This is a genomic window from Streptomyces sp. NPDC093568 (assembly GCF_044764945.1).
Taxonomy (GTDB): domain Bacteria; phylum Actinomycetota; class Actinomycetes; order Streptomycetales; family Streptomycetaceae; genus Streptomyces.
In genome coordinates this window covers 278,841-333,615 of sequence record NZ_JBIWJD010000006.1, presented here as the reverse complement: position 1 = coordinate 333,615, position 54,775 = coordinate 278,841, and the positions used below count along the sequence as shown (strand labels likewise).

Below are 54,775 nucleotides of genomic sequence, written 5' to 3'. Positions count from 1 at the left end.
GGAGATCAGGGCCCGGCTGGATTCCGCGATCCGCACCGGCGTACCGCCGGACCCGCGGACCGCGGCGCTCGCCGCCCTGGCACACGCGGTCGGCCTCGGCAAGCACCTGTATCCGGGCAACGAGGGCAGGTCCTCGCGGTCCCGGCTGCGGGATCTGATCAGGCACGACCCCATGGGCGGTCTCGTCGCGCACGCCGTGATGGACGTCCAGAACGGCGCGGCCGCACAGCCACGCCGTGCCCCGGCCCCGGCCGGCCGTCAGGCCGCCCCCGGGGGCAGGGCCGCAGCGGAACCCGCCCGTGGCGTTCCGGTGCAGCCGCGCCGCGGATCCATGGCGCGCGTCGTGGCCCACTGAGCCGCAGTCCCACGACCCGCACCACCTGATCCACCCGCACCACAGCACGACAGCACCACATGCTCGACCGCACGACACGCACACCGTGTGCAGCGCCGCACCGCGGTCCTCAAAGACCGGTTCGGGAGCCGCTGGTCCGCGCGGGGTGACGGGACCGGATGTCCGGCTGGAACCGGACAGGGACGACGGTTCCGCCGCCCCGCGCGGCCGCATGTGCCGACAGGCCCGTGAACTGGCGTGTATCCAGCGCATATCCACCGTTTCCCAGCGGTAGTAAGCACCTTGGTGGCAGTCTGCTCAACAGCAGATACGCAAAGTGGCAATCAAGGCACGCAGCCGGAGGTGCACGTCCCGTGGCGTCCAATGTCAATCCCACCGTCAGGCGACGCCGGCTGGGCCAGGAGTTGCGCCGGCTCCGCGAGCTCAAGGGCATGACGGCCGAAGAAGTGGCCGAACGGCTGCTGGTGTCGCAGTCGAAGATCAGCCGGCTGGAGAACGGCCGGCGCAGCATCAGCCAGCGGGACGTCCGCGATCTGTGCGGGGTCTACGAGGTGGAGGACCACCGGATCGTGGATTCGCTGATGCAGATGGCGAAGGACTCGCGGCAGCAGGGCTGGTGGCACTCCTTCGGCGACATTCCGTACAGCGTCTACATCGGGCTGGAGACGGACGCCGCGAGTCTGCGGGTGTACGACCCCCAGGTGGTGCCGGGGTTGTTGCAGACCAAGCAGTACGCGGAGGCCCTGATCGCCGGGGCGCTGCCGGAGACGGCGTCGGCCGAGATCGAGAAGCGGGTCCAGGTGCGGATGCGTCGACAGGAACGAATCTCCACCGAGGAGAACCCGCTGCGCCTGTGGACCGTCCTCGACGAGGCCGCGCTGCGCCGGGTCGTCGGCAACCGCTCCCTCATGCGCGACCAGCTGGAACAGCTCGTCGAGCAGTCCCAGTTGCCGCACGTCACCGTGCAGGTCATCCCCTTCGAGATGGGTGCGCACCCGGGCCTGAACGGGCAGTACGCGATCCTGGAGTTCCCGGACGCGGCCGACTCCAGCGTCGTCTACATCGAGGGCGTCACGAGCGATCTGTACCTGGAGAAGGCGAACGACGTCCAGAAGTACAGCGTGATGTACGAGCACCTGCGGGCGCAGGCCCTGAACGTGGAGCAGTCACGCCAGTTCATCGCGGACATCGCGAAGGAGTACGCGCGCTGAGGCGCCCCTCCGGACCGGGCAAGCGCCGTACGGTACACCGTCGCCCGGCCCGGTGGAAGACTCCTCTGGAATATGCCACCCACCCGAGTGAATAGTCGCTTCGTCAGCCGATGTTGGCGAGTAGCGTCGATCACGCCACCCAGCAATACGGGTTGGCGTGAATCGTCCTGCGGGGCCCGGTCCGGGCGCGCACGGCGATGACAGCAACTCAACATCTGGCAATTCGGAGCAAACATGGCAATTCGTCAGGGTTCCACGGACACGTGGACCAAGTCCTCGTACTCCACAGGAAACGGCGCGTGCGTCGAGGTCAAGTCACCGGTCACGGCGGCCATGGCGGTGCGGGACTCCAAGGTTCCCGAGGGCCCGATCCTGGCGTTCCCCGCGGAGGCGTGGAACACCTTCGTGGCGTCGGTGAAAGCGTAAGGGGCGGGTCTGTCTGATACTCACCCTCGACCGACCTCGAGATCAACAACTGCACAAGCAGCACAGCTAGAGCCCTCTCGACCAGCCCGCCGTCCTTGCCGAGGGGGCTCGGCCGTGCCCGCGCTCAGCGCAGTTCGGCGACGTACCGATCGGTCCCCGGCACCGTGGGCACGAACGGCGCCACCAGCTCCACGCGACCCAGCCCCGACTCCCCGACCGCCGTGTCCAGGTCGGTGAAGTGCGCCTCCCAGCACTCCCGCGGGTCCGCCTCCAGGAACCACAGCAGCGTCAGCCGGGTGTCGACGCCCTCGACCTGCTTCACGTACGACATGCGGTCGAGGGGCAGCGGGGTGGGCCGGAAGAGCGTCACCATCGCGGCCGGGGAGCCCGCCAGGCGCTTGGGGAGATGACGGGCGCGCAGCCACTCCAGCAACTCCGCCCGCCGCTCGGGGGACTCGGCGTCCACCACCTCGACCACCAGGCCCGCGTACGGGTGGTCCAGGGCGTGGAAGTCGCGGGGGCCGGCCGCGCCGTCGCGGTACACCGTCGCCTCGTGGTCCTGGAAGGCCGTGAAGACGTGGGTGCGGTCCTGGTAGACGCGGGCGTCGCGGTTGAGGCGCTTGTTGATGGCGACCGTCCAGCGCATGTGGTCGGCGTAGCGGCCGGCGGTGATCCAGTACGTGGAGATGTAGCAGCCGGCGGTGACCGGCTGGGCGATCGCCGACTTCTCCGGGTAGCGCAGCAGTTGGAGGTCACGGGTGGCCACCCAGCGCCTCCCCGTGAACATCCAGGGCATCGCCATCGCGCCGGCGTAGTAGTGGTCGTCCTCGTACCAGCGGTTGTAGGCGTACTCATGGCCCGGGTGCGGCTCGACCATGGTGATCAGGGCGTGGCCCGGGTGGACGCCGTACGGGCCCACGGCGGCCAGTTCGGCGTAGGTGTCGCTGCGGGTGTCGTCGCTCATGCGGTTCCCCTTTCCTGCGCTCGCCCATACTCTGACGCTCCGTCAGATAGAGCGCCAGAGGCGGGAGGTCGCCAATGTCACTGCTCGCGGGCAAGACGATCGTGGTGTCGGGGGTCGGGGCCGGGCTCGGCCATCAGGTCGCGGCGGCCGTCGTACGGGACGGCGGGAACGCGGTGCTGGGGGCGCGGACCGAGGCGAACCTGGCGAAGAGTGCCGCCGAGATCGATCCCGACGGGACGCACACGGCGTACCGGGCGACGGACATCACCGACGAGGGGCAGTGCGGGGCGCTGGCCGCGCTGGCCGGGGAGCGGTTCGGGGGGATCGACGGGGTGGTCCATGTCGCCGCCTGGGACTCCTACTTCGGCGGCCTGGAGGACGCCGACTTCGCCACCTGGCAGTCGGTGATCGACGTCAATCTGCTGGGCTCGCTGCGGATGACCCGGGCCTGTCTGCCGGCGCTGAAGGCGGGCGGGGGCTCGGTCGTCTTCATCGGGACACAGTCGGCGGTGGCGGCCCCCTCGCAGGTGCGGCAGGCGGCGTACGCGGCCTCGAAGGGGGCCCTGACGAGCGCGATGTACTCGCTGGCCCGGGAGCTCGGCCCGCACCGCATCCGGGTCAACACCGTGCTGCCGGGCTGGATGTGGGGGCCGCCGGTGCAGGCGTACGTCCAGTTCGCCGCGCAGACCGAGGGCGTGCCGGAGGCGGACGTGCTGGAGCGGCTGACGGAGCGGATGGCGCTGCCCGAGCTGGCCACGGACGGGGACGTGGCCGACGCGGCGGTGTTCCTGGCCTCGGACAGGGCTCGGGCGATCACCGGACAATCGTTGCTGGTCAACGCGGGGGAGCTGATGCGGTGAGTTCATGTAGATGAACGCAGGCCCTCATCTCGAACGTTTTTACCTCCCCTTGACCCTACGCTCACTTGTCGTGCTCACGCGACAGCGCCCACGATGAGCGCCGGGCTGAACCCTGGGAGGGCGCACATGAACGGTCTCGACTGGGCCGTGCTCATCGGCTATTTCGGTGTGATGGTGGCGATCGGCGTCTGGTCGCACAAGCGGGTGGACAACGTCAGCGACTTCTTCACCGCGGGCGGCAAGATGCCGTGGTGGCTGTCCGGGATCTCGCATCACATGTCCGGATACAGCGCGGTGATGTTCACCGGGTACGCGGGCATCGCCTACACCTACGGCGTCACCTCGTTCGTCACCTGGTCCTTCCCCATCGCGCTCGGCATCGCCATCGGTTCGAAGCTGTTCGCGCCGCGGATCAACCGGCTGCGCTCCCGGCTCCATGTGGCCTCCCCGCTGGAGTACCTGAAGAACCGCTACGACCTGAAGACCCAGCAGGCGCTGGCCTGGTCCGGCATGCTGCTGAAGATCGTGGACGTGGGCGCCAAGTGGGCGGCGATCGCCACCCTGCTGTCGGTGTTCACGGGCGTGTCCCTCAACCAGGGCATCCTCATCACCGGCAGCATCACGGCCGTCTACTGCACCATCGGCGGCCTCTGGGCGGACGCCCTGACCGAACTCGGCCAGTTCGTCATCCAGTTGCTGGCCGGTGTGGCGATGTTCGTCGCGGTCGTCATGGAGCTGAACGACAAGGGCATCGGCTTCCTCGAGGCCTGGGACCGGCCGGAGCTCCAGGGCCACGGTGAGCCGCTGGTCGGGCCGTACGGGACCGTCTTCCTGCTCGCGTTCCTCTTCATCAAGCTCTTCGAGTACAACGGCGGCATGCTCAACCAGGCCCAGCGGTACATGGCCACGGCCACCCCGCGGGAGGCGGAGCGCTCGGCGCGGCTGTCGGCGGTGCTGTGGCTGGTCTGGCCCGTGGTGCTGTTCTTCCCGATGTGGATGTCCCCGCTGCTGGTCGAGTCGCAGAAGACGGACGGCTCGGACTCCTACGGCCTGATGACCGAACAGCTGCTGCCGCACGGCCTGTTGGGCCTCGTCATCGTCGGCTTCTTCTCGCACACGATGGCCATGTGCTCCTCCGACGCCAACGCGATCGCGGCCGTGTTCACCCGGGACGTGGCGCCGGTGCTGTCGAAGCAGGCGCGGGCCTGGGGCGAGCGGTCCGGTCTGATCGCGGCCCGCGTGACCACGGTCGTCTTCCTCGGCCTGTCGATGGCGGTGGCGACCCAGGTCAACTCCCCCACCTTCAAGGACATCATCACCGTCGTGATCAAGTGGGTCGCCGGACTCATGGGCCCGATCGCCATCCCGATGATGCTGGGTCTGCTGCGCCCGTTCCGCCGCTCCGGCCCCACGGCCGCGCTCACCAGCTGGTCGATGGGTCTGCTCGCCTTCTGGCTGGTCAACTACCCGATCAGCTGGCAGATCGAGGGCGGGGTGCCGCTCCAGTACCAGGTCTCCATCCCGCTGGCGGTCTCGCTGGTCCTGTACATCCTCATCGGCTTCCTCAAGCCGGAGGACACCCCGGAGCGGCTCGCGATCGTCGAGCGCATCAACACGGACGACGACGGCTCCGCGGCGGCCGCGGTGCCGGCGCCGGCCGGTCCGGTGGAGGACGCGGTGGGGACGCGCGCGAAGGAGTAGGGCCCCGGCCGTCGAAGGGCGTCCCTGTGACGCCGCCCAGGGGGGTCAGGCTCGGGGGTAGCGGGCCAGCCAGCCCGGGGAGGACCCGGCCGGTCCGTGCAGGGCCGGGCCCTGGGTCATCTCCATGGCGAAGTCGTCGGCGAGTTCGAGGATCGTGGGACGGCCCTCCAGCTCGGCCAGCCAGGCCGGGGGCAGGGCCGTCTCGCCGTGCAGGGCGCCGAGCAGTCCGCCGGTGAGGGCGGCAGCGGCGGCGGAGGGGCCGTCGTGGTTCACGGCGAGGCAGAGGCCGTGCCGGACGTCCTCGCCGACCAGGGCGCAGTACACGGACGCCGCGAGCAGGCCGTCCGCCGAGCCGTCGGCCGCGAGTTCCTCCACCCGGGCCGGGGTGGGCATGCCCTGCCGTACGGCGCCCAGCGCGTGCTGCAGCGCGTCCGACACGGGTTCGTGGCCGGGTCGGACGGCGAGCAGCGCGAGCGCCCGCTGCACGGCACCGTCGAGGCTCTCGCCGCAGGCCAGACCGTGCACGATCACGGCGTACGCGCCCGCCGCCAGGTAGGCGACGGGGTGGCCGTGGGTCTGCGTCGCGCACTCCACGGCGAGCTGGACGACGAGCTGCGGCTCCCAGCCGACGAGCAGCCCGAAGGGCGCGGAGCGGGCGACGGCCTCGGGCCCGAGCTCGCCGGCGTTCTTGGGCGCCTCCAGGGTGCCCATGATCTCGTCGCCGAGGCCGATCAGGAGGGCGCGGGTGGCGTCCCGGCGGGCGTACAGCCACTCCTCGCGGGCCAGCCAGCCGTCGTCCTTGCGGCGCTCGTCGGGACCCCAGTCCCGCTGTGTGGCGGCCCAGCGCAGATACGCCCGGTGCACGTCGGTGGGCGGATGCCAGGCGCCGGTGTCTCTTCGCACCTGGGCTCTTATCAGCCCGTCCACGGAGAAGAGGGTCAGCTGGGTGAGATGGCTCACGGCACCGCGCCGCCCGTACCCGAACCCCAGGTCGACGAGGCCCTCGGCGCCGTACTGCTCCTGGATCTCCTCCAGCGCGAGCCCGTCGACGGGCGCACCGAGGGCGTCCCCCACGGCCACGCCGAGCAGCGTGCCCCGCACCCGGGCCCGGAAGTCCTGCTGTTCGGTACGGCCCCAGACGGCGCCGGCCATCGCACTCACCCAGACCTCCCCGTGACAGCGTCCGTCCGTACGACAGTTCGCCACTGTAATCGACCAGGGACGGTCGGTTCAGGGGGCGGATCGGTATGCGGGATGTGACCGAAGTGGGCTTGAAAGGTCAGTTTTCACCGTTCGCGGGGCCACACCCAGTCCGTCACAGCCCCGCCTCGGCCTCAGCGGCCTCCCGGATCGCTCGGATCTCAGCGATGGCGTCCGCCGGGTCCCGCTCCCCCGCGTCCACGACGTGCTCCAGCTCACGCAGCCGTGCGGCGCGCTCCGGGTGCCGTTCGATCGCCACGAACACGGCCCAGGAGTGCACGAAGGCGCGCAGCGGGGCGAGGCTCTGCGTCTGCTGCGCGTTCGTCGTGGCCTCGAAGAGGTGTTGCGTCAGGGCCGGGATCCGGCTCGGCGCGATACGCGCAACGGCCGCCCGCAATGCGTCCGGGGTCAACTCGGGCATGGGGATCAGCGGACCGTAGGGGCCATCGGTCTGGGCGCTCACGGTGACCTCCGGTGCGAGTGGCTCGGTCCTCGTACGGTACCGGCGGAGTCGGTGGCGCGGTGCGTGGGCAGCGCTTGGCATGGGGCTCGCTCCGGGTCTCTACGCCACCGCGGCGACCGGTCGGCAGTCACGGCATCGGCCCGGCTGCGGGGAGCGGAACGCCCGGTCGCAGCCGTCGCAGGTCTGGAGTGGGTCCGGGCGGGCCGTGGGCGGAGGGCTTCCCGGGGTCGGGAGTGCGGGGGGCAGCAGGGCTGTGAGGCGGTGGGCGAGGAGCGCCGCCGGGTTTCGGATGGGGTCCCCGGGCAGGCCGTTCGTGAGGGTTCGCTGTACGGCGGTGGGCGGTACGCCTCTGTCCAGCCAGGCGGAGACGGCCGGAGCGAGGCGGTGTACGTCCCGTTCCGCGAGCAGCAGGCGGGAGTCGTACGCGCGCAGGCCGATGAGGAGGTCGACGGCGGCCCGGGGCGCGGGCGACGCGGGTGGCGATGCCGGGCGCGGTACGGGCTCCGCGGCCGCTCGGGCCACCGCGCGGACCGGCTTGTTGTACGAGATCGTCCGGGTCACGACTCGGCCCGATTGAAGACGCTCCTTGGTGCGCGCCAGGTATCCGTGCGCCTCCAGCTCGCGCAGGGCGGCGGCGATGCGCATCTCCCCCTCGGGGAACTTCGCCGTGAGGGCCTTGATCCCGATCGGGGTCCTCGCGGGCAGCGACTGGATGTGGACCGCCAGGCCGATCGCCGTCAGGGACAGCTCGGGGTGCTGGGCGAGGTGGTTTCCGACCACGACGAAGTGATCGTGGTGGGGCTCGGTGACGTGCTCGACGCCTCCGGCGAAAGCGCCGGACTTGGGGCGTGCGGGCGCGCTAGGGTGCTGGTCAGTCATCGGGAAGGGTGCTCTTCTCGGTGTTAGGCCCTCGCACTGGGATGGCAGTCCCGGCGGGGGCCGATTCATGTGTGCGGATCGCGGTCTGTCTGCGGCTGACGCTGCACCATCGAAACCCTTGCGCGCCAGCCGAGTTGGCGATGTTCACCCCTGCGGGTGATCGACAGGGGCGGTGAGGGCGGGTTGGTTCTTTTCCCGGTTCTTTGGTCTTTGGCGTCGGGACCCGCCGGGTCACGACTCCCCGCGACCCGGCCTCAGTTCGGCCCACACCGTCTTGCAGGGAGCCGGCGCCTCGTCGACGCCCCAGCGCTCCGCGTACACCGCCACGATCAGCAGCCCCCGCCCCGACTCCGCCTCCCCGCCCACCGCGTCCCGGACCTGCGGGATCCGGTCTCCCCGGGCGTCGGTCACCTCGATGCGCAGGGTGCCGTCGGAGTGGAGCAGCAGCCTCAGTCTGAAGTCCCTTCCGGGGAGGCGACCGTGGAGCACGGCGTTCGACGCGAGCTCCGCCACCACGTGCTCCGCGCCCTCGAAGGGCACGCCCCAGTCGTCCAGTTGGCGCTCGGTGAGCAGGCGGGCCAGTCGAGCACCTCTTCGAGTTGTGGACAACTGAACCGTGAAGTGGTCCGTGGAAGAGGTCGCTTGGGAGGGGAAATTCGGACTCATGTCACCTAGCGTGGCGAGCCCTTCCTACTCTGAACAGCGATGACCTCGGTACGGAGCGTGACTGTCCGGTCGGCCGCCGGGGTCGTACGGCTCGTACGTCGGGAGGGGAAGACGTGGAGGACGAGGAGGCCGAGGCCGTTCTCAGGACGGTCGGACGGCAGATCAAGATGTGGCGGGAGGCCGCCGGGAAGAAGCAGGGGGAACTGGGCGCCGCCATCGGGTACGGCGAGGAGATGGTCTCGTCGGTGGAGCGGGGTCGGCGGATCCCGAAGCCGGACTTCCTGGACAAGGCCGATGAGGTGCTCGGGGCGGGCGGGAAGCTCGCCTCCATGAAGGAGGACGTGGAGCGGGCGCGGTATCCGAAGAAGGTTCGGGATCTGGCGAAGCTGGAGGACGAGGCCGTCGAGCTCGGCGCCTACGCCAACCACAACATGCACGGCCTGCTCCAGACCCCGGAGTACGCGCGGGCGTTGTTCGCGATGCGGCGGCCCTCGTACTCGGAGGACGAGATCGAGCGACAGGTCGCCGCGCGCATCGCACGCCAACGCGTCTTCGAGCGGACTCCCGCCCCGCACCTCACCTTTGTCCAGGAAGAGGTGACGCTGCGGCGGCCGATCGGGGGCAGAATGGTGCTACGCCAGCAGCTCGAACACCTGTTGGAGATCAGCGCGTTGAGGCACGTCGCGATTCAGGTCATGCCCACGGACCGTGAGGACCACGCGGGCATGGGCGGCTCGCTCCAGCTGTTGAAACTCCGGGGCGGAAAGACGCTGGGGCACTCCGAGGCTCAGTTGCACAGCCGTGTGATCAGTGATCCACGGGAAGTTCAGATCCTGGATATGCGCTATGGAATGATCCGGGCCCAGGCCCTGCCGCCCCGAGAGTCGCTGGCCTTCATCGAGAAAGTCCTGGGAGACGAGACATGACCTCCGCCCTGGAGTGGTTCAAGAGCAGCTACAGCAGCAACGACGGCCCGGAATGCGTAGAGGTCGCCATATCCCCCACCGACCCCACCGTCCACGTCCGAGACTCCAAGGACAAGGACGGCGCACGGCTCACGTTCACGGGTTCGTCGTGGGCCGCGTTCGTGACCGACCCCGCCTCACGTCGCCGTTGACGGCTCGGACAGACGGGCCGCGAGGCGTTCGTCCGCCAGCGCCCGGTCGGCCACGCCGAGTCGGCGGTGGATGGCCGCCCGCCGTTCCAGGGCCCAGACGTACGAGGGGTTGAGCTCCAGAGCGCGGTCGAGGTCGGCGAGCGCCTCCTCGTAGCGGCCGAGCTTGGCCAGGGAGGCACCCCGGCTCGCGTACGCCGACGCGTACTCGGGGTCCAGCTCCAGGGCCCGGTCGTAGTCGACGAGAGCCTCCTCGTCACGTGCGGCCCTGCGGAGTGCGTCGCCGCGCTCACAGCGGCCCCAGGCCCAGTCGGGTTGCAGGGCCACGGCCCGGTCGAGGTCCGCCAGTTGTCTCGTATGGTCCCCACGGGCGCGCCACAGACGGGCTCGGCGGGCGAGTGCCCAGGCGTAGTCCGGCTTGAGTTCGAGCGCGTGGTTCAGGTCCGCCAGGGCCTCGTCGAGTTCACCGCGACTGAGCCGGGCAGAGCCCCTGGAGGCCCAGGCGAACTCCTGGTTCGGGTCGAGCCGGATGCCCCTGTCCAGGTCACGGATCGCCTCGTCGTAGCGGCCGAGGATCCGTTGGTGCTCGCCGCGCAGGAACAGGTTGTACGGGTTGTCCGGTTCCAGTTCGAGAACCCGGCGGAGGTCTTCGAGGGCGCCTCGGTAGTCGCCGAGCGCGCTGCGGGCCAGCACCTTGCCCCGGTAGGCCCGCACCAGGTCCGGGTGGAGAACGAGGGCCCGGTCGTACTCCTCCAGCGCCCCCTGCTGGTCCCCGCTCCGTGCCAGCGCATCGCCGCGCGCTGCCCGCGCGGTGGCCGGCCACTCCTCCTCACCGCGGGCGCGGCTCAGCAGGAGCCGGAGCACTTCGGCCACCCCACCCGTCGCGTGCGCCTCGGCCAGTCCGTCTGCCCACATCCGTACCGCGTCGGCGTCCGCGTCCTCGCTCACCTCGACGAGGAGCCGCAGCCACGGCCGCAGGATGTCGTCTCCGTGGTCGCAGGCGGTGACGAGGTCCGTCAGGGCCGGGGTGATCGCGGCACGAGGCCCCGCGCACAGGGAGTGATACGACTCCGCGAGCCGAAGCTCCCGCCAGTCCGCCTCCTTCCAGAACTCGCTCGGGTCCAGATCGGCTTCGGCCTGTTCGCGCCACCTCGTGAACGTCTGCGCGACGCGTCGGTGGAGCTCCGTCCATTTCCTGGGCGACTGCCTGCGCTGAAGCCTCAGCATCGGTGCGCGTACGAGATCGTGGTACCGCATCCGGCTTTCGCGCTCACTGACGAACGGCATCCCCGTCAGCCACGCGTACAGCTCGTCGAACTGCTCGTCAGGGCAGTCGACCAGCGCACGGAAGACATCCGCGTCCAGGGTCCGCGGCAGCGCGCAGACCAGGGCGGTCGCCCTGCGCAACGGATCCGGCTCCCACTTCAGGAACCGCTCCACGGCCGTTCCGCTCGGGTCCCCCACATCCGCGGGTTCGGCGGGGCGCGTCTCCGCGAGGGTGGAGACGAGCACCGGGAGCCCACCGGTGAGCCGCAGCACCTCCGCGACAACGGGTTCGTCGCGCACGCCCTTGTCCGCGAGCAGGCCCCGCGCCTCCGCTTCCGTGAAGGACCCGAGGGGCATGTCCGCCACGAAGTCGGCGAAGCCGCCCCAGCGGGTGGTGTCGAAGGGGTGCTGGCCCGCCGTGACCACGACGACCGTGGCGGGCAGCGTGCCGTGCCGGTCGGTGGTCATCACCTCGTGCAGCCACCCGTCCAGGAACGGTCCCGTGCGTTCGTACGTGTCGAAGAACAGGACGATCCAAGGCGCCGCCGATGCCACGTCGGTCAGCTCGGTGAGCAGTGCCGGTGTGAGGACGCGCTCCGGTGACAGCACCAGCTGCACGTCGTCCTGGCTTCGGAAGCGGGAGCTGAGCCCCGCCCGCAGACGGTCGGCGCCCTGGGCGAGCCGGTCGGCGTCCAACGCCCCGGCGAAGGCGCCGACCCCCGGCACCATGCCCAGCCCCACGAGCCCGGCCCGCATCACCGCCGTACTGCCGGCCGACGGTGCCTGCGGCTCCGGCTCCAGTGCGGCGACGGCGGCCTCCGCCTCGTGCCGTCGTTCCCGGTGGGCGGCGAGCAACCGCTCCAGTTCCTTGAACTTGTGTCCCCGCGCGGCGAACTGGCGGCTGATCGCGGCCATCGCCTCGGGCACGCTGGCGACGGTCTCGTCGACGTAGGCGGTCAGCGCCCCCTTCTCCCGGGCCAGCTGCTCCAGTTCCCTGACCAGGAAGGTCTTTCCGACGCCCGCGTTCCCGTGCACGTGAAACAGGAACCGGTGCCGCTCGTCCTCCGGGGGGACGTCGAAGTTCCCCCGGAACGCGGCCCGTTCGGCTCCCCGCCCCACGAACCCGGCGCGCCTGCGCTGCCGGATCAGCTCCTGCATCGACGGCCGCGCCTGCGTCACCGTAGGTCCTCTCGTCCGCCCCGAGCCCGTCCTCCCCATTCTGGCTCAATGCGTTCCGAACACAGCGGCCCCACAGGGAAGATGACCACCATGCCAACCACACCCCCACGCAGCCCCCTCCACCTCGCCGCCACCCTCCTCACCGGCACGGTGGCCCTCTACATAGCCCTGGTCGCCTTCGGGAACATCACCGACTTCGGGACGAACCAGCAGTTCGTCCAGCACGTCCTGGCGATGGACACCACGTTCAAGGACGAGGACCTGATGTGGAGAGCCATCACCAGCAAGGGGCTCCAGGACACGGCGTACGTCGCCATCATCGTCTGGGAGACCGTCGCCGCCCTCGTGCTCGTCTTCGGCACCTGGCTGTGGGCGCGGCGCGACTACGCCCGTGCCCGCCGCTTCTCCACGTACGGCCTGCTGATGCTGATGCTGCTCTTCGGTGCCGGGTTCATCGCGATCGGCGGTGAGTGGTTCTCGATGTGGCAGTCCGGGGACTGGAACGGGCTCGACGCGGCGACCCGGGTGTTCCTGTTCAGCGGTGTCGTGCTGATCGTCAACCACCTGCCGCAGCAGCAGTCCGCCTGAGCCACAGCACGGCTACCTGACCACGACCACCGACGTACCCGACTCCCCGAACGCCCACAGCGCCGCCCCGTCGGCCGCGCGCATGCGCACCCCGCCGGTCTGCTTGTCCCCGGCGGGCGGGGGCGAGGAGCCGTCGACGGCGTTGGAGAAGGCGATGGAGATGCCGGACTTGGCGGCGAAGTAGACGATGTTCTCGATCTGCACGCCGTCCGAGCCGGTGGTGGCCATGGTGCGGGACGACACCGTGTAGCTGCCGGGATCCGGGCTCACCGTGCCCGGCCAGACCGCGAACGTGCGGCGGGCCGCCTCGCTCGCGTCGACCAGCCAGACCCGCTTCTGGCCGAGGGCGTAGACGATCCGGCGACCCGTGCCCGAGCCCTTCGGCACGGCGGCGGGCGCGGTGGACTTCGTCGGGGCGGGGCTCGCGCCCGAAGGGGCCGACGCGCTCGGGCGGGCCGACGCGGCCGTCGGGTGCGGCCCCTTGTCGGCCTGCACGGCGAGAGCGGTGACGGCGGCTATCGCTCCCACCGTCAGACCGGTCACCCAGACCTTGGGAGCAGGCACGGGCACGCATCTCCTCAGCTAAGGCACCCCTCCAGCGGGGGTCGGATCATCGTACCGAGCCCCGCGGAGGGTCCTTCTCCGGTCCTTCCTCGGTCCTTCCCCGGTTCTTCTCCTCAGTCCAGTACCGGCAGCAGCTCCGGCAGATGCCCGTCCGAGGCGGCCGCCGCCCGCTGCCGCTCCTCGGACACCTCGCCGTACAGCGTGGTGCGGGGCTTCGCCGGGCGGCCGGCGGCCTCGGCGACGGCCACCAGGTCGCGTACGGACTTGTAGGAGCCGTACGACGAGCCCGCCATCCGCGAGATCGTCTCCTCCATCAGGGTGCCGCCGAGGTCGTTGGCGCCGGAGCGGAGCATCTCGGCCGCACCCTCGGTGCCCAGTTTGACCCAGCTGGTCTGGATGTTGGGGATGTACGGGTGCAGGAGCAGGCGGGCCATGGCCGTCACCGCACGGTTGTCGCGGGTCGTCGGGCCGGGGCGGGCGATGCCGGCCAGGTACACCGGCGCGTTGGTGTGGATGAACGGCAGGGTCACGAACTCCGTGAAGCCGCCGGTGCGTTGCTGGATGCCGGCCAGGGTACGCAGGTGGCCGAGCCAGTGGCGGGGCTGGTCGACATGGCCGTACATCATGGTCGACGACGAGCGGAGGCCCAGTTCGTGGGCCGTGGTGACCACCTCGATCCACGTCGCCGTCGGCAGCTTGCCCTTGGTCAGGACCCAGCGGACCTCGTCGTCGAGGATCTCGGCGGCGGTCCCGGGGATGGAGCCCAGGCCCGCCTCCTTCGCGGCCGTCAGCCACTCTCGGATGGACATGCCGGTGCGGGTCGCGCCGTTGACGACCTCCATGGGCGAGAAGGCGTGCACATGCATGCCGGGGACGCGTTCCTTGACGGCCTTCGCGATGTCGAAGTACGCCGTGCCGGGCAGGTCCGGGTGGATGCCGCCCTGCATGCAGACCTCGACGGCGCCCACGTCCCACGCCTGCTGGGCGCGGTCGGCGACCTGGTCCAGGGAGAGGGTGTAGGCGTCGGCGTCCGTGCGGCGCTGGGCGAAGGCGCAGAAGCGGCAGCCCGTGTAGCAGACGTTGGTGAAGTTGATGTTCCGCGTGACGATGTACGTCACGTCGTCGCCGACCACCGATTTCCGGACGTCGTCGGCCACCTGGCACAGCGCGTCCAGCGCCGTGCCGTCCGCGTGCAGCAGCGCCAGCGCCTCGGCGTCGGTCAGCCGGGTCGGGTCGTCGGCGGCGGTCGCCAGTGCCTGGCGCACGTCGGTGTCGATGCGCTCCGGCGCCATCCCGGGCGCGGCCGCCTCGCGCAGGGCGTCCCAGTCGCCGTACACCTCGTCGAAGTCATCGCGGCGGTCGGACGTACGGCCCTCGGTGTCGATGGTGGTGTGCAGGTCCGTACGGCCGGAGGGGACGAACGCCTCCTCGGGCTCCTGCCACGGGTGGCCCTCGACGACGGCGTCGGGCCGGGCGAGGCCGGTCTCCGGGTCGGCCAGCGCCCGTACGTGCGGGAGCAGCCGCGGGTCCAGCCAGGGCTCGCCGCGCCGGACGAACTCCGGGTAGACGCAGAGACGTTCCCGCAGCTCGAAGCCGGCCGCCGCCGAGCGCTCGGCGAGTTCCTCGATCTGCGGCCAGGGGCGCTCGGGGTTGACGTGGTCGATGGTCAGCGGGGAGACCCCGCCCCAGTCGTCGACACCGGCCGCGATCAGCCGCTCGTACTCGCTGTCGACCAGGTTCGGCGGGGCCTGGAGGCAGGCGCTCGGGCCCATGATGTGCCGGGCGACGGCGACCGTGGCGACCAGTTCGTCGAGTTCCGCGTCCGGCATGCCGCGCATCGCCGTGTCCGGCTTCGCGCGGAAGTTCTGGATGATCAGTTCCTGGATGCCGTGGTACGCCCGGGAGATCTTGCGGAGCGCGAAGAGGGACTCCGCGCGCTCCTCGTACGTCTCGCCGATCCCGATCAGGAGCCCGGAGGTGAAGGGCACGGAGGAGCGGCCGGCGTCCTCCAGGACGCGCAGGCGGACGGCGGGTTCCTTGTCCGGGGAGCCGTAGTGCGGGCCGCCGGGCTCCGACCACAGGCGGGTGGCGGTCGTCTCCAGCATCATGCCCATCGACGGGGCGACGGGCTTGAGGCGCTGGAAGTCGGTCCAGGTCATCACGCCCGGGTTGAGGTGCGGGAGCAGGCCCGTCTCCTCCAGGATCCGGATGGAGATGGCCCGGACGTAGGCGATGGTGTCGTCGTAGCCGTGCGCGTCGAGCCACTCCCGCGCCTCGGGCCAGCGGTCCTCCGGCTTGTCGCCGAGGGTGATGAGGGCTTCCTTGCAGCCGAGGGCCGCGCCCTTGCGGGCGATGTCGAGGACCTCGTCCGGGGACATGAACATCCCGTGCCCGGCGCGGCGCAGCTTGCCGGGGACGGTGACGAAGGTGCAGTAGTGGCACTTGTCCCGGCACAGCCGGGTGAGGGGGATGAAGACGCTCTTCGAGTACGTGATCACGCCGGGGCGGCCGGCCGCCGCCAGGCCCGCGTCACGCACCCGGGCGGCGGAGGCGGCGAGGTCGTCGAGGGCCTCGCCGCGGGCCTGGAGCAGTACGGCCGCCTCGGTGACGTCTAGTGCGACGCCGTCCCGGGCGCGTTTGAGGGCGCGACGGGTGGAGTTCTCGGTGGGGCCGCCGGTTCCGGGGGTCGCGGGAGTCGTCATTCTTTGAGCATACGTTCGAGGTCCGAGCGGTCGGGGACGGTTCCGGGTGGTGCGATTCGTTGCCGGGTGCGGGTTCGTTGTGGCTGGTCGCGCAGTTCCCCGCGCCCCTTTGAGGTCGGCTTCGCCGCCCCTCGTCTACAGGTACTCGGCATACTCGTCCAACACCCGCAGAACCTCCGCCTCCCCCGCCGGGGGCAGCTGTACCACGACCTCCTCGATGCCCAACTCGGCGTAGTGCGCGAGCTTGCCGGGGGTGGGGAACACGGCGTACGGCACGACCTGGAGGGCACTCGGGTCGCGGCCGGCGTCGGCCCAGACGGTCCGCAGCACAGGGAGAGTTTCGGACAGTCCCCGCCCGCCGATCGGCAGCCACCCGTCCGCGTACTCGCTGATGTGTGCGAACAGCTTCGGGCCGGCGGCGCCGCCGATGAGGGTGCGGGGGCCGTTGACCCGCGCACCGCGCGCCTTCTGTACCGGTTTGGGGTAGGCGTGGCTGGCGCGTACGGAACCGAACTCCCCCTCGTAGGCGGTGGGCTCCTCCGACCACAGGGCCCGCATCAGGGCCATCCGGTCCCGGACCAGTTCGCGTCGGGTGCGCCAGTCCACGCCGTGGTCGGCGGCCTCCTCGACGTTCCAGCCGAAGCCGAGGCCGAGGGTGAAGCGTCCGCCGGACAGATGGTCCAGGGTCGCGATCTGCTTGGCCAGGTCGATCGGGTCGTGCTGGGCGACCAGCGTGATGCCGGTGCCGAGCCCGAGCCGGTCGGTGACGGCGGCGGCCTGGCCGAGGGCGACGAAGGGGTCGAGGGTGCGGCCGTACTCGGGCGGCAGATCGCCGCCGGCCGGGTACGGCGTGGTCCGCTCGACGGGGATGTGGGTGTGCTCGGGCAGATACAGCCCGGCGAACCCGCGCTGCTCCAGCTCACGGGCGAGCCGCAGCGGGGTGATGGTCTCGTCGGTGAGGAAGATCGTCACGGAGATGCGCATGACCGCATCTCTACCGCGTGCGCACCACGATGTCGATACCGACCGGTCGGCCCAAACCAGGCGCCCGCAAACCGCCCGCGCTTCGTCAGCTGACGATCGGCCGCTGATTGACTGGTGATTCCCTTCCCTTGCCCGGCAGTTCACGGCTGAATACGAAGGTTGCACGCACCACCACTGCACCACCCATGCCCTGTCACTGACGACGACCTGGGGAGCAGCAGCATGTGCGAGGACCACAACGCCGGCCTGGGCAGACGCGCCCTGTTCGTGACGGGCGCCGCGGCCGCGCTTACGTTGGGAAGCGTGACCTTCGCGAGAGGGGCGGACGACATGCACGACGCCGAGACCCGCACGGTACGCGGGACCCTCCCGCCCGGAGCACCCGACTTCGTCTACGTGCCCGTCGAAGTCCCGGACGGGGTGAGGGAGATCAAGGTCTCCTACACCTACGAACGCCCGTCCGTCCCGGCCGGCACCCCGGGCAACGCCCTCGACATCGGCATCTTCGACCAGCACGGCACCGAGCTCGGCGGCAGGGGCTTTCGGGGCTGGTCGGGCGGTGCGCGCACGGAGTTCTTCATCCGCGCCGACGAGGCGACGCCGGGCTACCTCCCCGGGCCGATCGAGGAGGGCACCTGGCAGATCGCCCTCGGCCCCTACACGGTGTCCCCGCAGGGCCTCGCCTACGAGATCACGATCACGCTGACGTACGGCGAGCAGGCCGAGGCCGTCGAGCCGACGTACCCGCCGGAGCGGGCGAAGGGCCGCGGGCGCGCCTGGTACCGCGGTGACTGCCACCTCCACTCCTGGTACTCCGACGGCCGCCGCACCCCGGCGGAGATCGCGGCCCTCGCACGCGAGGCAGGCCTGGACTTCATCAACAGCTCCGAGCACAACACGCACTCGGCGCACGCCCACTGGGCCGACGCGGCGGGCGACGACCTGCTCGTGATGCTGGGCGAGGAGATCACCACACGCAACGGCCATGTGGTGGCGCTCGGCGTCGAGCCGGGGACGTTCGTCGACTGGCGCTACCGGGCGCGCGACAACCGCTTCGGCAAGTTCGCCCGCCAGATCCGCCGCGCGGGCGGCCTGGTGGTCCCGGCCCACCCGCACGCCACCTGCGTCGGCTGCAACTGGAAGTTCGGCTTCGGCGACGCCGACGCGATCGAGGTCTGGAACGGCCCCTGGACGCCGGACGACGAGGTGTCCCTCGCGGACTGGGACAGCATGCTGGTGGCGTCGGTGCGCGAGCACGGCCGCGACTGGATCCCGGCGATGGGCAACAGCGACGCCCACCGCAGCCCCGACCCGGTCGGCTCCCCGCAGACGGTCGTCCTCGCCGACGATCTGACGCGTGAGGCGATCCAGGAGGGCATCAAGGCGGGCCGGTCGTACATCGCCGAGTCGAAGAAGGTGTCCCTCGCCTTCACCGTCTCCGGCGGCCGGGGCCGGCAGGCGGGCATCGGCGGCCGGCTGGAGGTCGACCGGGACGCCCCGGTGACGGTCCGCCTGGAGGCCTCGGGCGCCCCGCGCTGCACGGTCCGCTTCGTCACCGACCAGGGCGTCCTGCTCACCAGCGACCCGCTTCCGGTGTCGGGTGCGGGGGTCGTGGAGTGGCGGACGACGCCCTCGTACGCGGCGTACGTCCGCGCGGAGTTGCGGCACGAGGCCGCGCTGGGGCCGCTGCCGGGGGCGCTGGCGGCGTTCACGAACCCGATCTTCCTTGGACGTTCGTAAGCGCTCCGTCGCCCCTCAGGGCGCCGGTGCCTCCCCCAGGTCGGCCACCACCGCCGCGTGGTCGGACGGCCAGACGCCGTCGAGCGGGCCGTCGCAGGCGCGTCGTACGGACCGGACGTGGCCCAGCCCGCCCGGTCCGGGCGGGCTGACGTGGATGTAGTCGATCCGCACGCCCGGCTCCAGGCCTACCGCCACATACGGGTTCGCGGGGTCCCAGGTGACGGCGGGGGCGTCCGGGTCGGCGTACTGCCAGGCGTCGAAGAAGACCTGGCCCGGCACGGCCGGCGCGGTGCGGTAGCCGCCGAAGAGACGGATCTCGTCGGAGTCCGGCCAGGCGTTGAAGTCGCCGGTGACGACGGTCGGAAAGGGCGTATCGCCCCGGTTCTCGGCGACGAACTCGGCGAGCGCGGTGACCTGCCGGCAGCGCACGGCCGAGCCGTGCAGGGCGGAGGTGAGGTGGGTGGTGAAGAAGGCGATGTCGTAGGAGGGGGCGGCCAGGCGGGCGAAGAGGGCGAGCCGGCCGTCGTCCACGTCGGAGGGGGCGGGCAGGCGCAGCGTGCGCTGGGCGGCGACCGGCCAGCGGCTCAGCACGGCGTTGCCGATGTCGACCGCGGGATCGCCGATCCGGCGGCGCCACCGCTCGGGGGCGGGCGAGGGGGCCCAGGCCCAGTGCATGCCGAGTTCGCCGGCCAGCCACTCGGCCTGGTTCTCGCCGTGCGCCGCCCACACCTCCTGCAGGCCGACCACGTCGGGGCGCAGTTCGCGCAGCGCGGCGAGGATCGCCTTCTGCCGTTCTTCCCAGGGGCCGAAGCGCCACCACAGGTTCCAGGTCACCACCCGCATGCGGCCACCGTCTCTCGTCATGGAACCGTTCGAGGCCCCATCGCTCGTTCGAACCTCAGTGAGAGACATTGAAGAGCATCAGCCTCGCTACGAGACAGGAGATCCGCGAACCATGTCCGACCGTGTGGATGCCAGGTACCGGGCCGTCAGGGCCTTCCAGCGACGGCTCAACGCCGTGATGCGCCGCCTGCCGACCCAGACCCTGCTGGAGACGACGGGCCGCAGCTCGGGCCTGCCGCGGCGCACACCGCTCGGTGGGCGCCGGGTCGGGGACTCCTTCTGGCTGGTGTCGGAGTTCGGGGAGCGGTCGCAGTACGTACGCAACATCAAGGCCGATCCGCGGGTGCGGGTGCGGATCAGGGGCCGCTGGCACACCGGCACCGCGCACCTGCTGCCCGACGACGACCCGATCGCCCGTCTGCGCACGCTGCCCCGGTTCAACAGCGCCGGGGTGCGGACGTTCGGCGCGCAGCTGCTGACGGTCCGGGTGGACCTCACCGACTGACGCGCAGGGCCGCGCTCATCCGGCGGCGGCCCGCTCGCACAGCTCCGTCACCAGCCGTGCGACGTCGTCCGGCGCCCGCAGCGTCGGAAAGTGGTCGCAGTCCGGGTGCCGGACCAGCCGGCAGCCGGGGATGCGGGCGGCCATCGCCTCGTTGCAGCGGATCACCTCGGGCTGGTCCCGCCTACCGAGGAGCAGGGCGAAGACCGGGGCTTCCGGCTCCGGCCGATCGCCATACGCGGGGACATTGAGGCTGATATGATGGCAGCATGACGGTCAACATGACGATGAGCCTGCCCGATGACGTGGCCGCCTTCGTGAAGGCGAAGGGGAACGCCTCGGCCTACACGGCTCGCATACTGCGTCGGCAGATGCTCTCCGAGGAACTGGAGAAGTCCGCGTCAGTGCGAGCCGAGGCCGGGATCGTGCCGACGATGGCAGAGCCCGCCGAGAGCGAGGAAGCCACTCTGGAGCGGTGGGGCCGGGTGGCGAGCCGGTGAAGCGGGGGCATGTCTACGAACTGTCCTTCGCCGGAGGCCCCGCCCACGTCCTGGTGATCTCGTCCGATGCGCTCAACACCCAGAACAAGTCCGCGACCTGCGTGTTGATCTACCCGCAGCAGGTCCGTGAGGCCACCCTCGTCGATATCCCGATCGAATCACCCTCGACCGGCACCATCGTCCTCGGCGAATTCCGCACGCTGTCCGCCACCCGCTACACCGACGACCTGGGTTCCGTCAGCGAGCGCGTCATGGAAGCGGTGGAGATCGGCCTCCGTGCCGTGCTCGACCTATAGTCGGGCCAACGAGACTCCGCTCACCCCGGCCACACGATCGCCTGCACCTCGCTGTAGGCATGCAGGGCGTACGACCCGACGTCCCGCCCCACCCCGCTCCGCTTGAACCCGCCGAACGGCGCCTCCATGTTGCGCCCGACGGTGTTGACCCCGACCCCGCCGGCCCGCAGCCGCCGCGCGACCCGGAAGGCGCGGGCGACATCGCCGGACCAGACGTAGTCGATGAGGCCGTAGTCGGTGTCGTTGGCGAGGGCGACGCCCTCGTCCTCCTCGTCGAAGGGGATCACGCAGACGACCGGCCCGAAGATCTCCTCCCGGGCGACCCGCATGTCGTTGGTGCAGTCCGCGAGAAGGGTCGGTGCCACGTAGAAACCCCGCTCGTACGGCGGCCGTTCACCGCCGGCCACCACCACCGCGCCCTCCTTGCGGCCCGTCTCCACGTACGACTCCACCCGGTCCCGGTGCTCCGCCGAGATGACCGGCCCGACGACCGTGGCCGCCTCGCGCGGATCCCCGACCGTCAACCGGCGTGCGTACCCGGCCAGTTGCTCGACCAGCCGGTCGTACACGCCCCGCTGGGCCAGCACCCGGGTCGGCGCCGTGCAGATCTGCCCGCTGTAGAAGGAGAAGGTGGTGCCGATGCCGGCCACCGCCGACCCCAGGTCGGCGTCGTCGAAGACGACCGCCGCGCCCTTCCCGCCCAACTCCATCAGCTGGCGTTTCATGTCCCGCCCGCACACCTCGGCGATGCGCTGCCCGACCGCCGTGGACCCGGTGAAGCTCACCATGTCGACGTCCGGGGACGACACGGCGGCCTCGCCGACCGCCACGGACCGGCCGGAGACGACGTTCACCACACCCGGCGGCGCGCCCGCCGCCTCCAGCGCCTCCGCCATCCGGTAGACGGACAGCGGATCCTGCGGCGCCGGTTTCACGACCACCGTGTTGCCCATGGCCAGCGCGGGGGCGATCTTGCCGACCGGGTTGGCCCACGGGTTGTTGTACGAGGTGATACAGGTGACGACCCCGACGGGCTGCCGCACGGCCAGCGCGCCCATCACACCGGCTCTCCCCATCGGGCCGGCCTCGTTGATCTGCGGCGGGATCGCCCACTCGGCGGGCTCCACGCGCGCGTACCGCCGGAACCGGGCCGCCCCGACGCCCACTTGCATGCCCCGGGCCGTGCCCGTGGTCGCGCCGGTCTCGGCCTGGGCGAGTGCGGCGTAGGGCACGAGGTGGCCGTGGATGATGTCCGCCGCCCGCGCCAGCACGGCCGCCCGCTCCTCGGGGGTCGTACGCGACCACGGCCCGAAGGCCTCGCGGGCCGCGGCACAGGCCGCGTGCACCTGATCCCGCGAGGCCTCGGGAGCCCCGCCGACGGTCTCCTCGGTGGCCGGATCGACCACGGCGTAGTGGCCGTCGTCCGGCTCCACCCAGGAGCCCCCCACGAACAACCGCTGCCGGTCGGCGCCGTCGAAGTTCACCGGGTGGCCACCGTCCTGGTGTCCCGCCCCGAGCGCAGCACCCGCCCCGGCACGGCCCCGCTCACCACGTCGTCCCGGATCGCCTCGACCCCGTTGACCCACACGGCCCGCACCCCGATCGCCCTGGAGTCCAGCCGCGGGCTGTCACCCGGCAGGTCGTGCACCAGGGTGGCCGTACCCGCGTCGATCCGCTCCGGGTCGAAGAGCACCAGGTCCGCATGGAAGCCCTCCTGGATCCGGCCGCGTTCGCGCAGTCCGAAGAGCTGGGCCGGGTCGTCCGTCAGCATCCTGACGGCCTGCTCCAGGCTCGCGAGTCTCCGCCCGCGCAGACAGTCCCCGAGGAACCGGGTCGTGTACGGCGCCCCGCACATCCGGTCCAGATGCGCCCCGGCGTCCGAGCCGCCCAGCAGGACGTCCTCGTGCTGCCAGGCCTCGGCGCGCAGCGCCCAGGAGGCGGGGTCGTTGTCGGTGGGCATCGGCCACAGGACCGTGCGCAGCTCGTCGGCGGCGCAGATCTCCACCAGGCACTCGAAGGGTTCCTGGCCGCGTTCGCGTGCGATGTCCGCGACGACCCGGCCGCTCAGACCCCGGTTGGCGTCGCTGTAGGTGTCGCCGATGACGTACCGCCCGAAGTTGGTCAGCCGCCGGAAGACGCCGGCCTCCCTGGACCCGGCGCGCCGCAGCATCTCGGCCCGCACCTCGGGGTCGCGCAGCCGGGCGATCCGCTCCGGCACGGGCAGCCCGAGGACCGGCCCCCAGCCGGGGATCAGGTTCAGCGCGCAGAAGGTGCCGAGCGACATGTTCATCGGCGTGAGGATCGGCATGGTCAGCGCCACGACCCGGCCGCCCGCCTTGCGCGCCCGCTCGCTCGCCAGCAGCTGCCGGGGCACCCGCTCCGGAACGGCCGAGTCGATGGTCAGCACGTTCCAGTTCAGGGGCCGCCCGGCGGCGGCGCTCATCTCGACGAACAGGTCGATCTCGGCATCGCTGAACTGGTCCAGACACCCCGCGACGATCGCCTCGATCTGCGTCCCCTCGTGCTCCCCCACGGCCTTGGAGAGGGCGAGCAGCTCGGCGGGCTCGGCATGCCGGGAGGCCACCGGCTTGCCGTCGCCGTCGGAGTGGGTGGAGGACTGGGTGGTGGAGAACCCCCAGGCACCGGCGTCCATGGCGTCGTGCAACAGCCTTACGATCTCGGCGAGTTGCTCCCGGCTGGGCTGCCCGCCGACCGCGTCGGCCCCCATGACGTACCGGCGCAGCGCGCAGTGCCCCACCATGAAGCCCGCGTTGACGGCGATCCGCCCTTCGAGGGCGTCCAGATACTCCCCGAAGGAGCTCCAGCTCCAGGGCGCCCCCTCCTCGAGCGAGACCAGGGACATCCCCTCGACCTTGGACATCATGCGACGGGTGTAGTCGGCGTCGTCGGGACGGGCCGGGTTCAGCGGCGCGAGGGTGAACCCGCAGTTCCCCGCCGCGACGGTCGTCACCCCGTGATTGAGGGAGGGCGTCGCGTACGGGTCCCAGAACAGCTGGGCGTCGTAGTGGGTATGGGGGTCGACGAACCCGGGGGCGAGAACGAGCCCGGCGGCGTCCTCGCTGGTACGGGCCTGTTCAGTGACAGTACCGATGACAGCGATACGACCGTCCCGGATACCGACGTCCGCGGTGAAGGCGGCCGCACCGGTCCCATCGACGACGGTCGCACCTTTGATGACGTGATCGAGCATGGGTTCACCTCCTGGTTAGCGGTGGGACAGCCCACCCGCAGCCGCCGACGACGATCAAGCACCCGCCCGGAACCGCGAAGTCCGATGCACCGGATCCGTATCGATCTTCGGAATCACGTGCTCCCCGATCAGCCGGATCGTCCGCAGCGTCTCCTCCTTGGGCACCCCAACAGGAAGCCCGAACGACAACTGATCGGCCCCGGCCTGCTCCCACCGCTTGCACTGCGTCAGCACCTCGTCCGGATCCCCGCAGATCAGCAGCTCCTCCTCGATGAGCAGCTCCACGAACTCCGGCGTGTACTCGGGCAGCGTCTCCGGCCACACCGGGAAGCCCTCGGGCCGCGGGAAGGTGTCGTGGTACCGGAACACCAGCGAGGGCAGATAGTGCAGCCCCCCGTTCACCGCGGTCTCGATCGCCTCGGCGTGCGTCGGCGCGCAGATCGCCGTCGTCGTCACCATCACGTTGTCGTTGACGAAGTCGCCGATCGGCTCGGCGTTCACGACGGCCGTCTTGTACTGCTCGAGGACCCACTCCATGTCGGCGACCTTCTGCACGCTGAAGCCCAGTACCCCGAGCCCCTTGCGCGCCGCCATGGCGTACGACGGCGGCGACCCGGCCGCGTACCACATCGCCGGGTGCGACTTCCCGTACGGCTTCGGCAGGACCTTCCGCGGCGGCAGCGACCAGTGCTTGCCCTGGAAGCCGGCGTACTCGTCCTGGAGCCACATCTTCGGGAACTCGGCGATGGTCTCTTCCCAGATCTCCTTCGTGTAGTTCATATCGGTCACGCCCGGTATGAACCCGAGGATCTCGTGCGACCCGGCGCCGCGCCCGCTGCCGAACTCGAAGCGGTTGCCGCTGAGATGGTCGAGCATGGCGACCTTCTCGGCGACCTTCACCGGGTGGTTGACCTGGGCGAGCGGGTTGAAGATGCCCGAACCGAGATGGATGCGCTCGGTGGCGTGCGCCAGGTAGCCGAGGAACACGTCGTTCGCGGAGAGGTGCGAGTACTCCTCCAGGAAGTGGTGCTCCGACGCCCACGCGTACTTGAAGCCCGACTTGTCCGCCTGGATGACGTACTCGGTCTCCTCCATCAGCGCCTTGTGCTCGGCGAGCGGGTCGGTCTCGGCGCGCTTGCCCACATATCCCTGTACAAAGAGCCCGAATTCCAAGGAGGTTCACCGTCCCCACGTCCGTTTCTGACGTTCCGTCAGATTCCACCTGCCGCCGACTGTGGCACCGCGCACGTGGACCGTCAATAGCTGACGGCACGTCAGATGACGCTCACCCCGGCCAGCCAGCCCCCGTCGATCACGAACGGCTGTCCGGTGATGTAGGAGGAGTCGTCGGAGGTCAGGAAGAGCGCGAGGCGGGCCACCTCGGCCGGCTTCCCGATCCGGCCGAGCGGCACGAGCTTGCGGTACAGCTCGTCCAGGGCCCGGCTCATCCCCTCCACGTCCGCGCCCGGGTCGAGCTGCGCCGGATTGGACATGGCGGTGTCGATCGCGCCGGGGCACATCGCGTTGACCCGGATGCCCCGCGGCGCCAGCTCCAGCGCGGCGACGCGGGTCAGGCCGAGGACGGCGTGCTTGGTGGCGGCGTAGGTCCCCACGGCCGCCATGCCCGTCACGGCCGTGTAGGAGGCGGTGTTCACGATGGTGCCGCCGTCCTCCATCTCGGGTGCCACGTTCTTGATGCCGAGGAAGCAGCCGACCTGGTTGACCCGCACCACCTGCATGAACTCGTCGAGGGGGGTGTCGACGAGGGAGTTGAAGCGCAGGATACCGGCGTTGCTCACGAGCCCGTCGATCCGGCCGTACGCCTCCTTGGCGGCCGCGACCGCCGCGCGCCAGTCGTCCTCCCGGCCGACGTCCAGGTGGACGTACAGCGCCCCCAGCTCCTTGGCCAGCGCCTGCCCCTGCTCGTCGAGCACGTCGGCCACGACGACCCGCGCGCCCTCGGCCACGAACAGCCGGGCCTCCTGCTCGCCCTGCCCGCGCGCGGCGCCCGTGACGATGACCGTCCGTCCGTCCAGCTTGCCCATGGCTCTCCCTCTGTCGGTCGTCCTGTCAGTCGTCGAGGAGGGGCGCGACCTCGGCCCCGAACGCGGTGACCTGGTCGGTGAGTTCGGCGCGATCGCGGCTGCGAAACCGCACCTGGAGCTGGTCCACGCCCATCGCCCGGTACGCCCGCAGCGACTCCGCGAGGGCGTCCGGCGCCCCGGCGAGCGTGCGGCGCCCGACGTCCCAGGCGGGCGTGCCGACGTACAGCGGCTCGACGATGGCGCCCATGACGTACGGCCCCTCGATGCCCGCCTCTTCCCTGAGCCGCCGTATCCGCGCGATCTGCGCGGGCAGCCGGTCGCGCGGGTCGCCCTGCGGCAGCCAGCCGTCGGCCTTCAGCGCGGCCCGGCGCACGGCGGCCGGGGACGAGCCGCCGACCCAGACCGGGACGCGCTCCTGGGCGGGGCGGGGCAGCTGGCCGAGGCCCTCGAAGTCGTAGAGCTTGCCGTGGTGCTCGGGGAACTCCTCGGGTCCGAGGGCGGCGCGCAGGGCGTCGATCGACTCGTCCAGCACGGATCCGCGCCGCTCGAAGTCGACGCCGAGCACTTCGAACTCCTCGCGCACGTGCCCGGCGCCTACCCCGAGGATCAGCCGGCCGCCCGAGAGATGGTCGAGGGTGGCGTACTGCTTGGCGGTCAGGAGGGGGTGCCGCAGGCCGACCACCGCCACATGGCTGAGCAGGCGTATGCGCTCGGTGGCGGCCGCGAGGAAGGCGAGGGTGGCGACCGGGTCGTACCAGACCGTGCTCATCGCGGAGGCCAGACGGCGCGGGATGGCGACGTGGTCGCAGCTAGCGAGGTAGGTGAAGCCGGCGCGGTCCGCGGCGCGGGCGACGGCCACCAGGTCCGCCGGTCCGGCGGCGGCCTCCCAGGGTTCCGCGTAGATCGTGCTCTGCGACTGGACGGGGAGCTGTATCCCGAACAGCGTCCGCCCGTCCGGCGGGACTTGGATGGACACACACCCTCCTCGACTAGATCTGACGGCCCGTCACATTCAGGCGCCATCGTCCGGGCCGGCGCCACAACAGACAAGGGGTGCGGGGCGATCCACGGCCGTCACCGGCGGGGAGCGTGCGCCGCGTCCCGGAGGTGCCCGGTCATGCCCCGCCCGGCCACAGCCCGTCGTCGGTCAGGCCCAGCAGCTCGATCGCGTTGCGCCGGACGATCCGGTCGACCACGTCCGCGTCCAGATGCCCCATCTGCGCCTCGCCGACCTCGCGGGACTTCGGCCAGGTGGAGTCGGAGTGGGGGTAGTCGGTCTCGTAGAGGACGTTGCCGACCCCGATGGAGTCGAGGTTCCGCAGCCCGAAGGCGTCGTCGAAGAAGCAGCCGTAGACGTGGTCGGCGAACAGCTCGGACGGCGGCCGGTGCACCTTGTCGGCGACCCCGCCCCAGCCGCGGTTCTCCTCCCACACCACGTCCGCGCGCTCCAGGATGTACGGGATCCAGCCGATCTGGCCCTCGGCGTACATGACCCTGAGGTTCGGGAAGCGCTCGAACTTGCCGCTCATCAGCCAGTCGACCATCGAGAAGCAGCAGTTGGCGAAGGTGATGGTGGAGCCGACGGCGGGCGGGGCGTCGGCCGAGGTGGAGGGCATCCGGCTGGACGAGCCGATGTGCATGGCGACGACCGTGCCGGTCTCGTCGCAGGCGGCGAGGAACGGGTCCCAGTAGTCGGTGTGGACGGACGGGAGTCCGAGGTGCGGGGGTATCTCGGAGAACGCGACGGCCCGCACGCCCCGCGCCGCGTTGCGCCGGACCTCCGCGGCGGCCAGCTCGGCGTCCCAGAGCGGGATGAGGGTGAGCGGGATGAGCCGGCCCCGCGCGTCCGGGCCGCACCACTCCTGCACCATCCAGTCGTTGTAGGCCTGGACGCACAGCAGGCCCAGGTCGTGGTCCTGGGCCTCGGTGAAGGTCTGGCCGCAGAAGCGGGGGAAGGTCGGGAAGCAGAGCGCGGACTGGACGTGGTTGACGTCCATGTCGGCGAGGCGGGCGGGGACGTCGTACGAGCCCTGGCGCATCTGCTGGTAGGTGATGACCTCCAGCTTGATCTCGTCCCTGCTGTAGCCGACCGCGGTGTCCAGGCGGGTCAGGGGCCGGTGCAGGTCCTCGTACACCCACCAGTCACCGACCGGCCCGTCGTCGCCCGGCCGGCCCATGACGGGCTTGAACCGCCCGCCCAGGAAGGTCATTTCCTTCAGCGGCGCCCGGACTATGCGCGGTCCGACGTCCAGGTACTTCTTCGGAAGCCGGTCCTGCCACACCGTCGAGGGCTCCACCGTGTGGTCGTCGACGGAGATGATCAGCGGAAACGTCGTCTCGGTGTCCATGGCGCTCACGGTAGCGCCGATCTGACGGCCCGTCAGCTACGCGGGAAGGGCCACCGTCGTGCGAAGAGCGCGTGAGGACCCTGTGATATCCCGCGCGTCCAGCGGTGATCACCCTCTCCGGAGCTGACGCATCTGCCATGAACAAGGCAAACTGGCGGGGATGTAAATGGGTCCTAGGCCCTGTCGTTTGGATCAGCCCGGCTGCGAGGATCAGTTCCTCTCGGCCGACCCGAGCGGGGTCTGGTGCGTGCAGCTGCAAGGCGGAGGAGGGAGTCGACGCGGAGCGTCGGCGACCGACGACAACGCGGCAGATGGGCGTGCCAGGGCCCGCGACGCCGGGATGATCCAGACGACAGGGTCTAGGGGGACTGCGATGGACGACGGGGTACCGCGAGTGCCGGAGCAGAGGAGTCCCGCCTCCTCGACGGACGCGGCGGAGCCGGCTGAGCCGGCGGCGGCGCTGCGCTTTGGCGTACTCGGTCCGGTGCGTGCCTGGCGCGGCGAGGAGCAGCTGGCCACCGGTTCCCCCCAGCAACGCGCCCTGCTCGCGGCCCTGCTGCTGCGCGAGGGCCGTACGGCGACCGCGGCGGAGCTGATCGACGCCCTGTGGGGCGAGGAGCCGCCCTCGCAGGCGCTGGCGGCGCTGCGGACGTACGCCTCCCGGCTGCGCAAGGTGCTCGACCCCGGGGTGCTGGTGAGCGAGTCGGGCGGCTACGCGGTGCGGGGCCTCGCCGAGGGCGCGCTGGACCTCACCGTGGCGCAGGAGCTGGCGACGGAGGCGGAGAAGGCCCGCGGTGCCGGGGATCTGTGCCATGCCCGCGAGGTGCTGGGGCGGGCGCTTGCGCTGTGGGACGGCGAGGTGCTGGCGGGGGTGCCGGGGCCGTACGCCGAGGCCCAGCGGGTCCGCCTGGAGGAGTGGCGGCTCCAGCTCCTCGAATCCCGCCTCGACATGGACCTGGAGCAGGGCTGCCACGCCGAGGCGGTCTCGGAGCTGACGGCGCTGACCGCGGAGCACCCGCTGCGCGAGCGGCTGCGCGAGCTGCTGATGCTGGCGCTGTACCGCAGCGGCCGGCAGGCGGAGGCGCTGGCGGTGTACGCGGACACCCGGCGCCTGCTGGCGGACGAGCTGGGGGTGGATCCGCGGCCGGACCTGCGCGAGCTCCAGCAGCGGATCCTCCAGGCCGACCCCGGCCTCGCGGAGCCGTCGTCGCCGGTGGCCGAACCGCCGGCGGTCACGGTGCGCCCGGCGCAACTGCCCGCAACCGTGCCGGACTTCACGGGCCGCTCGGCCTTCGTGCGGGAGCTCAGCGAGGTGCTGGCCTCCGCCTCCGGGACCGAGGGCCGGGTGATGGCCGTCTCGGCGCTGGCCGGGATCGGCGGAGTCGGCAAGACGACCCTCGCGGTGCACGTGGCGCACCAGGCCCGCGCGGCCTTCCCCGACGGGCAGCTCTACGTCGACCTCCAGGGCGCGGGCCCGCGGGCGGCGGAGCCGGAGACGGTGCTGGGCTCCTTCCTGCGGGCCCTCGGCACCGCGGACTCGGCGATCCCCGACTCGCTCCAGGAGCGGGCGGCGCTCTACCGCTCGGTGCTGGACGGCCGGCGGGTCCTGGTCCTCCTCGACAACGCGCGCGACGCGGCGCAGGTGCGGCCGCTGCTCCCCGGCACGGAGGGCTGCGCCGCCCTGGTGACCTCCCGGGTCCGCATGGTCGACCTCGCCGGCGCCCACCTCGTCGACCTGGACGTGATGTCCCCCGACGAGGCGCTGTCCCTGTTCACGAAGATCGTGGGCGAGGAGCGGGTGGCGTCCGAGCGGGAGGCCGCGCTGGACGTGGTCGCGGCGTGCGGCTTCCTGCCGCTGGCGATCCGCATCGCCGCGTCCCGCCTCGCGGCCCGCCGCACCTGGACGGTCTCGGTCCTCGCCGCCAAGCTCGCCGACGAACGCCGCCGGCTGGACGAACTCCAGGCCGGGGACCTCGCCGTGAAGGCCACCTTCGAGCTGGGGTACGGCGCCCTGGACCCGGCCCAGGCACGGGCGTTCCGGCTGCTGGGCCTCGCCGACGGCCCGGACATCTCCCTGCCGGCGGCCGCGGCCGTACTGGACCTCCCCCTGGAGGACACCGAGGACCTGCTGGAGGCCCTCGTCGACACCTCGCTCCTGGAGTCGGCGGCACCCGGCCGCTACCGCTACCACGATCTGGTGCGGCTCTACGCGCGTGCGTGCGCGGAGCGGGACGAGTGGCCGCCCAGCGAGCGCGACGCGGCGCTGTCGCGGCTGCTGGACTTCTACCTGGCCACGGCGGCCCGGGTCTACGCGATCGAGCGGCCCGGCGACCGGCTGGTGGACCACCTGGAGGCCACCGAGTACCCGGGACTGACCTTCGCGCAGCGCCACGAGGCACGGGACTGGCTGTACGCGGAGGCGGTGTCGCTGCTCGCGTGCGTGCGCCAGTCCACCCGGCCGGACTTCCTGCGCCGGGCCGTCGACACCCTGTGGGCGTCGGTGGATCTCGCCGAGTCCGGCTCCAACTCCAAGGCGTACGAGGGGGTCGCCTCGGCGCTGCGGGAGGCCGCGCGGGAGGCCGCCGACCCGCACGCGGAGGCCCGCGCGCTGATCATGGTGGGGTACGTCCACCACATCACCGGACGCTTCGACATCGCCAACCAGGCCGCCGAGGAGGCCGCGGCGCTGAGCGCCGGCCGTGACCCGCTGACCAGTTGCTGGGCGGCCAACACCCGCGGCGTGATCGCGCTCTACCAGAACCGCTACGACGACGGCGAGGCCCATCTCACCAGCGCCATCGAGGGCTTCCGGGGCTGCCAGGACGGGCCGGGCGAGGCCAGCGCGCTGTGCAACCTCTCCCGCATCCACCTGGCGACCGGGCGCACCGACAGCGCGGTGTCCCTGGCCCAGCAGGGCACCGACATGTACGACGCGATGGAACACGCCCTCAAGGGCGCCAACGGCCGCTACGCGCTGGGTCTCGCGCTCACCCAGAGCGGCCGGCTGTCGGAGGCGACGACCCGGCTGCACGAGGCGCTGACCGTGTTCCGGGACAGCAGGCAGCGCCTTTGGGAGGGCATGTCGCTGTTCCGGCTCGCCGAGGCGGACCTCGCCGGCCGGCGGCCCGCGCAGGCCGCCAAGAACGCCGAGATGGCCCTCACCGTGCTGCGGGGCATCGGCGGCGAGTGGCGCCGGGGCAATGTGCTCGTCGTGCTCGGGCACGCCCTCGACGGCGTCGGCCAGGCGGGCCGCGCCCAGGTCTGCTGGCGTGAATCCCTGGAGATCTACGAGGCGTTGGGCGCCGCCGAGGCCGACTCGGTCCGTGCGCTGATCACTCCGGTCGCCGTGGCATGACACCTCAAGAGGGCGCGTTCATCGTTCGTTTATCGCCGTCCGACACGATCGTCGTGTCGTTCCGTCGCGTCGGGGGGCAGACGGGGTGACCTGGGCAGTCACATTAAAGTGACGGCCTGAGAGGCCCGTCCGGCGACCCTCGGGGGAGTCGCCGGGCCGGCCTCTCGTCAACGCACCGAACTTTCAGGGGAGGCTGTCGACATGAGCGACACCACGGGCACCGAGAACATCCACGCGACGGACGCCGACGCGGACGACGTGAGCACGCAGAACATCCACGCCACCAGCGAGCCCCTCAAGGGCAAAAACCCGCTGAAGGCGGACGAGGAGACCGAGGTCGGCACGGACAACATCCACGCCACGGACGAGCCCGTCTGACCCAAGGACCTTCCACCCACACGGGGATCGGCCGCGGCGGCGCGGAGGGGGAGCCGTCGCGGCCGAGGTGTGTCCGGGGCCGGGGCGCAGCTCGCGTCCCGGCGCCGTGAGGCGCGCGCAACAGCGCGGCCCCACAGCCTCTGCGCACCGTTCCCCCGCCCGACACCCGGATGTCGCACCCGGGAGCCACGCTCGGGTGTCATGGCATCCGAGCAGAGCGCGGCGGCGGGCCCCGGACAGGCCTCGGCGACCGTCAGGTTCGTGCAGTTCGTCCCGCTGGGCGCGGCGGCCGTGGTGCTGCTCGACTCCGCCACCGACTTCTTCCCCGACGACCCGCTCGCGGGGATCCTCACGCCGACGCGGCTCGCGCTGCTGCTCGGGCTCCTCGCCCTCGTCGTCCCCGTCCGCGGCCGGCCGCGCGCCCGGCTGCGGGACTTCCGGACCCGGCTGGACCTGCCCGTCGGGCTGCTCGTCGCGGCCGCCGCGATGGCGACGTACCGCGGCGGGCACCCCACCGCTCCGCTGCGCGGCCTGCTGACCGTCGTCGTCTGCTACTACCTGGTCATAGGCGTGCGCCGCACCCAGCCCGAGTCGTGGCGCGCCCTCGGCCTGCTCGCCCTGACGGGCGTCGCGGCGGCCGCCACCAGCGCCTTCTCCCAGGTGACCAACGAGACCCCGACCGGGTTCTGCCGCACCGGCCTGCTCACCGACGTCGCCTGTGACGCGGGCGGCGACGGCGTCCTCATCCGCGCCACCGGCACCTTCTCCAACCCGAACCTGCTGGCCGCCTTCCTGGTGCTGCTCCTGCCGTTCGCGCTGCTCGCCGCCGTGTGCGTGGACGAGCGCACGGCCCGTACGGCGGTCGTCGTGCTCGTGGTGACCGGGTACGGGGCGCTGCTCACCACCTTCTCGCGCGCCGGGTACGTCGCAGGCGCCGCCGGCCTGCTCGTCCTCGTCGGCGCCTACTGGCTGGCTCCGCGGATCGCCGACCGCACGCAACGCCGGCTGTTCACCGCCCTCGGCACCCTCGCCCTGCTCGGCGCGGCCGGCGCCATCTGGGCGGTGTCCCGGGCCGGGAACTCGCTGGGCGTGCGGGGTCAGGCCTGGGAGGCGGCGCTCCGCCTGGCCGCCGACAACCCGCTGGGCGTCGGCCTCGGCCGCTCCGGCGTCGTCATATCGGCCGCCGCGCCCGGCGACCGTACCTTCGTCCACGCCCACAACATGTGGCTGAACTGGCTGGTGGAGGCCGGCCCGCTCGGGTTGCTCGCCATCACCGCCGTCGCCGTGGTCGCCGTGTCCTGCGCGGCCCGCGCCGCCCGCGCGAAGTCGGTGACCGGAACCGTGGGCCTCGCGGCCCTCACCGGCTTCTTCCTGATGAGCATGATGGACCACCCGGCCAACCTGGACCGGATCGACGCCCTGCTCTGGTACACCCTGGCACTGGTCATGGCCGAGGCCCCGAGCACCTGGCGCCGCACCACGGAGACCCGCCCCACCCCTATCCCCACCCAACTCAAGCGCCCCCGCCACGGCCCCCAACGCGTCACCACAGCCGGCTGACGGCCACCGGCCCCGCCCTGCTCAGCGCCCTCGCAGCTCCCCCAGACCACCCTTCCACCGGCATCCCGCGCCCTCTGGTTCGCCTTCGAATGGTCGTGGCTGAGGCCCCACGAACCTGACGCCACACCAGCCAGCCCGGCCCACCCCCGCCCAGCTCCCCCCGGCCCGATCAGCGCCTGCGCAGCTCCCCCTTGACCACCTTCCCGCCGGCGTTGCGCGGGAGTTCGCCGAGGAACTCCACGGACCGTGGGACCTTGTAGTTGGCCATCTCCCGGCGTGCCCACGCGATCAGGTCGTCCCCGGTCAGCACCGACCCGGGGCGGCGCACCACGAACGCCTTGCCGGCCTCGCCGAGCCGCGGGTCCGGTACGCCGATCACCGCGACGTCCGCGACATCGGGGTGCAGGCCCAGCATCTGCTCTATCTCGGCCGGATAGGCGTTGAAGCCGCCGACGATGAACATGTCCTTGATGCGGTCGGTGATGCGGAGGTTGCCGCCGTCGTCCAGTACGCCCACGTCCCCGGTGCGCAGCCAGCCGTCCTCCGTCAGCACCTCGGCCGTGGCCGCCTCGTCCTCGTAGTAGCCCCGCATGACGTTGAAGCCGCGGACCAGGACCTCGCCGGGCTCGCCGGGCGGCGCCTCCACGCGCACCTGCGTGCCCGGTATCGCGCGGCCCGACGTCGACGCGATGACCGACGGGTCGTCGCCGCGCCGGCACATCGTCACGATGCCGCTGGCCTCCGACAGGCCGTACGCCGTCAGGACCGTCTCCACGCCCAGCTCCCCGCGCAGCCGTTCCACCAGCCGCAGCGGCACGACCGCCGCGCCGGTCACCACCAGCCGCAGCGCCGAGAGGTCGTGCGCGTCACGCGCCGGGTGGTCCAGCAGCGACTGGTGCAGCGTCGGCGGGCCCGGCAGCACCGACACCCGCTCCGCCGCGATGTTCGCCAGGGCCGTGTTCACGTTGAACACCGGCTGGGGGATCATCGTCGCGCCCCGCATCAGGCAGGCGATCACCCCGGCCTTGTAGCCGAAGGTGTGGAAGAAGGGGTTCACGATCAGGTAGCGGTCCCCCTGCCGCAGACCCGCCAGGTCGCTCCACACCTCGTACGCCCGCAGCGTCTGCGCGTGCGTGATCACCGCACCCTTCGGACGGCCCGTCGTACCGGAGGTGAAGACGAGGTCCGACGGCCAGGAGCCCTCGACGGCCTCGGCCCGTGCCCGCACCTCGGCCCCGGACACCGCGTCCCCGCCCGCCAGGAAGTCCTTCCAGGTGCGGAAGTCGGCGGGGGCGTCGTCCGACAGCACCACCACCTGCTCCAGCTCCGGCAGTCCGGGCCCCTCGGCGACGGCCCGCCGCAGCGACGCCACGTACGACGTCCCGAGGAACGTGCCGGTCACGAAGAGCAGCCGCGCCCCGCTCCGGCGCAGCACATCGGCCGCCTCCCCGCCCTTGAAGCGCGTGTTCAGCGGCACCAGCACCGCCCCCGCCGACACCGCGCCGAGCGCCGCCACGATCCAGTCCAGCGTGTTCGGCGCCCAGATGGCGACCCGGTCGCCCGGCTCGATGCCGCCCGCCAGGCACGCCGCCGCCGAGCGCTCGACGCGGGCGCCGAGTTCGGCGTACGAGATCCGGGTACGGCCCTCGACCACCGCCTCGGTGTCCGCGTACCGCTCGGCCGCGGATCGGACCAGTCCCGGAATGCTGCCCCACTCCAGATCACCGCGCACAGCACACCTCCCGACTCGTAGCTGACTACCCGTCAGATTAGCTGTACCCTGACGGCCTGTCAGCAGCCCTTCAGCAGCGTGGAGGTGTGCGCATGGCCGGACTCAAGGACGCAACCGCCATCGTCGGCATAGGTCAGACCCCCTTCGCCAAGCACCTCCCCGAGGACGAGAAGACGCTCGCCTGCCGGGCCGTGCTCGCGGCCCTCGACGACGCCGGCATCGCCCCCGGCGAGGTCGACGCCGTCGCCTCCTACACCATGGAGGAGACCGACGAGGTCGAGCTCGCGAAGGCGGTCGGCTTCGGCGACCTCACCTTCTTCAGCAAGGTCGGCTACGGAGGCGGCGGTTCGTGCGCCACGGTCGCGCATCTCGCGGCGGCCATCGCCACCGGCCAGGCCTCGGTCGGCGTCGCCTGGCGGTCCCGCAAGCGCGGCAGCGGGCCCCGGCCCTGGCGCAACACCACCGCCCAACTACCCACCCCGGCCCAGTGGACCAGGCCGTACGGCCTCCTGCGTCCCGTCGACGAGATCGCCATGCTCACGCGCCGCTACATGCACGAGTACGGCGCGACGCGCGACCACCTCTTCAACGTCGCCCTCGCCTGCCGCAACCGCGCCAACCAGAACCCGGACGCGATCATGTACGAGCGGCCCCTGACCCGCGAGATGTACATGACCTCCCGGTGGATCAGCGAGCCGCTCTGCCTCTTCGACAACTGCCTGGAGACCGACGGGGCGCTGGCCTGCGTGGTCGTCAGCCGGGAGCGCGCCCGCGACTGCCGCCACACGCCCGTGTACGTCCACTCCGCCGCCCAGGGTCTGCCCGCCCAGCACCACGGCATGGTCAACTACTGGAACGACGACCCGCTCACCGGGCCCGCCTGGACCGCCGCCCGCCATCTGTGGAAACACGCCGACTTCACTCCACAGGATGTGGACGTCGCCCAGATCTACGACGCGTTCACGGCACTCATACCGCTCTCGCTGGAGGGGTACGGCTTCTGCGGGCGGGGCGAGGGCGGGGCGTTCACGGAAGGGGGCGCCCTCGAGATCGGCGGGCCGCTGCCGATCAACACCGGGGGCGGCGGGCTCAGCGAGGCCTACGTGCACGGCTTCAACCTCGTCAACGAGGGCGTCAAACAGCTCCGCGGCACCAGCACCGCCCAGGTCCCCGGCGCCGCCACCTGCCTCGTCACCGCCGGCGAAGGCGTCCCCACCTCCGCGCTGCTCCTGAGGAGTTGATCGAAGGATGCTCTCCCCCGTCACCGACGCCGACGGCGCCCCCTTCTGGCAGTACGCGGCACACGGCGAGCTGCGCGTCCAGTCCTGCGCCGACTGCGGCGAGGCCCGCTTCCCGCCCCGCCCCTGCTGCCCGCACTGCCAGTCCTTCGCGAGCGAGTGGCGGCAGGTCGGCGGCCACGGCCGGATCTGGTCGTACGTCGTCCCCCACCCGCCGCTCCTCGCCGACTACGCGGAGCAGGCGCCGTACAACGTCGTCGTCGTGGAACTCACCGACGCGCCCCGCATCCGCCTCGTCGGCAACCTCGTCACCGGCCCCGACGCGCCCCTGAACTCCGTCCCCCCGGACCGGATCCGCATCGGCGCCAAGGTCCAGGCCGTCTTCGGCGGGAGCGGGCTGCCCCAGTGGGTCCTGGAGCGGCCATGAGCCTCGGTGTCACGACCGACAAGGACACCGGCGTCGCCGTCGTCACCCTCGACCGGCCCGAGCGTCTCAACGCCATCGACCTCGCGATGCGGGACGAACTCGTCGCGGCCTGGCGGGAGATGCGGTTCGACGACACCGTACGGGCCGTCGTCCTGACCGGCGCCGGGGAACGGGCCTTCTGCACCGGCCTCGACCGGGACGCCGTGGTCCCGCAGCCGGGCTCGCCATATATGACGGACGATCCGCTGCTGCGGGTCGGACCGAAATCCAACGACCTGTGGAAACCGGTCGTCGCCGCCGTGCGGGGCATGGCCTGCGGGGGCGCCTTCTACCTCCTCGGCGAGGCGGACTTCGTCATCGCCGACCCGACCGCCGCCTTCTTCGACCCGCACACCACCTACGGCATGGTCAGCGCCTACGAGTCGATGCTGATGGCGCTGCGCATGCCGTACGGGGAGGCCGCGCGGATGGCGCTCATGGGCAGCGCCGAGCGGCTGTCGGCGCGGCGGGCCCATGAGATCGGGCTGGTCTCGGAAGTCACCGAGTCCGGTGGGGCGCTGGCGGCCGCCGTCGCCTGCGCGACCGTCATCGCCGGGTATCCGGCGGAGGGTGTGCAGGGGACGGTACGGGCGCTGTGGGCGGCCAGGGAGGCCGCCCTGGCCCAGGCGTTCGCCCAGGCCCCCCACCTGATCGCGCTCGGGAACCTGCCGGGCGAGCGGCAGGCGGAGCTGTTCCGGGCGCGGGGCCGCGCGTTCAGGACCCGGTGAACCAGGCCCTGTCCTAGTACGAGTCGGACATGCGCAGGGCGTCGCTCAGCTCGCAGGTGCCGCCGGAGGCGCTCTTCCGGGCGACGACGTCGGTGGTCTCGCTGGCGCCCGCGTCGACGGTCAGGATTCCGGAGGTGGCGGTGTCCAGAGTCGTGCCGGCCGAGTCCTTGAAGGTGACGGTGAAGGTGTAGGAATACGTCGTGGTCGCGCTGCTGTTGGCGGCGCGGACCCGCGCGACGAGCCCCTTGGCCGCGTCGTACTCGCACTCCTCGATCCGCACGTCCCCGGTGTCCTCCGCGGCCGGCCCCTCGCTCGTCTGCGCGCCCCCACCCGAGGACGACCCCGTGTCATAGTCGTCATCGTCGTCGTAATGGGTGCTGCCGCCGTAGTTGCCGCCCGAACCACTCGACGAGCTGCTGGAGTTCGAGCTGCTGTCACAGCCGCCTCCGCCGGAGTGCCGGGCGCCCGTCAGGGCGACGACTACTCCGACGAAAACGGCCACAGCGCGGACATGGCGAAGCTGCACGGCGAATCAACCCCCGTTGTCGTGATCGTGAGCACGTCACGTTAGCAGCGGCCGCATGGCGGCAAGCGCTCACCCGGCGTAGCGTCTCGTGTAAGAGCGGTGAAGGCCGCTCCCCTGGGACGGCCGCCGTCCGGAACCCCTTCCGTGCGACCGGCACGACGGCCGTCACACACCTGGGGGCAACGCCCCGAAGGGGCGCGGGGAACTGCGCGACCAGCCACGACGGCGCCGCGGCCAACAACCACACCACGCGGCACTACCCAGCGGAGCGCGCCGTGCCGGTGCCCTTCTCCGCGTCCAGCGCGTACACACAGCGGTCCTTGCTGCACGCGTACACGACCCCGTCCTTGACCACCGGGGAGCCGGTGATCTCGCCGCCGGTGGCGAGCTTCCATCTGAGCCGGCCGTCGTCGGCCTTCAGGGTGTACAGCAGATGGTCGGTCGACCCGAAGTGGATCCGGCCCTCCGCGACCGCCGGGGCGCCCACGATGTCGCCGCCCGACTGGAAGCGCCACTTCGGCGTCCCGGTGACCGCGTCCAGCGTGTACAGGCCCTTGCCGCTGCCGACGTGCACATGGCCCGCGGCCACCAGCACCGGCTCGATCGAGGACCGGGACTCGGTGGCGATGCGCCAGCGGTCGCGGCCGTCGGTGGCGTCCAGGGCGTAGACCGTGCCGAGGTAGTCGGCGAGGTACACCCCGCCGCCGGTCACCGCCGGACCCGGCACGAAGGTCGGCGGGCACAGGAAGACCGCCGGGGCCTCGAAGTGCCAGCGCACCCGCCCGCTCATCACGTCGAGGGCGAGCACCCGCGTTCCGGCGGAGACGTACACATGGCCGTCGTGCGCCTGCGCCACCCGCACCGGCACCCCGCCGCAGGAGGCGGCGTCCCCGATCGGGTACGACCAGCGCTCCTCGCCGGTCCGGGCGTCCAGGGCCTTCAGCCGGGCGTCCTGCCAGACGTACACCGTGCCGTCGTACAGCGCGGGGCCGGCCTCCGGGGACTCGAAGTCGGTCTGCGCGCCGGTGATCTCCCACAGCTTCTGGCCGTTCGAGGCCTCCCAGGCCTGGACGCCGCCGCCGCGCGTGCCGGTGACGACCGTGCCCCGCTCGGCCTTGAGGGAGTACACCCAGGCGTCCGTCTGGAGCCGCCACAGGTCCGCGCCCTCGCGGCACTCCAGGGCGAACAGGGTCGGCCCGTCGGAGGCGTGGATACGGCCGTCCGCGACCGCCATCGACCAGGCCACGTCCCGCGTCTTGAAGCGGCGCCGGCCGGTGGCCACGTCGAGCGCGTGCACCTCGAAGGAGGTGACGTAGACGAGGTCCTCGGCGACGGAAGGGGTGCCCCAGACGTCGTTCGACATGCGGAAACGCCAGGGCCGCCAGCCGGCCGCCGGCTCCGGGTGCGCGGGCGGCGGTGCCGGTACGGCCGGGCCCACGGCGGGGTCCGTGCCGTTGACGCCGGGCCGGGGCTTGGACCAGGAGGCGACCAGGCCGGCCTCGGGCGAGGGGGCCTGGAGGGCGGCGGCGCGGGCGTCGGCGACCCGGGGGCCGGGGCCGATCGGGACCGCGGCGCCGGCCAGCCGGACGGGGCCGGTGTCAGGAGCGCCGACCGGGACGGGCGCGGGCTGCGGGACCACCGGGTCGTGCGAGGGCGGGGGCGGCACGGGCGCCGGGGCGAGCCGGCCGCCGCTGCGGCCGGAGGCCGGCGAGGGCTTGGCCGCGGGGCGGCCGCCCCGGCGCGACTCGATCAGGCCGACCGCGCGCTCGGGCAGCCACGCGGACGCCGTACCGCTGTCGTCGGAGCCGGAGCCGAAGAGGTGAGGGGCGAGCTGGGCCTGGAGGTCGGCCGGGTTGGGGCGGCCGGTGGCCTCCATCTGCATACAGGACTCGATGAGCGGGCGCAGCTCGTCGGGGAGGCCTTCGAGGTCGGGGCCCTCGCGCAGCAGCATGAAGACCGTCTCGACCGGGTTGGCGCCGTGGAACGGGGGGTGTCCGGTGGCGGCGAACACCAGCATCGAGCCGAGCGAGAAGACGTCGCTCGCGCCGGTCACGCTGCGGGAGTCCTTCGCCTGCTCCGGCGACATGTAGGCGGGGGTGCCGACGGCGACGTTGGTCATCGTCAAACGCGTGTTCGACACGCCGGAGGCGATACCGAAGTCGATGACGCGGGGGCCGTCCTCGACCACGAGCACGTTGGACGGCTTCAGGTCGCGGTGCACGAGCCCGGCGCCGTGGATCGACTGGAGCGCCTCGGCGACGCCCGCCGCCAGCCAGCGCACGGCCTGGGCCGGCAGCGGCCCGCACTCGTTCACTATCTCCTCGAGGGAGGGCGCGGGGACGTACGCGGTGGCCAGCCACGGCACGGCGGCGCGCGGGTCGGCGTCGACGACCGCGGCCGTGTAGAAGCCGGAGACCGCCCGGGCCGCCTCCACCTCACGCGTGAAGCGGACGCGGAACAGCTGGTCCTCGGCGAGTTCCGTACGGACCGTCTTGATCGCCACGCGCCGGCCCGAAGCCGAGCGCGCCAGATAGACCAGACCCATACCGCCGGCGCCCAGCCGTCCGAGCACCTCGAACGGCCCGATCCTGCGCGGATCGTGCTGCGTCAGCTGATCCACCACTCTGCCTGCCACCTCCCCGTACGGGCCCCGTCCACCCACATATGTACGCGACCCCGTGCAGCGTCTCACCACCGCACCGCCTTGGCGGCACGCACCCCGATTCTTCCTGTCCTGGGGCGTGGTTGCGAACCCGAGGGCGGAACGGGGTGTCTTGGGACAAAACCACACCCCGGCACACCCGGAAAGCGCCGGTTCGCATAGTGGGACGCCGGGGATAAGAGTGCGGTCAGCCCCCCGCGGGTTCCACTCGGCTCCCCGCGGGTTCCACTCGGCGCTCCAGAACCGCGAAGGACGCCCCCTGATTGTCGGTGACGACCGCGACCGTGCCGTACGACGTTTCGAAGGGCGGGACCTGCACCCGGCCGCCGAGCCGGTTCACCGCGGCGAGGGTCTCCGCGCAGTCCGCCACCCGGAAGTGGACGACGAAGTGCGGCGGCATCATCGCCGGGAACACCTCCCCGACGGCCGCCCGCCCGAAGTCCGGCTCGGCCTCCGGCCCGAACAGGGCGTCGTGGAAGAGCTCTCCGTAGAAGTCGTTGGCGACCTCGGTGTCCCGCGCGTACAGCTCGGCCCAGCCGAAGGTTCCGACCTCGTGCCGGCGCCCGAAGCCGGTGTGCTCCCGCGCCTGCCACAGCCCGAAGACGGCCCCCTCGGGGTCGGTGACCAGCGCGGCCGCCCCCAGCCCCGCCCCGACCTCCCCGGGCGGGGTGACGACCTGCCCCCCGGCCGCCCGGATGCGCCCGGCCAGCGCCGCCGCGTCCGGGGTCGCGAAGTACACCGTCCACACGGTGGGCATCCGCCCGTCCGTCTTGCGCGAGAGCGCGGCGACCCGGTCGCCGTCCAGGCGGGCCCAGACGGTGGAGTCGTACGCCTCCTCGAAGTCCCACCCGAAGAGGTCGCCGTAGAAGCGCCTGCCCGCCGCCACATCGGGAAGCTGCGCCTCCACCCAGCACGGGACGCCCTCTGTGTATCCCGTTCCGTTCACGGATGCCCTGTTTTCGGCCATGCGGCAAAAGTAACGGCGTCCCGCGCACCGCGCAGACCAGGCACACCAGCCTCGCGGTGCTCGTGCACCCCATTTGCAGTCGGCCGAATCGCGCCCCGATCACGCCTCGGTAAGCTGACGGCATGACAGGACAAGTGCGTACCGTCGACGGCCGTGTGGCCGGCCGGCGTGGGCAGGCGACCCGGCAGAAGCTGCTCGACTGCCTCAGCGAGATGCTCAGCTCCTCCCCGTACCGGGACGTCAAAGTCATCGATGTCGCCCGGAAGGCGGGCACTTCGCCCGCGACCTTCTACCAGTACTTCCCGGACGTCGAGGGCGCCGTCCTGGAGATCGCCGAGCAAATGGCCACGGAGGGCGCCGGGTTGACCGAGCTCGTCGAGGGCCGCAGCTGGGTCGGCAAGGCCGGCTGGCAGACGGCCCAGGAACTCGTCGACGGCTTCCTGGAGTTCTGGCGCAGGAACGACGCGATCCTCCGGGTCGTCGACCTCGGCGCCTCCGAGGGCGACAAGCGGTTCTACAAGATCCGCATGAAGATCCTGAACTCCGTCAACAACTCCCTGGCCGAGGCGGTCACGCAGTTGCAGGCCAAGGGCAAGGTCGACAAGGACGTCAACCCGGCCGCGGTCGCGGGTTCGATCGTCGCGATGCTCGCTGCGGTGGCCTCGCACCAGAAGGGCTTCCAGACCTGGGGCGTCAAGCAGGCCGAACTGAAGCCGAACCTGGCGCTGTTGGTGCACCTGGGCGTGACCGGCAAGAAGCCGACGAAATAGCTCCCTGATTGATCAAGTCCTGTCTGGCAGGCGGTGGCTCACCCGACGTGGGCCGCCGCCTGCCGTGCTATGCGGGCAGCGGACGGTCCCGTACGACGTGCTTCATCACCAGCGTCGACGTGAGGCGCTGCACCCCCGGCAGTGTCGCCAGCCGCTCGTCGTACAGCCGCTGGAAGGCGGCGAGGTCGGCGGTGGCGACCCGCAGCAGGTAGTCGGGCTCGCCGAACAGCCGTTGCGCGTCCAGGACTTCGGGGACGTCCGCGATGGCCCGCTCGAACTCGGCGACCGTGTCGCGGTCCTCCTGCCGCATGGAGACGAAGACCAGCGCCTCGAAGTTCAGCCCGACGGCACCCGGGTCGACGACCGCCCGATAGCCACTGATCGCGCCCGACCGCTCCAGTTCCCGCAGCCGCCGGTGGCACGGCGAGACGCTCAGCCGCACCCGCGCGGCCAGCTCGGTCACGGTCAGCCGCCCATCCTGCTGGAGCTCGGCAAGAATCTTTCTGTCCACGTCATCCATGAGGGAAATCTTCCCCCACAATCCGAGATCATGGGCAAACTTCGACAACATTTTCGGGCCATTCTCGCCTAATGTCCCCACCATGGACTCCGGACTGCTGCTCTCCTTCCTCGCCATCGACCTGCTCCTCGTCTGCGTACCGGGTGCCGACTGGGCGTACGCGATCTCCGCGGGCCTGCGCGACCGCTCGGCCGTGACGGCGGTGGCGGGCCTGGTCGCCGGGTACGCGCTGCACACCGTCCTCGCGGTGGCGGGCCTCGCGGTGCTGGTGGCGAGCGAGCCGGGCCTGCTGACCGCGCTGACCGCCGCCGGCGCCGCGTACCTGGTGTGGCTGGGGTGGGGCGTGCTGCGCCGCCCGGGCACCCCGGGCGCGGCCGAGGAGACGGTGGCGGCGAGCCCGGCCCGGGTGTTCCTGCGCGGCGCCACGATCAGCGGCCTGAACCCCAAGGGCCTGCTGCTCTACCTCTCGGTGCTGCCGCAGTTCCTGGTGACGAAGGGCGACCACTTGCCGGTCCCCGCCCAGACGGCCGTACTCGGCCTGCTCCACATGGCCTGCTGCGCCGCCGTCTACCTCACGGTGGGCCTGGCGTCCCGCGCTGTCCTCGCCGCCCGCCCGGCGGCCGCCCGCGCGGTCACCCGCACGTCGGGGGCGGCGATGCTGGGGATCGGCGCGTTCCTCCTGGTCCAGCGCCTCGCCACGCTGTGACCTGGCCCCCCGGCCAGGCTATGGCCTGCGGACGATCCTGAAGAGCCGGATCTCCCGCTCCACCCGCGCCTGATACGTCGCGTACGGCGGCCAGAACCCCAGCGCGGTCTTCCACACGGCCGCCCGCTCCTCCCCCTGGAGCAACCGGGCCGTGACGGGGATGTCCCGGCCCTTCCAGCTGACCTCGGCGTCGGGATGGGCGAGGAGGTTGTGGGTCCAGGCCGGGTGACCCTCCCGGCCGAAGTTGGAGCCGACGAGGATCCAGGAGCGGCCGTCCTCCTCGGGCATGCACGCGAGCGGTGTCCGGCGCGGCAGACCGCTGCGGGCGCCGGTGGAGGTCAGGATCACGCCGGGCAGCATCTGGGCGCTGAGCAGCACCTTCCCTCGCGTGATCCGGTGCACGGCACGGTCGAGCACCGGGATCACATGGGGGGCGATCTTGGCGAAGCCGCGGGTCGAGGACACCTTCTGCACCGCGCGTACGACCACGGGGACGCCGATCACACCGCCACCTCCTTCGTGTCCGACGTGTCGAAGAGCCGGGCGACGTCGGCCGCGTGCGCCCGCAGCCGGTGCGCCGGCCCGAAGAGCAGTTCGTCGCCGGCTGCCCGCTTGAAGTAGAGGTGCGCCTCGTGCTCCCAGGTGAAACCGATGCCGCCGTGCAACTGGATGCCTTCGGCGGAGGCCATGTGCAGTGCCTCCAGGGCTTGTGCGAGGGCGAGGCGCGCCGCGGGTGGGGTGGTGCCGGGTTGTTCTTTACCCGCGGGTTCGTGGGGGCTGGTCGCGCCCGCGCGGCGGAGCCGCATATCGATACTGCCCGTGCCCCTTAAGGGCGTTGTCGCCCACGCCGCGTAATACGCCGCCGAGCGTGCCGCCTGGATTGCCACGTACACGTCCGCCAGCCGGTGCTTCACCGCCTGGAAGGAACCGATCGTCCGGCCGAACTGCTCGCGCTGCCCGACGTACTCCACCGTCCGCTCCAGCGCCCGGTCGGCGGCCCCGACGGCCTCACAGGCGAGGACGGCGGCGGCCGTGTCGCCGACCGAGGCGAGGGTCGTCAGGACCTCCCGGCCGTCCTCGTCGCCCAGCAACTCGGCTTCCACGTCCCGCAGTTGGACCCGGCCCTGCGGTCGTGTGGCGTCCAGCGCCGTCTGCCGTACCCGTACGACCCCGGCCGCGTCCCCCGGCACCAGGAACAGCAGCGTCCGCGACCGGGCGAACCCTCCGGCGTGCGCGGCGACCACCAGCAGCCCCGCGCTGTGCCCGTCCAGCACCTGGTCCACCTGTCCGTACAGCCGCCAGCCGCTGTCCGTCCGCCGCGCCTGCACGCCCCCGGCCCGTCCGCCACCGGCCCAGTCGCCGCCGTTGTCACCGGTGAGGGCGAGGGCGGCGGCCAGGGCGGTGCCGGGGGCCGCGAGGGCGGCGGTCAGCGCGCCGGATGCGATGCGGGGCAGGAGTTCGGCGCGCTGGGCCTGCGTCCCCAGGGCGTCGATCAGGGGTGCGGCGAGTGCGGCGGTGGCGAGCAGCGGCGAGGGGGCCAGCGCCCGTCCAACCTCCTCGCAGGCCAGGGCGAGTTCGGTCGCCGAGCAGCCGACACCGCCGTATGCCTCGGGGAGGGCGAGCCCGGGCAGGCCGAGCTGTTCGGCGAGGGCTCTCCACAGGGCGGGGTCGTGGCCGGCCGGGAGGTCGAGGGCCGCGCGCAGGTCGTGCGGGCCGCATCGGTCGCGGAGCAGCTCGCGGAGGGCGCGGCGGATCTCGTCCTGCTCGGGGGTGAGGCTGGCGTCCATGACTCTTCCCTCCGTATCTGACGGCCCGTCATATTAGGGAAGCCGGAACGAGATGCACAGACGTTGGAGGCCCTTCATGACTCCCCGGAGCCGGAAAGTCGCCGTGGTCGGAGTGTCCCTCTCCGACTGCGGCCGGGTGGACGACGCGACGCCGTACGCCCTGCACGCCCAGGCGGCCCGCCGTGCGCTGGCCGACGCGGGACTGGGCCGGGAGGTGGTGGACGGCTTCGCGTCCGCCGGCCTGGGCACCCTCGCCCCCGTCGAGGTGGCCGAGTACCTGGGCCTGCGCCCCACCTGGGTCGACTCCACCTCCGTCGGCGGCGCCACCTGGGAGGTCATGGCGGGCCACGCGGCGGACGCGATAGCCGCCGGGCACGCGAGGGCGGTTCTGCTGGTCTACGGCTCGACGGCACGCGCCGACATCAGGGCGGGCCGGCGCACCGGCAACCTCTCCTTCGGCTCCCGCGGCCCGCTGCAGTTCGAGGTGCCCTACGGCCACACCCTGATCGCCAAGTACGCCATGGCCGCCCGCCGCCACATGGTCGAGTACGGCACGACGATCGAGCAGCTGGCGGAGGTGGCCGTCCAGGCCCGGTCGAACGCCGCCCTGAACCCGGACGCGATGTTCCGTGACCCGATCACCGTGGACGACGTCCTGTCGGGCCCGATGATCGCGGACCCCTTCACCAAGCTGCACTGCTGCATCCGCTCCGACGGCGGCGCGGCGGTGCTGCTGGCCGCCGAGGAGGTCGTACGGGACTGCCGTACCGCGCCCGTGTGGGTGCTCGGCACCGGGGAGCACGTCTCGCACGCCGCCATGTCCGAGTGGCCCGACTTCACCACCGGCCCGGCGGCGGTGAGCGGGCGGCTCGCCTTCGAGCGGGCCGGGGTGCGGCCGCGGGAGATCGACTTCGCGCAGATCTACGACGCCTTCACCTACATGACCCTGGTGACGCTGGAGGACCTCGGCTTCTGCGGGAAGGGCGAGGGCGGGCCGTTCGTGGAGAAGGGGCGGCTGCTGGTGCGGGGCGGGGAACTGCCGGTGAACACCGACGGGGGCGGACTGTCCGCCCAGCATCCCGGGATGCGCGGGCTCTTTCTGCTGGTGGAGGCGGTGCGGCAGTTGCGCGGCGAGGGCGGGGAGCGGCAGGTGTGGGGGCCGGGCGGGCCCGGGGAGCTGCCCCGTCTGGGGGTGGCTTCGGCGACGGGGGGATGGTTCTGCTCGTCGGGGACGTTGGTGCTGGCGAGGGAATGAGACGATCGCCGAGCCGTTCGAGAGGACACATCCCATGGCCCTGACCCGCGCAGAGCGTGAAGCGTTCCTGGCCGAACCCCATGTCGCGGCACTCGCGGTGGAAGCGGGAACCGGTCGCGCTCCGCTGACCGTGCCGATCTGGTACCAGTACGAGCCCGGTGGCGACGTATGGATCATGACGGGCCTGGATTCCCGCAAGAACCAGCTGATCCAGCCGGCGGGCCGCTTCTCCCTGATGGTCGACCGGCTGGATCCCACGATCCGTTACGTGTCCGTCGAGGGACCGATCGTCAGGACGACCCCCGCCACGATCGAACAGCTCCGGGAGATCTCGGCCCGCTACCTCCCGGCCGAGAAGGTCGACGGCTACGTCGACTTCGCCTGGAAGAACCACGGCGAACAGGTGGTCGTCCACATGCGGCCCGAGCGGTGGGTCTCGTCGGACCTCGGGCAGGTGTGAGTCGGCACGGCACGCGACAATCGGGGCATGGGAACGGATCTTCATGAGCTGCTGAGGTCGCTGCGGGTGTGGGACGTCGAGCTGCCCGCCTTCGACCCGGCCGAGGCCCCGGCCGACCCGCTCGCCCTCTTCACGGCCTGGTTCGCGCAGGCGGTGGCGGCCGGGCAGGTGGAGCCGCACACGATGTCCCTGGCCACGACGGACGAGGAGGGCCTGCCGGACGTACGGACCGTGATGCTGCACGGCGCCGACACCTCCGGCTGGTCCTTCGCGACGCACCGGGGCAGCCGCAAGGGCCGTCAGCTCGCCGCCCGCCCGTACGCGGCCCTCGGCTTCTACTGGCCCGCCCAGGGCCGCCAGGTGCGCGTGCGCGGACCGGTCACGGCGGCCCCGTCCGCCGAGTCCCAGGCCGACCTGCACGCCCGCTCCACCGGCGCCCTGGCCGCCGCCCTGACCGGCCGCCAGAGCGAAGTCCTCACCTCGCTGGAGGAGTTGGCGCGCGAGTCACAGGCCGCCTGGGACCGCGCCCAGGAGGAACCGGACGCCCCGGTCCCGTCCTGGACCCTCTACCGTCTGCGCCCCGACGAGGTGGAGTTCTTCCAGGGCGACGCGGCCCGCCGCCACGTACGGCTGCTCTATCGCCGTACGGAGGCGGAGGGCCCGGGGTGGGTCAGGGAACTGCTCTGGCCCTAGAAGGGCTTCGTCAGCCCGTGATGCCCGGGGGCGTCGGCAGCGGCAGCGGGTTGGCGCCGGCGCGCTCGCGCGCTTCCGGAGCGGCCTTGCAGGTCACGTCCTTCACCGGCAGCTTGCCGGTGGTCAGATAGGCCGTGGCCGTCTTGTCGGCGCACGACTTGGTGCCGTAGATGCCGTGTCCGACGCCTCCGGCGACGGTGACCATCTTCGCGCCCTTCATGACCCGGCGCAGGCCCTGGCCGCTGGCCAGCGGGGTCTGGGAGTCCCACTCGTTCTGCAGGATCAGCGCGCCGACCTTGTTGTCGATCCTGGTGGCGGGCTCGGAGCCGTTCTTCTTCCAGAACGCGCACGGCTTGATGTTGGACGCGAAGTCGCCGTACAGCGGGTACTTGGCCTTGTCCCGGATCGCGTCGGCGCGGTACCGCTCGGGGTCGCGCGGCCAGTTGCGGGTGTCGGCGCAGACGACCGACCAGAAGGCGGCGTCGCCGTTGTCGTCGGGCACGGCGCGGGCGAACGACGGCGGCTGCGGCGAGGGGGTCCTGCTCTCCCGGTCACCGGAGGTGGTCCGGCCCGCGGCGGCCCTCTTCAGCTCGACGACCGACTCGGCGGCGTCGCGCACGCTGAAGAACGTGGCCCGGCTGCCGGAGCGGATGTCGTCACCGGTCAGCTTGATGCCGTCCAGTTCGATCGGCTTGCGGTCGGCCTGGGCGACCAGGTCGTAGAAGGTCTTGCGGACCGCCTCGGGCGTCTTGCCCAGCTTGTACGTGGAGTGCCGCTGGGCGGTCCACTCGGTCCAGCGGGTGAACGCGGGCTCGGTGCCCTCCGCCCAGATCTGGATCATGCCGCGCCAGGCGCGGGCCGGGTCGACGGCACTGTCCAGGACGATACGGTCGGAGCGCTTGGGGAACATCTGCGTGTAGACCGCGCCGAGGTAGGTCCCGTACGAGTACCCGAGGTAGGAGATCTTCTTCTCGCCGAGCACGGCCCGGATGACGTCCATGTCCCGGGCGGTGTTGCGGGTGGTGATGTGCCGCAGCTTGTCGCCCTGCCTGGTGTCGCACTTCTCGGCGAAGGTCCGTGCCCACTTCACGTCCTTGGCGAACGTCTCGGCCTTGTACGGCCGTTCCATGTTCGCCTCCTCGGGCTTCAGCCCGCAGCTGACGGGCGAGCTCTGGCCGACGCCGCGCGGGTCGAAGCCGACGAGGTCGTACTTGGCCTTCACGCTCTTCGGCAGCTCGCTCGCCATGTACGGCGGCATGTCGGCGCCCGGGCCGCCGGGTCCGCCCGGGTTGAGCAGCAGCACACCGCGCCGCTCGGCCGGGGTGCTCGTCTTCATCCGGGATATCGCTAGGTCGAGCTTCTTGCCGCCGGGGTGGCCGTAGTCGAGCGGCACCTTGATGGTGGCGCACTGGAAGGTGGCCGGCAGCTCTCTGTCGCAGCGGTGCCAAGCCGGCCTCTGGTTCAGGTACTGGTCCAGCGGATTCGTCGCCGCGGACGCCGTGGCCGGTGCGAACGCGGGCACCAGGGTGGCGACGGCGCCGACCGCCAGGACAGTAGCTATTCGACTGCTTCGCACGTGGGGGGTCCTCGGGATGGTGGCGTATGGGACGCACCAACCCTTTCGTGCCCTGGAGTTGAGCGAATCCATCGAAGAGACAGGAATTGATCCGCCCGTGGAGGGACGGGCAGGCCTGCCGGATGGTCCCCGAGTCGCACAACCGGAACCGGCTTGATGCCGTCTTGCTCGGAAGGGCCCGTCGGGCGGCGCCGCCACGCGCGGCTAGAAGCCCCTGGCCGCCCGGAAGTCGTACGCGGCGAAGTCGGCCACAGCCCGGTATCCGATGCGCTGGTAGAGGCTGTTGCTGGTCTGGTTGGCCAGGTCCGTGAAGAGGAGCAGTTCGCGGATCCCGGAGGCGAGCACGCCCCGGCTGACCGCCGCGGTGGCCGCGCCCGCGTAGCCGCGTCCGCGCAGATGGGCCGGCGTGTAGACGGGGGCGATCCGGACCTGACCGGCGACCATCGGGGTCACCCCGGCCATGGCCAGCGGGGAGCCGCTCTCGTCCTCCCAGAAGGTGACGCCCCCGTAGGCGATGCGCGAGTCGGCCCAGGCGCCGCCGTCCCGTGCGGCGTGGTCGCCGACGGCGTCGACGAACTCGCCGTACCAGCGGATCAGTCGTTCCCGGTCCTCCTTGCCGGCGACACGCGCCCGGCCGGCCGGGACGGGCTGCGGCACGGTCAAGTTCCCCAGCCGGTACAGCCGTTGCCGCTGGACGACCGTGCTCCGCGGGCCCGCGTGCCGACGCCAGGCCGCCGCGAAGGCCTCGGCGGTCTCGCGGGCCGCGACGACGCCGGGGACCTGATGGCCGAGGGCGACCAGGTGGGCGGCGAGGGCGTCGGCCTCCTGCGGGGTGAGGGGTGTGACGTTCAGCCGGTGGGGCGGGGTGCGGAAGTAGGCCGCCCGCACCTGCCCGCCCAGCTCCAGCGCGCCGAAGACGGGCGGCTCGTCACCGTAGGCGCGCAGCCCGCCCGTCCGCAGCGTCTCGGTCACCGTCAGGGCGACGGTGTGCAGATCGGGGCGCGAGCGCAGGAAGCCGCCGGCATGGGAGAGGAAGCCGCTGAGGTCCTGGGTGCAGTACCAGTCGTCCGGACGCATAGCTCATGATCCCGCGCGCCGGAGGGCGATGTGCACGATTTTCCTTCGCGGACACGAAGCCGCCACAAGAGGCCACTCTCAGGCGGGCGTTGGCGGGCGCCGGGTTCACGTGCTCGCGCGTCTAGACGTTGACGTCGGGATCCGTCGCCAGCCGTGCGTGCAGGTGCGCGTCCCGGTACGCGTCCTGCCGCCGCGCCTCCCACATCGCGCCCCGCAGGGTCCCCTCGTAGCGGAATCCGCAGCGCTCTGCGATGTGGCAGGAGGAGTCATGGCCGACGGCGTGGTCGAGTTCGAGGCGGTGCAGCCCGAGACCGTCCGGCTCGGCCAGGGCCCAGCGGGTGGCGAGGGCGAGCGCGTGGGTGGCGACGCGGCGACCGCGGGCCTCGGGGAGCACCCAGTAGCCGACGCGGGCCGACCGCATGACCCGGTTGACGAGGTTGACGCCGAGGTGCCCGAGGGGCGCTCCGGTCGCCGCGTCGGTGACGCAGTACGCGATCGAGGTGCCGTCAGCCGTGTTCTCGACGGCGGCGCGCAGGGAGTCGCGTGCGCTGTGGAGGTCGGTGGTGAGCCGCAACGGGGTGTTCCAGCGCAGGAACTCCGGGTCCGTGCGCCCCCGGAACCAGGCGTCGAGGTCGGCGTCCGAGTCGGCGTCCCACGGACGCAGGCGCAGACCGTGACCGCGCAGGTCGGGGAGGGGGCGGGAGTGGGGGTGGGGTCCGCCGGCGAGGGTCATGGGCCCATTGAAACCACCCGACGATCAACTCTGCACCGGTTTGGGCCGGAACACCGGCACCCCTTCCCGGAAGGCGACCTCCAGCTCCATCCCGGCCCGCAGCCGCCCGGTGTCCGCGCACTCCACGACCTCGGTCATCACGCGGGGCCCCTCGGCGAGATCGACGACGGCGGCGACGTACGGCGTCCGTTCGCCGAACGGCGGCAGGTCGTTGCGGTGCACGACGGACCAGGTGTAGAGGGTGGCCCGCCCGCTCGCGGGCTCCCAGGTCACGTCCTCGCTCCAGCAGTGCGGGCAGAACTCGCGGGGGTAGTGGTGGGCGCGTCCGCAGGCGCGGCACCGCCGGACGAGCAGCCGCCCCTCGGCCGCCGCGTCCCAGTAGGTCCGCGTGAAGGCGTCGGCCTCCGGGATGTCGTACCGCTGACCGGCCTCCGAGCGCCGCCCGCCCATCAGAACAGCCCCAGCGCGCTGTCCACCGACCACGACTGCCACGACATGCCGAACAGCGCGACGACCGAGATCAGCGCCATCATCGAGTTCTGCCCCTGCTCGGCCCAGTCGTGGATCATCAGGACGAAGTAGAGGCCGTTGAGCAGCAGCCCGCCGACGAGGGCGACCGGGGTGAGGAACCCGAGGACCAGCCCGAGTCCGAGGGCCAGCTCCGCGTACAGCACGACGTACGCCATGGTGCGCGGCCGGGGCTTCACGACGACCTCGAAGCCGGACCGTACGGCGTTCCAGCGGTGCTTGCCCGCCACGTCCGCCGCCCAGGAGATCCCCGCCCCCTCGAACCAGGTCTTCTTGTCCTTGTGCCGCCAGCTCTCCAGCCACCACAGCCCGAGGCCTATCCGGAGCACGGCCAGCCATTCCGCACCTGTGAGCCAGATCGCGTCCATGGATCTGACGGTACGTCAGGTAATGGGGGCCTGACAATCGCCTGTGCATGGCGACGTCGTACCGTTCGGGCGCTCACCCGCGGGGTCTTCGGGCGCTCACCCGCGGGGTCTTCGGGTGCTCACCCGCGGGGTCTTCGGGTGCTCACCCGCGGGATACGAGTCCCGCCACCGGCGCGGCCACCCCGCCCTGCACCACCGCCAGGACGGCATCCTCGGCGCCGGCACCGACGGCGCGGGCGGAGGGCCTGGAGCCGGCCCGGCCGCCCTTGAGCGGTTGGACCGGCCGCCGCGTGCACCGCACCACCCGGCTGTCCCCGGGACCCGCTTCCCGCCATGTCCGGATCCGCCCCACACCCACCCCACCGCCACAACCAGGAGACCTACGCCACAGGCCCCACCCACACCTCCTACAGCCGTGATCGATCCGCAACCAATTCCGGTCTTGACCGAGACCCATCAAGCGGAACCGTGATTACGCTCCGGAACATGGCCGACACCCCCCAGCCCACGGACCACCCCGCCACCGACCGCCCCGTCTACGTCATCGGCGGCGGCCCCGGCGGACTCTCCGTCGCGTATGCCCTGCGTGCCCTGGGCCTGCGTGCCGTCGTGCTGGAGAAGTCGGACCGGATAGGGGCCTCCTGGCGGCGGCACTACGACCGGCTTCATCTGCACACCACCCGGCGGCTGTCCGGGCTGCCGGGGCTGCCGATGCCGCGGCGGTTCGGGCGGTGGGTGGGGCGCGACGACGTCGTGCGGTACCTGGAGAAGTACGCCGAGCACCACGACCTGGAGATCGTCACCGGCGTCGAGGTGTCCCGGGTCGAGCCCGCGCCCGGCGGCGCGGGCTGGCTGCTGCGCGCCACCGGCGGACGCGAACTGACCGGCGCCGCCGTCGTCGTGGCCACCGGCCACAACCACACCCCGCGCATCCCGGACTGGCCGGGCCGGGACACCTACACCGGCGACTTCCTGCACGCCGGCGAGTACCGCAACCCGGCGCCGTACGCCGGCCGCGACGTCCTCGTCGTCGGCGTCGGCAACACGGGCGCCGAGATCGCCGTGGACCTGGTCGAGGGCGGAGCCGCCCGGGTGCGGCTCGCGGTGCGGACCGTGCCGCACATCGTGCGTCGCTCCACCGCCGGGTGGGCCGCCCAGTTCACGAGTATCCTCGTACGGCGGCTGCCGGTCGGGCTCGTCGACCGGCTCGCCCGGCCCGTCGCGAAACTCAGCGTGCCGGACCTGTCGGCCCAGGGCCTGCCGCGCCCCGACACCGGGCTCTACAGCCGCGTCAAGGACGGCGCCATCCCCGTGCTCGACGTCGGCCTCGTCGACGCCGTGCGCAAGGGGCGCATCGAGATCGTGGCCGCCGTGGAGGGCTTCGAGGACGACAAGGTCCTCCTTACGGACGGCACCCGCGTCTCCCCCGACGCCGTCATCGCCGCCACCGGATACGTCCGCGCCCTGGAAGAGCTCGTCGGCCACCTCGGCGTACTCGACGACCACGGCAAGCCGCTCACCCGGGGAGCCCGCACCCCGGCCGGCGCCCCCGGGATCTACTTCACCGGCTACACCAATCCCATCAGCGGCAATCTTCGCGAGATGGCGATCGACGCGCAGAAGATAGCGAAGTCCATTGCCCGCAACGGCGACGGAAGTGTTTCCCGTCTGCCGTGAGCTCCGCGGGAGTCCCCATCGTCACGGGTGGCGCGGAGGGCGGTTCCGCCGGCCGCGCGCCGGCTACATGCCGGTGGGGAAGTTCATCGAGGCGTTCGTCCGCGTCGGGACGTAGTGGTGGGCGAGGTCGGCGTCGCGGTTGTGGGGCCCCCGGCGATGGGCCTCCGGGTCGCCGTACTCCTTGACCTCCTGGCGTCCGGAAACGACGTCCCGAACACGCGTCACGACTCGGCCGAGCAGGCTCTCCATCGGTGTTCCCCCTGGTGTACGTGGCCTTGTGCAGGCGGTCTTGCGCACGTGGTCTGGTGTACGCGGTCTTGCGCACGTGGTCTGGTGTACGCGGTCTTGTCGAGGAGGATGCACCGGCGCCCGGGCGGATTCCAGTGAGTTGAGCCGGTCTTGAGCC

The 54,775-nt window shown here is 71.8% G+C and carries 54 protein-coding genes (1 of these 54 running past the window's edge); 24 read left to right on the top strand and 30 right to left on the bottom strand.

The annotated features are described in order from the left end of the window. From ACIRD7_RS25310 to ACIRD7_RS25300, 3 genes are all read left to right on the top strand, one after another. Positions 1-355, top strand: partial view of a GPP34 family phosphoprotein gene (locus ACIRD7_RS25310; protein ID WP_403457074.1) — the final stretch only. Its footprint begins 401 nt before the window's first position; the window shows 355 of its 756 coding nt (coding positions 402-756); its start codon lies off the left edge, out of view; its stop codon occupies positions 353-355. A 353-nt stretch (positions 356-708) separates the two neighbouring features. Then, a complete protein-coding gene (locus tag ACIRD7_RS25305) occupies positions 709-1,566 on the top strand; it encodes a helix-turn-helix domain-containing protein (RefSeq protein WP_403457071.1) in 858 nt (285 codons plus the stop codon). A gap of 234 nt (positions 1,567-1,800) precedes the next feature. Next, positions 1,801-1,992, top strand: coding sequence for a DUF397 domain-containing protein (locus ACIRD7_RS25300; RefSeq protein ID WP_398819235.1), 192 nt, complete (start codon positions 1,801-1,803; stop codon positions 1,990-1,992). Between the two features lie 124 nt (positions 1,993-2,116). Here the strand turns inward: ACIRD7_RS25300 and ACIRD7_RS25295 are convergent, their stop codons facing one another. Then, on the bottom strand, positions 2,117-2,956 hold the full coding sequence (locus tag ACIRD7_RS25295; protein WP_403457068.1) for a hypothetical protein: 840 nt from the start codon (positions 2,954-2,956) through the stop codon (positions 2,117-2,119). A gap of 74 nt (positions 2,957-3,030) precedes the next feature. On the opposite strand from ACIRD7_RS25295, the gene ACIRD7_RS25290 reads away from it, so the two are divergent. Together ACIRD7_RS25290 and ACIRD7_RS25285 are read left to right on the top strand one after the other, a co-directional pair. Further along, the gene (locus ACIRD7_RS25290; protein WP_403457066.1) at positions 3,031-3,816 is read left to right on the top strand and encodes an SDR family oxidoreductase; all 786 of its coding nucleotides are present in this window, start codon (positions 3,031-3,033) and stop codon (positions 3,814-3,816) included. A gap of 126 nt (positions 3,817-3,942) precedes the next feature. Continuing rightward, entirely contained in the window at positions 3,943-5,517 is a 1,575-nt protein-coding gene (locus ACIRD7_RS25285; protein WP_403457064.1) for a sodium:solute symporter family protein, read from the top strand. 45 nt (positions 5,518-5,562) lie between these two features. Here ACIRD7_RS25285 and ACIRD7_RS25280 read toward each other — a convergent pair whose 3' ends face one another. From ACIRD7_RS25280 to ACIRD7_RS25265, 4 genes are all read right to left on the bottom strand, one after another. Beyond that, the gene (locus ACIRD7_RS25280) at positions 5,563-6,678 is read right to left on the bottom strand and encodes an ADP-ribosylglycohydrolase family protein (RefSeq protein WP_403457061.1); all 1,116 of its coding nucleotides are present in this window, start codon (positions 6,676-6,678) and stop codon (positions 5,563-5,565) included. A gap of 154 nt (positions 6,679-6,832) precedes the next feature. Further along, a complete protein-coding gene (locus ACIRD7_RS25275; protein WP_403457059.1) occupies positions 6,833-7,180 on the bottom strand; it encodes a DUF6247 family protein in 348 nt (115 codons plus the stop codon). A gap of 99 nt (positions 7,181-7,279) precedes the next feature. After that, positions 7,280-8,059 (bottom strand): helix-turn-helix domain-containing protein, encoded by a 780-nt coding sequence (locus ACIRD7_RS25270; RefSeq protein ID WP_403457056.1) that lies wholly within the window; start codon positions 8,057-8,059, stop codon positions 7,280-7,282. Between the two features lie 231 nt (positions 8,060-8,290). Beyond that, positions 8,291-8,725, bottom strand: a complete 435-nt coding sequence (locus ACIRD7_RS25265; protein ID WP_403457053.1) for an ATP-binding protein — start codon at positions 8,723-8,725, stop codon at positions 8,291-8,293. A gap of 113 nt (positions 8,726-8,838) precedes the next feature. Between ACIRD7_RS25265 and ACIRD7_RS25260 the strand changes: the two genes are divergently transcribed. Continuing rightward, complete coding sequence (locus ACIRD7_RS25260; protein WP_403457050.1) at positions 8,839-9,651, top strand: helix-turn-helix domain-containing protein; 813 nt, start codon at positions 8,839-8,841, stop codon at positions 9,649-9,651. Further along, complete coding sequence (locus tag ACIRD7_RS25255; RefSeq protein ID WP_403457048.1) at positions 9,648-9,842, top strand: DUF397 domain-containing protein; 195 nt, start codon at positions 9,648-9,650, stop codon at positions 9,840-9,842. Before ACIRD7_RS25260 ends, ACIRD7_RS25255 begins: the two co-directional genes overlap by 4 nt. Here the strand turns inward: ACIRD7_RS25255 and ACIRD7_RS25250 are convergent. Then, positions 9,828-12,284 carry a tetratricopeptide repeat protein gene (locus tag ACIRD7_RS25250; RefSeq protein ID WP_403457045.1) on the bottom strand — a complete coding sequence of 819 codons (2,457 nt, stop codon included), beginning with the start codon at positions 12,282-12,284 and terminating at the stop codon, positions 9,828-9,830. The two genes, ACIRD7_RS25255 and ACIRD7_RS25250, sit on opposite strands and share 15 nt — an antisense overlap. A 90-nt stretch (positions 12,285-12,374) precedes the next feature. Here ACIRD7_RS25250 and ACIRD7_RS25245 point away from each other — a divergent pair, with 90 nt between their 5' ends. Continuing rightward, positions 12,375-12,872 carry a DUF2165 domain-containing protein gene (locus ACIRD7_RS25245; RefSeq protein WP_403457042.1) on the top strand — a complete coding sequence of 166 codons (498 nt, stop codon included), beginning with the start codon at positions 12,375-12,377 and terminating at the stop codon, positions 12,870-12,872. 12 nt (positions 12,873-12,884) lie between these two features. Here ACIRD7_RS25245 and ACIRD7_RS25240 read toward each other — a convergent pair whose 3' ends face one another. From ACIRD7_RS25240 to ACIRD7_RS25230, 3 genes are all read right to left on the bottom strand, one after another. Beyond that, positions 12,885-13,436 (bottom strand): hypothetical protein, encoded by a 552-nt coding sequence (locus tag ACIRD7_RS25240; RefSeq protein WP_403457039.1) that lies wholly within the window; start codon positions 13,434-13,436, stop codon positions 12,885-12,887. 113 nt (positions 13,437-13,549) lie between these two features. Next, entirely contained in the window at positions 13,550-16,138 is a 2,589-nt protein-coding gene (locus ACIRD7_RS25235) for a bifunctional FO biosynthesis protein CofGH (RefSeq protein WP_403457037.1), read from the bottom strand. A gap of 135 nt (positions 16,139-16,273) precedes the next feature. Then, positions 16,274-17,122 (bottom strand): LLM class F420-dependent oxidoreductase, encoded by an 849-nt coding sequence (locus ACIRD7_RS25230; RefSeq protein ID WP_403457035.1) that lies wholly within the window; start codon positions 17,120-17,122, stop codon positions 16,274-16,276. Between the two features lie 222 nt (positions 17,123-17,344). On the opposite strand from ACIRD7_RS25230, the gene ACIRD7_RS25225 reads away from it, so the two are divergent. Further along, a complete protein-coding gene (locus tag ACIRD7_RS25225) occupies positions 17,345-18,862 on the top strand; it encodes a CehA/McbA family metallohydrolase (RefSeq protein WP_403457033.1) in 1,518 nt (505 codons plus the stop codon). Between the two features lie 15 nt (positions 18,863-18,877). Here ACIRD7_RS25225 and ACIRD7_RS25220 read toward each other — a convergent pair whose 3' ends face one another. Further along, a complete protein-coding gene (locus ACIRD7_RS25220) occupies positions 18,878-19,705 on the bottom strand; it encodes an endonuclease/exonuclease/phosphatase family protein (RefSeq protein WP_403457030.1) in 828 nt (275 codons plus the stop codon). Positions 19,706-19,817: 112 nt separating this feature from the next. Between ACIRD7_RS25220 and ACIRD7_RS25215 the strand changes: the two genes are divergently transcribed. After that, entirely contained in the window at positions 19,818-20,210 is a 393-nt protein-coding gene (locus ACIRD7_RS25215; protein ID WP_403457028.1) for a nitroreductase/quinone reductase family protein, read from the top strand. A gap of 15 nt (positions 20,211-20,225) precedes the next feature. On the opposite strand, the gene ACIRD7_RS25210 is transcribed toward ACIRD7_RS25215, so the two are convergent. Continuing rightward, positions 20,226-20,375 carry an alpha/beta fold hydrolase gene (locus tag ACIRD7_RS25210; protein WP_403457026.1) on the bottom strand — a complete coding sequence of 50 codons (150 nt, stop codon included), beginning with the start codon at positions 20,373-20,375 and terminating at the stop codon, positions 20,226-20,228. A 101-nt stretch (positions 20,376-20,476) separates the two neighbouring features. Here ACIRD7_RS25210 and ACIRD7_RS25205 point away from each other — a divergent pair, with 101 nt between their 5' ends. Both ACIRD7_RS25205 and ACIRD7_RS25200 read left to right on the top strand, forming a co-directional pair. Then, the gene (locus ACIRD7_RS25205; RefSeq protein ID WP_403457023.1) at positions 20,477-20,707 is read left to right on the top strand and encodes a hypothetical protein; all 231 of its coding nucleotides are present in this window, start codon (positions 20,477-20,479) and stop codon (positions 20,705-20,707) included. Further along, complete coding sequence (locus ACIRD7_RS25200; protein WP_403457021.1) at positions 20,704-21,003, top strand: type II toxin-antitoxin system PemK/MazF family toxin; 300 nt, start codon at positions 20,704-20,706, stop codon at positions 21,001-21,003. The genes ACIRD7_RS25205 and ACIRD7_RS25200 overlap by 4 nt, the downstream gene beginning before the upstream one ends. Before the next feature lie 20 nt (positions 21,004-21,023). Here the strand turns inward: ACIRD7_RS25200 and ACIRD7_RS25195 are convergent, their stop codons facing one another. The 6 genes from ACIRD7_RS25195 to ACIRD7_RS25170 form a co-directional block, all read right to left on the bottom strand. Continuing rightward, positions 21,024-22,487, bottom strand: coding sequence for an aldehyde dehydrogenase family protein (locus tag ACIRD7_RS25195; RefSeq protein WP_403457018.1), 1,464 nt, complete (start codon positions 22,485-22,487; stop codon positions 21,024-21,026). Then, positions 22,484-24,214: an amidohydrolase family protein gene (locus ACIRD7_RS25190; protein ID WP_403457016.1), complete on the bottom strand. Its 1,731-nt coding sequence runs from the start codon at positions 24,212-24,214 to the stop codon at positions 22,484-22,486. Before ACIRD7_RS25190 ends, ACIRD7_RS25195 begins: the two co-directional genes overlap by 4 nt. Positions 24,215-24,268: 54 nt before the next feature. After that, positions 24,269-25,387 (bottom strand): LLM class flavin-dependent oxidoreductase, encoded by a 1,119-nt coding sequence (locus ACIRD7_RS25185; RefSeq protein ID WP_403457013.1) that lies wholly within the window; start codon positions 25,385-25,387, stop codon positions 24,269-24,271. A gap of 101 nt (positions 25,388-25,488) precedes the next feature. Continuing rightward, positions 25,489-26,259, bottom strand: coding sequence for an SDR family NAD(P)-dependent oxidoreductase (locus tag ACIRD7_RS25180; RefSeq protein WP_403457011.1), 771 nt, complete (start codon positions 26,257-26,259; stop codon positions 25,489-25,491). Positions 26,260-26,284: 25 nt separating this feature from the next. Continuing rightward, positions 26,285-27,229: a TIGR03619 family F420-dependent LLM class oxidoreductase gene (locus ACIRD7_RS25175; RefSeq protein WP_403457503.1), complete on the bottom strand. Its 945-nt coding sequence runs from the start codon at positions 27,227-27,229 to the stop codon at positions 26,285-26,287. A gap of 145 nt (positions 27,230-27,374) precedes the next feature. Continuing rightward, positions 27,375-28,607, bottom strand: a complete 1,233-nt coding sequence (locus ACIRD7_RS25170; protein WP_403457009.1) for an amidohydrolase family protein — start codon at positions 28,605-28,607, stop codon at positions 27,375-27,377. Positions 28,608-28,980: 373 nt separating this feature from the next. Here ACIRD7_RS25170 and ACIRD7_RS25165 point away from each other — a divergent pair, with 373 nt between their 5' ends. From ACIRD7_RS25165 to ACIRD7_RS25155, 3 genes are all read left to right on the top strand, one after another. Continuing rightward, complete coding sequence (locus tag ACIRD7_RS25165) at positions 28,981-31,962, top strand: AfsR/SARP family transcriptional regulator (RefSeq protein WP_403457006.1); 2,982 nt, start codon at positions 28,981-28,983, stop codon at positions 31,960-31,962. A gap of 201 nt (positions 31,963-32,163) precedes the next feature. Beyond that, positions 32,164-32,340, top strand: coding sequence for a hypothetical protein (locus tag ACIRD7_RS25160; protein ID WP_403457004.1), 177 nt, complete (start codon positions 32,164-32,166; stop codon positions 32,338-32,340). 201 nt (positions 32,341-32,541) lie between these two features. Beyond that, on the top strand, positions 32,542-33,900 hold the full coding sequence (locus ACIRD7_RS25155; protein ID WP_403457001.1) for an O-antigen ligase family protein: 1,359 nt from the start codon (positions 32,542-32,544) through the stop codon (positions 33,898-33,900). A 169-nt stretch (positions 33,901-34,069) separates the two neighbouring features. Here ACIRD7_RS25155 and ACIRD7_RS25150 read toward each other — a convergent pair whose 3' ends face one another. Continuing rightward, a complete protein-coding gene (locus ACIRD7_RS25150; RefSeq protein WP_403456998.1) occupies positions 34,070-35,632 on the bottom strand; it encodes a FadD3 family acyl-CoA ligase in 1,563 nt (520 codons plus the stop codon). Between the two features lie 92 nt (positions 35,633-35,724). Between ACIRD7_RS25150 and ACIRD7_RS25145 the strand changes: the two genes are divergently transcribed. The 3 genes from ACIRD7_RS25145 to ACIRD7_RS25135 are packed head-to-tail and all read left to right on the top strand — an operon-like array spanning position 35,725 to position 38,064. Next, positions 35,725-36,873 carry a lipid-transfer protein gene (locus ACIRD7_RS25145; RefSeq protein ID WP_403456996.1) on the top strand — a complete coding sequence of 383 codons (1,149 nt, stop codon included), beginning with the start codon at positions 35,725-35,727 and terminating at the stop codon, positions 36,871-36,873. A gap of 7 nt (positions 36,874-36,880) precedes the next feature. Next, complete coding sequence (locus ACIRD7_RS25140) at positions 36,881-37,297, top strand: Zn-ribbon domain-containing OB-fold protein (protein ID WP_403456994.1); 417 nt, start codon at positions 36,881-36,883, stop codon at positions 37,295-37,297. Continuing rightward, positions 37,294-38,064: an enoyl-CoA hydratase/isomerase family protein gene (locus tag ACIRD7_RS25135; RefSeq protein ID WP_403456991.1), complete on the top strand. Its 771-nt coding sequence runs from the start codon at positions 37,294-37,296 to the stop codon at positions 38,062-38,064. Before ACIRD7_RS25140 ends, ACIRD7_RS25135 begins: the two co-directional genes overlap by 4 nt. A gap of 13 nt (positions 38,065-38,077) precedes the next feature. On the opposite strand, the gene ACIRD7_RS25130 is transcribed toward ACIRD7_RS25135, so the two are convergent. The 3 genes from ACIRD7_RS25130 to ACIRD7_RS25120 all read right to left on the bottom strand — a co-directional run bounded on the left by ACIRD7_RS25130 (position 38,078) and on the right by ACIRD7_RS25120 (position 42,219). Continuing rightward, positions 38,078-38,590, bottom strand: a complete 513-nt coding sequence (locus tag ACIRD7_RS25130; protein WP_403456989.1) for a hypothetical protein — start codon at positions 38,588-38,590, stop codon at positions 38,078-38,080. A gap of 256 nt (positions 38,591-38,846) precedes the next feature. Beyond that, positions 38,847-41,213, bottom strand: coding sequence for a PQQ-binding-like beta-propeller repeat protein (locus ACIRD7_RS25125; RefSeq protein WP_403456986.1), 2,367 nt, complete (start codon positions 41,211-41,213; stop codon positions 38,847-38,849). Positions 41,214-41,439: 226 nt separating this feature from the next. Continuing rightward, on the bottom strand, positions 41,440-42,219 hold the full coding sequence (locus ACIRD7_RS25120; RefSeq protein ID WP_403456983.1) for a VOC family protein: 780 nt from the start codon (positions 42,217-42,219) through the stop codon (positions 41,440-41,442). A gap of 122 nt (positions 42,220-42,341) precedes the next feature. Here ACIRD7_RS25120 and ACIRD7_RS25115 point away from each other — a divergent pair, with 122 nt between their 5' ends. Further along, on the top strand, positions 42,342-42,989 hold the full coding sequence (locus tag ACIRD7_RS25115) for a TetR family transcriptional regulator (protein WP_403456981.1): 648 nt from the start codon (positions 42,342-42,344) through the stop codon (positions 42,987-42,989). Between the two features lie 67 nt (positions 42,990-43,056). On the opposite strand, the gene ACIRD7_RS25110 is transcribed toward ACIRD7_RS25115, so the two are convergent. Further along, positions 43,057-43,509, bottom strand: a complete 453-nt coding sequence (locus tag ACIRD7_RS25110) for an Lrp/AsnC family transcriptional regulator (RefSeq protein WP_403456979.1) — start codon at positions 43,507-43,509, stop codon at positions 43,057-43,059. A gap of 82 nt (positions 43,510-43,591) precedes the next feature. Between ACIRD7_RS25110 and ACIRD7_RS25105 the strand changes: the two genes are divergently transcribed. Further along, positions 43,592-44,215: a LysE family translocator gene (locus tag ACIRD7_RS25105; RefSeq protein WP_403456976.1), complete on the top strand. Its 624-nt coding sequence runs from the start codon at positions 43,592-43,594 to the stop codon at positions 44,213-44,215. An 18-nt stretch (positions 44,216-44,233) separates the two neighbouring features. Here ACIRD7_RS25105 and ACIRD7_RS25100 read toward each other — a convergent pair whose 3' ends face one another. Both ACIRD7_RS25100 and ACIRD7_RS25095 read right to left on the bottom strand, forming a co-directional pair. Beyond that, a complete protein-coding gene (locus ACIRD7_RS25100; RefSeq protein WP_403456973.1) occupies positions 44,234-44,719 on the bottom strand; it encodes a nitroreductase/quinone reductase family protein in 486 nt (161 codons plus the stop codon). Beyond that, a complete protein-coding gene (locus tag ACIRD7_RS25095) occupies positions 44,716-46,002 on the bottom strand; it encodes an acyl-CoA dehydrogenase family protein (RefSeq protein WP_403456971.1) in 1,287 nt (428 codons plus the stop codon). Before ACIRD7_RS25095 ends, ACIRD7_RS25100 begins: the two co-directional genes overlap by 4 nt. 76 nt (positions 46,003-46,078) lie before the next feature. Between ACIRD7_RS25095 and ACIRD7_RS25090 the strand changes: the two genes are divergently transcribed. From ACIRD7_RS25090 to ACIRD7_RS25080, 3 genes are read left to right on the top strand one after another with little or no spacing between them, the layout of a single operon-like run. Next, a complete protein-coding gene (locus tag ACIRD7_RS25090) occupies positions 46,079-47,257 on the top strand; it encodes a thiolase C-terminal domain-containing protein (RefSeq protein ID WP_403456967.1) in 1,179 nt (392 codons plus the stop codon). 34 nt (positions 47,258-47,291) lie between these two features. After that, positions 47,292-47,717 (top strand): pyridoxamine 5'-phosphate oxidase family protein, encoded by a 426-nt coding sequence (locus ACIRD7_RS25085; RefSeq protein WP_403456964.1) that lies wholly within the window; start codon positions 47,292-47,294, stop codon positions 47,715-47,717. Positions 47,718-47,744: 27 nt separating this feature from the next. Then, positions 47,745-48,410: a pyridoxal 5'-phosphate synthase gene (locus ACIRD7_RS25080; RefSeq protein ID WP_403456962.1), complete on the top strand. Its 666-nt coding sequence runs from the start codon at positions 47,745-47,747 to the stop codon at positions 48,408-48,410. 10 nt (positions 48,411-48,420) lie between these two features. Here the strand turns inward: ACIRD7_RS25080 and ACIRD7_RS25075 are convergent, their stop codons facing one another. The 5 genes from ACIRD7_RS25075 to ACIRD7_RS25055 form a co-directional block, all read right to left on the bottom strand. Beyond that, the gene (locus tag ACIRD7_RS25075) at positions 48,421-49,986 is read right to left on the bottom strand and encodes an alpha/beta hydrolase (protein WP_403456960.1); all 1,566 of its coding nucleotides are present in this window, start codon (positions 49,984-49,986) and stop codon (positions 48,421-48,423) included. A 204-nt stretch (positions 49,987-50,190) separates the two neighbouring features. Beyond that, a complete protein-coding gene (locus tag ACIRD7_RS25070; RefSeq protein ID WP_403456958.1) occupies positions 50,191-51,063 on the bottom strand; it encodes a GNAT family N-acetyltransferase in 873 nt (290 codons plus the stop codon). A 121-nt stretch (positions 51,064-51,184) separates the two neighbouring features. Continuing rightward, positions 51,185-51,796 (bottom strand): GNAT family N-acetyltransferase, encoded by a 612-nt coding sequence (locus ACIRD7_RS25065; RefSeq protein WP_403456955.1) that lies wholly within the window; start codon positions 51,794-51,796, stop codon positions 51,185-51,187. 24 nt (positions 51,797-51,820) lie between these two features. Further along, complete coding sequence (locus ACIRD7_RS25060; RefSeq protein ID WP_403456952.1) at positions 51,821-52,246, bottom strand: Zn-ribbon domain-containing OB-fold protein; 426 nt, start codon at positions 52,244-52,246, stop codon at positions 51,821-51,823. Further along, complete coding sequence (locus tag ACIRD7_RS25055) at positions 52,246-52,692, bottom strand: DoxX family protein (protein WP_403456950.1); 447 nt, start codon at positions 52,690-52,692, stop codon at positions 52,246-52,248. The genes ACIRD7_RS25060 and ACIRD7_RS25055 overlap by 1 nt, the downstream gene beginning before the upstream one ends. 486 nt (positions 52,693-53,178) lie before the next feature. Between ACIRD7_RS25055 and ACIRD7_RS25050 the strand changes: the two genes are divergently transcribed. Beyond that, positions 53,179-54,369, top strand: coding sequence for a flavin-containing monooxygenase (locus ACIRD7_RS25050; protein ID WP_403456948.1), 1,191 nt, complete (start codon positions 53,179-53,181; stop codon positions 54,367-54,369). A 63-nt stretch (positions 54,370-54,432) separates the two neighbouring features. On the opposite strand, the gene ACIRD7_RS25045 is transcribed toward ACIRD7_RS25050, so the two are convergent. Further along, the gene (locus ACIRD7_RS25045) at positions 54,433-54,618 is read right to left on the bottom strand and encodes a hypothetical protein (protein ID WP_403456946.1); all 186 of its coding nucleotides are present in this window, start codon (positions 54,616-54,618) and stop codon (positions 54,433-54,435) included. Positions 54,619-54,775: the final 157 nt, after the last annotated feature.

Bases quoted from the DNA above. Each gene is read 5' to 3' on its own strand.
- ACIRD7_RS25300 (WP_398819235.1), top strand. From the start codon at position 1,801: ATGGCAATTCGTCAGGGTTCCACGGACACGTGGACCAAGTCCTCGTAC.
- ACIRD7_RS25295 (WP_403457068.1), bottom strand. From the start codon at position 2,956: ATGAGCGACGACACCCGCAGCGACACCTACGCCGAACTGGCCGCCGTG.
- ACIRD7_RS25290 (WP_403457066.1), top strand. From the start codon at position 3,031: ATGTCACTGCTCGCGGGCAAGACGATCGTGGTGTCGGGGGTCGGGGCC.
- ACIRD7_RS25285 (WP_403457064.1), top strand. From the start codon at position 3,943: ATGAACGGTCTCGACTGGGCCGTGCTCATCGGCTATTTCGGTGTGATG.
- ACIRD7_RS25270 (WP_403457056.1), bottom strand. From the start codon at position 8,059: ATGACTGACCAGCACCCTAGCGCGCCCGCACGCCCCAAGTCCGGCGCT.
- ACIRD7_RS25265 (WP_403457053.1), bottom strand. From the start codon at position 8,725: ATGAGTCCGAATTTCCCCTCCCAAGCGACCTCTTCCACGGACCACTTC.
- ACIRD7_RS25255 (WP_403457048.1), top strand. From the start codon at position 9,648: ATGACCTCCGCCCTGGAGTGGTTCAAGAGCAGCTACAGCAGCAACGAC.
- ACIRD7_RS25245 (WP_403457042.1), top strand. From the start codon at position 12,375: ATGCCAACCACACCCCCACGCAGCCCCCTCCACCTCGCCGCCACCCTC.
- ACIRD7_RS25235 (WP_403457037.1), bottom strand. From the start codon at position 16,138: ATGACGACTCCCGCGACCCCCGGAACCGGCGGCCCCACCGAGAACTCC.
- ACIRD7_RS25230 (WP_403457035.1), bottom strand. From the start codon at position 17,122: ATGCGCATCTCCGTGACGATCTTCCTCACCGACGAGACCATCACCCCG.
- ACIRD7_RS25225 (WP_403457033.1), top strand. From the start codon at position 17,345: ATGTGCGAGGACCACAACGCCGGCCTGGGCAGACGCGCCCTGTTCGTG.
- ACIRD7_RS25220 (WP_403457030.1), bottom strand. From the start codon at position 19,705: ATGCGGGTGGTGACCTGGAACCTGTGGTGGCGCTTCGGCCCCTGGGAA.
- ACIRD7_RS25215 (WP_403457028.1), top strand. From the start codon at position 19,818: ATGTCCGACCGTGTGGATGCCAGGTACCGGGCCGTCAGGGCCTTCCAG.
- ACIRD7_RS25205 (WP_403457023.1), top strand. From the start codon at position 20,477: ATGACGGTCAACATGACGATGAGCCTGCCCGATGACGTGGCCGCCTTC.
- ACIRD7_RS25190 (WP_403457016.1), bottom strand. From the start codon at position 24,214: ATGCTCGATCACGTCATCAAAGGTGCGACCGTCGTCGATGGGACCGGT.
- ACIRD7_RS25180 (WP_403457011.1), bottom strand. From the start codon at position 26,259: ATGGGCAAGCTGGACGGACGGACGGTCATCGTCACGGGCGCCGCGCGC.
- ACIRD7_RS25170 (WP_403457009.1), bottom strand. From the start codon at position 28,607: ATGGACACCGAGACGACGTTTCCGCTGATCATCTCCGTCGACGACCAC.
- ACIRD7_RS25165 (WP_403457006.1), top strand. From the start codon at position 28,981: ATGGACGACGGGGTACCGCGAGTGCCGGAGCAGAGGAGTCCCGCCTCC.
- ACIRD7_RS25160 (WP_403457004.1), top strand. From the start codon at position 32,164: ATGAGCGACACCACGGGCACCGAGAACATCCACGCGACGGACGCCGAC.
- ACIRD7_RS25155 (WP_403457001.1), top strand. From the start codon at position 32,542: ATGGCATCCGAGCAGAGCGCGGCGGCGGGCCCCGGACAGGCCTCGGCG.
- ACIRD7_RS25145 (WP_403456996.1), top strand. From the start codon at position 35,725: ATGGCCGGACTCAAGGACGCAACCGCCATCGTCGGCATAGGTCAGACC.
- ACIRD7_RS25140 (WP_403456994.1), top strand. From the start codon at position 36,881: ATGCTCTCCCCCGTCACCGACGCCGACGGCGCCCCCTTCTGGCAGTAC.
- ACIRD7_RS25135 (WP_403456991.1), top strand. From the start codon at position 37,294: ATGAGCCTCGGTGTCACGACCGACAAGGACACCGGCGTCGCCGTCGTC.
- ACIRD7_RS25120 (WP_403456983.1), bottom strand. From the start codon at position 42,219: ATGGCCGAAAACAGGGCATCCGTGAACGGAACGGGATACACAGAGGGC.
- ACIRD7_RS25115 (WP_403456981.1), top strand. From the start codon at position 42,342: ATGACAGGACAAGTGCGTACCGTCGACGGCCGTGTGGCCGGCCGGCGT.
- ACIRD7_RS25110 (WP_403456979.1), bottom strand. From the start codon at position 43,509: ATGGATGACGTGGACAGAAAGATTCTTGCCGAGCTCCAGCAGGATGGG.
- ACIRD7_RS25105 (WP_403456976.1), top strand. From the start codon at position 43,592: ATGGACTCCGGACTGCTGCTCTCCTTCCTCGCCATCGACCTGCTCCTC.
- ACIRD7_RS25095 (WP_403456971.1), bottom strand. From the start codon at position 46,002: ATGGACGCCAGCCTCACCCCCGAGCAGGACGAGATCCGCCGCGCCCTC.
- ACIRD7_RS25090 (WP_403456967.1), top strand. From the start codon at position 46,079: ATGACTCCCCGGAGCCGGAAAGTCGCCGTGGTCGGAGTGTCCCTCTCC.
- ACIRD7_RS25085 (WP_403456964.1), top strand. From the start codon at position 47,292: ATGGCCCTGACCCGCGCAGAGCGTGAAGCGTTCCTGGCCGAACCCCAT.
- ACIRD7_RS25080 (WP_403456962.1), top strand. From the start codon at position 47,745: ATGGGAACGGATCTTCATGAGCTGCTGAGGTCGCTGCGGGTGTGGGAC.
- ACIRD7_RS25070 (WP_403456958.1), bottom strand. From the start codon at position 51,063: ATGCGTCCGGACGACTGGTACTGCACCCAGGACCTCAGCGGCTTCCTC.
- ACIRD7_RS25065 (WP_403456955.1), bottom strand. From the start codon at position 51,796: ATGACCCTCGCCGGCGGACCCCACCCCCACTCCCGCCCCCTCCCCGAC.
- ACIRD7_RS25060 (WP_403456952.1), bottom strand. From the start codon at position 52,246: ATGGGCGGGCGGCGCTCGGAGGCCGGTCAGCGGTACGACATCCCGGAG.
- ACIRD7_RS25055 (WP_403456950.1), bottom strand. From the start codon at position 52,692: ATGGACGCGATCTGGCTCACAGGTGCGGAATGGCTGGCCGTGCTCCGG.
- ACIRD7_RS25050 (WP_403456948.1), top strand. From the start codon at position 53,179: ATGGCCGACACCCCCCAGCCCACGGACCACCCCGCCACCGACCGCCCC.
- ACIRD7_RS25045 (WP_403456946.1), bottom strand. From the start codon at position 54,618: ATGGAGAGCCTGCTCGGCCGAGTCGTGACGCGTGTTCGGGACGTCGTT.